The organism is Mesorhizobium waitakense (assembly GCF_056431085.1).
The window spans coordinates 1-57,671 of sequence record NZ_JBWKME010000177.1 but is presented as its reverse complement, the minus strand read 5'-3'; the positions used below and the strand labels follow the sequence as shown (position 1 = coordinate 57,671).

40 protein-coding genes and 1 pseudogene (1 of these 41 running past the window's edge) are annotated in these 57,671 nt (G+C 62.9%); 8 read left to right on the top strand and 33 right to left on the bottom strand.

Annotated elements, in window-relative coordinates; translation table 11 throughout:
- The 11 genes from AC07FD_RS32670 to rocF all read right to left on the bottom strand — a co-directional run.
- Positions 1 to 5,502, bottom strand: the 5' portion of a protein-coding gene (locus AC07FD_RS32670; RefSeq protein WP_478353197.1) for an RHS repeat-associated core domain-containing protein. It extends 954 nt beyond the left edge of the window; only the first 5,502 of its 6,456 coding nucleotides appear in the window; it begins with the start codon at positions 5,500 to 5,502; its stop codon lies beyond the left edge, outside the window.
- A gap of 23 nt (positions 5,503 to 5,525) precedes the next feature.
- Complete coding sequence (locus tag AC07FD_RS32665) at positions 5,526 to 8,366, bottom strand: leucine-rich repeat domain-containing protein (protein ID WP_478353196.1); 2,841 nt, start codon at positions 8,364 to 8,366, stop codon at positions 5,526 to 5,528.
- A 65-nt stretch (positions 8,367 to 8,431) separates the two neighbouring features.
- On the bottom strand, positions 8,432 to 9,328 hold the full coding sequence (locus AC07FD_RS32660) for an RICIN domain-containing protein (protein ID WP_478353195.1): 897 nt from the start codon (positions 9,326 to 9,328) through the stop codon (positions 8,432 to 8,434).
- Positions 9,306 to 10,553: a leucine-rich repeat domain-containing protein gene (locus AC07FD_RS32655; protein WP_478353194.1), complete on the bottom strand. Its 1,248-nt coding sequence runs from the start codon at positions 10,551 to 10,553 to the stop codon at positions 9,306 to 9,308. Before AC07FD_RS32655 ends, AC07FD_RS32660 begins: the two co-directional genes overlap by 23 nt.
- 20 nt (positions 10,554 to 10,573) lie before the next feature.
- The gene (locus AC07FD_RS32650) at positions 10,574 to 12,604 is read right to left on the bottom strand and encodes a hypothetical protein (RefSeq protein ID WP_478353193.1); all 2,031 of its coding nucleotides are present in this window, start codon (positions 12,602 to 12,604) and stop codon (positions 10,574 to 10,576) included.
- Positions 12,605 to 12,615: 11 nt separating this feature from the next.
- On the bottom strand, positions 12,616 to 13,956 hold the full coding sequence (locus tag AC07FD_RS32645) for a hypothetical protein (protein ID WP_478353192.1): 1,341 nt from the start codon (positions 13,954 to 13,956) through the stop codon (positions 12,616 to 12,618).
- A complete protein-coding gene (locus AC07FD_RS32640) occupies positions 13,953 to 17,801 on the bottom strand; it encodes a coiled-coil domain-containing protein (RefSeq protein WP_478353191.1) in 3,849 nt (1,282 codons plus the stop codon). Before AC07FD_RS32640 ends, AC07FD_RS32645 begins: the two co-directional genes overlap by 4 nt.
- Positions 17,798 to 19,126, bottom strand: coding sequence for a hypothetical protein (locus AC07FD_RS32635; RefSeq protein ID WP_478353190.1), 1,329 nt, complete (start codon positions 19,124 to 19,126; stop codon positions 17,798 to 17,800). The genes AC07FD_RS32640 and AC07FD_RS32635 overlap by 4 nt, the downstream gene beginning before the upstream one ends.
- Positions 19,123 to 20,253 carry a hypothetical protein gene (locus AC07FD_RS32630; RefSeq protein WP_478353189.1) on the bottom strand — a complete coding sequence of 377 codons (1,131 nt, stop codon included), beginning with the start codon at positions 20,251 to 20,253 and terminating at the stop codon, positions 19,123 to 19,125. Before AC07FD_RS32630 ends, AC07FD_RS32635 begins: the two co-directional genes overlap by 4 nt.
- 369 nt (positions 20,254 to 20,622) lie before the next feature.
- On the bottom strand, positions 20,623 to 21,678 hold the full coding sequence (locus AC07FD_RS32625) for an ornithine cyclodeaminase (protein ID WP_478353188.1): 1,056 nt from the start codon (positions 21,676 to 21,678) through the stop codon (positions 20,623 to 20,625).
- A gap of 2 nt (positions 21,679 to 21,680) precedes the next feature.
- Positions 21,681 to 22,613, bottom strand: a complete 933-nt coding sequence (gene rocF / locus AC07FD_RS32620; RefSeq protein ID WP_478353187.1) for an arginase — start codon at positions 22,611 to 22,613, stop codon at positions 21,681 to 21,683.
- Between the two features lie 132 nt (positions 22,614 to 22,745).
- On the opposite strand from rocF, the gene AC07FD_RS32615 reads away from it, so the two are divergent.
- The 3 genes from AC07FD_RS32615 to AC07FD_RS32605 all read left to right on the top strand — a co-directional run bounded on the left by AC07FD_RS32615 (position 22,746) and on the right by AC07FD_RS32605 (position 24,908).
- Positions 22,746 to 23,186: an Lrp/AsnC family transcriptional regulator gene (locus tag AC07FD_RS32615; protein ID WP_095080404.1), complete on the top strand. Its 441-nt coding sequence runs from the start codon at positions 22,746 to 22,748 to the stop codon at positions 23,184 to 23,186.
- 262 nt (positions 23,187 to 23,448) lie between these two features.
- Positions 23,449 to 24,171: a glutathione binding-like protein gene (locus tag AC07FD_RS32610; protein ID WP_478353186.1), complete on the top strand. Its 723-nt coding sequence runs from the start codon at positions 23,449 to 23,451 to the stop codon at positions 24,169 to 24,171.
- Between the two features lie 41 nt (positions 24,172 to 24,212).
- Positions 24,213 to 24,908, top strand: coding sequence for an SDR family NAD(P)-dependent oxidoreductase (locus tag AC07FD_RS32605; protein WP_478353185.1), 696 nt, complete (start codon positions 24,213 to 24,215; stop codon positions 24,906 to 24,908).
- A 41-nt stretch (positions 24,909 to 24,949) separates the two neighbouring features.
- Here the strand turns inward: AC07FD_RS32605 and AC07FD_RS32600 are convergent, their stop codons facing one another.
- The 20 genes from AC07FD_RS32600 to AC07FD_RS32505 all read right to left on the bottom strand — a co-directional run bounded on the left by AC07FD_RS32600 (position 24,950) and on the right by AC07FD_RS32505 (position 51,605).
- Positions 24,950 to 25,750, bottom strand: a complete 801-nt coding sequence (locus tag AC07FD_RS32600) for an SDR family oxidoreductase (RefSeq protein WP_478353184.1) — start codon at positions 25,748 to 25,750, stop codon at positions 24,950 to 24,952.
- A gap of 117 nt (positions 25,751 to 25,867) precedes the next feature.
- Positions 25,868 to 26,416, bottom strand: a complete 549-nt coding sequence (locus AC07FD_RS32595; RefSeq protein ID WP_478353183.1) for a glutathione peroxidase — start codon at positions 26,414 to 26,416, stop codon at positions 25,868 to 25,870.
- A gap of 123 nt (positions 26,417 to 26,539) precedes the next feature.
- Positions 26,540 to 27,235 carry a 4'-phosphopantetheinyl transferase family protein gene (locus AC07FD_RS32590; RefSeq protein ID WP_478353182.1) on the bottom strand — a complete coding sequence of 232 codons (696 nt, stop codon included), beginning with the start codon at positions 27,233 to 27,235 and terminating at the stop codon, positions 26,540 to 26,542.
- Positions 27,228 to 27,650, bottom strand: a complete 423-nt coding sequence (locus AC07FD_RS32585) for a hypothetical protein (RefSeq protein WP_457151207.1) — start codon at positions 27,648 to 27,650, stop codon at positions 27,228 to 27,230. Before AC07FD_RS32585 ends, AC07FD_RS32590 begins: the two co-directional genes overlap by 8 nt.
- A complete protein-coding gene (locus AC07FD_RS32580) occupies positions 27,647 to 27,994 on the bottom strand; it encodes a hypothetical protein (protein ID WP_477417544.1) in 348 nt (115 codons plus the stop codon). The genes AC07FD_RS32585 and AC07FD_RS32580 overlap by 4 nt, the downstream gene beginning before the upstream one ends.
- Complete coding sequence (locus AC07FD_RS32575) at positions 27,994 to 28,896, bottom strand: hypothetical protein (RefSeq protein WP_478353181.1); 903 nt, start codon at positions 28,894 to 28,896, stop codon at positions 27,994 to 27,996. Before AC07FD_RS32575 ends, AC07FD_RS32580 begins: the two co-directional genes overlap by 1 nt.
- Positions 28,887 to 32,237, bottom strand: a complete 3,351-nt coding sequence (locus AC07FD_RS32570) for an amino acid adenylation domain-containing protein (RefSeq protein ID WP_478353180.1) — start codon at positions 32,235 to 32,237, stop codon at positions 28,887 to 28,889. The genes AC07FD_RS32575 and AC07FD_RS32570 overlap by 10 nt, the downstream gene beginning before the upstream one ends.
- Entirely contained in the window at positions 32,234 to 35,470 is a 3,237-nt protein-coding gene (locus AC07FD_RS32565; RefSeq protein ID WP_478353179.1) for an amino acid adenylation domain-containing protein, read from the bottom strand. Before AC07FD_RS32565 ends, AC07FD_RS32570 begins: the two co-directional genes overlap by 4 nt.
- Positions 35,467 to 40,074, bottom strand: coding sequence for a non-ribosomal peptide synthetase (locus AC07FD_RS32560; RefSeq protein ID WP_478353178.1), 4,608 nt, complete (start codon positions 40,072 to 40,074; stop codon positions 35,467 to 35,469). Before AC07FD_RS32560 ends, AC07FD_RS32565 begins: the two co-directional genes overlap by 4 nt.
- A gap of 24 nt (positions 40,075 to 40,098) precedes the next feature.
- Positions 40,099 to 40,509 carry a hypothetical protein gene (locus tag AC07FD_RS32555; RefSeq protein ID WP_477417537.1) on the bottom strand — a complete coding sequence of 137 codons (411 nt, stop codon included), beginning with the start codon at positions 40,507 to 40,509 and terminating at the stop codon, positions 40,099 to 40,101.
- 429 nt (positions 40,510 to 40,938) lie between these two features.
- Positions 40,939 to 42,516, bottom strand: coding sequence for an alpha/beta hydrolase family protein (locus tag AC07FD_RS32550; RefSeq protein WP_478353177.1), 1,578 nt, complete (start codon positions 42,514 to 42,516; stop codon positions 40,939 to 40,941).
- Positions 42,517 to 42,525: 9 nt separating this feature from the next.
- Complete coding sequence (locus tag AC07FD_RS32545; protein WP_478353176.1) at positions 42,526 to 44,463, bottom strand: RiPP maturation radical SAM C-methyltransferase; 1,938 nt, start codon at positions 44,461 to 44,463, stop codon at positions 42,526 to 42,528.
- Positions 44,447 to 45,019: a hypothetical protein gene (locus AC07FD_RS32540; RefSeq protein WP_478353175.1), complete on the bottom strand. Its 573-nt coding sequence runs from the start codon at positions 45,017 to 45,019 to the stop codon at positions 44,447 to 44,449. The genes AC07FD_RS32545 and AC07FD_RS32540 overlap by 17 nt, the downstream gene beginning before the upstream one ends.
- Positions 45,020 to 45,090: 71 nt before the next feature.
- Positions 45,091 to 45,636: a hypothetical protein gene (locus AC07FD_RS32535; RefSeq protein ID WP_478353174.1), complete on the bottom strand. Its 546-nt coding sequence runs from the start codon at positions 45,634 to 45,636 to the stop codon at positions 45,091 to 45,093.
- Positions 45,629 to 46,600, bottom strand: a complete 972-nt coding sequence (locus AC07FD_RS32530; RefSeq protein ID WP_478353173.1) for a hypothetical protein — start codon at positions 46,598 to 46,600, stop codon at positions 45,629 to 45,631. The genes AC07FD_RS32535 and AC07FD_RS32530 overlap by 8 nt, the downstream gene beginning before the upstream one ends.
- 110 nt (positions 46,601 to 46,710) lie before the next feature.
- Positions 46,711 to 47,736, bottom strand: a complete 1,026-nt coding sequence (locus AC07FD_RS32525; protein ID WP_478353172.1) for a hypothetical protein — start codon at positions 47,734 to 47,736, stop codon at positions 46,711 to 46,713.
- 197 nt (positions 47,737 to 47,933) lie between these two features.
- On the bottom strand, positions 47,934 to 49,097 hold the full coding sequence (locus AC07FD_RS32520) for a radical SAM/SPASM domain-containing protein (protein WP_478353212.1): 1,164 nt from the start codon (positions 49,095 to 49,097) through the stop codon (positions 47,934 to 47,936).
- A gap of 44 nt (positions 49,098 to 49,141) precedes the next feature.
- Positions 49,142 to 50,488 (bottom strand): radical SAM protein, encoded by a 1,347-nt coding sequence (locus AC07FD_RS32515; RefSeq protein ID WP_478353171.1) that lies wholly within the window; start codon positions 50,486 to 50,488, stop codon positions 49,142 to 49,144.
- Between the two features lie 12 nt (positions 50,489 to 50,500).
- Positions 50,501 to 51,046, bottom strand: a complete 546-nt coding sequence (locus tag AC07FD_RS32510; protein WP_478353170.1) for a hypothetical protein — start codon at positions 51,044 to 51,046, stop codon at positions 50,501 to 50,503.
- Between the two features lie 43 nt (positions 51,047 to 51,089).
- On the bottom strand, positions 51,090 to 51,605 hold the full coding sequence (locus tag AC07FD_RS32505) for a hypothetical protein (protein WP_478353169.1): 516 nt from the start codon (positions 51,603 to 51,605) through the stop codon (positions 51,090 to 51,092).
- A 366-nt stretch (positions 51,606 to 51,971) separates the two neighbouring features.
- On the opposite strand from AC07FD_RS32505, the gene AC07FD_RS32500 reads away from it, so the two are divergent.
- From AC07FD_RS32500 to AC07FD_RS32490, 3 genes are all read left to right on the top strand, one after another.
- Positions 51,972 to 52,595 carry an SdpI family protein gene (locus AC07FD_RS32500; RefSeq protein ID WP_478353211.1) on the top strand — a complete coding sequence of 208 codons (624 nt, stop codon included), beginning with the start codon at positions 51,972 to 51,974 and terminating at the stop codon, positions 52,593 to 52,595.
- A gap of 286 nt (positions 52,596 to 52,881) precedes the next feature.
- Positions 52,882 to 53,469: a TetR/AcrR family transcriptional regulator gene (locus AC07FD_RS32495; protein ID WP_478353168.1), complete on the top strand. Its 588-nt coding sequence runs from the start codon at positions 52,882 to 52,884 to the stop codon at positions 53,467 to 53,469.
- 250 nt (positions 53,470 to 53,719) lie between these two features.
- Positions 53,720 to 54,307, top strand: a complete 588-nt coding sequence (locus tag AC07FD_RS32490; protein WP_478353167.1) for a DUF308 domain-containing protein — start codon at positions 53,720 to 53,722, stop codon at positions 54,305 to 54,307.
- A 119-nt stretch (positions 54,308 to 54,426) separates the two neighbouring features.
- Here AC07FD_RS32490 and AC07FD_RS32485 read toward each other — a convergent pair whose 3' ends face one another.
- Positions 54,427 to 55,074: a helix-turn-helix domain-containing protein gene (locus AC07FD_RS32485; RefSeq protein WP_477394504.1), complete on the bottom strand. Its 648-nt coding sequence runs from the start codon at positions 55,072 to 55,074 to the stop codon at positions 54,427 to 54,429.
- Between the two features lie 430 nt (positions 55,075 to 55,504).
- On the opposite strand from AC07FD_RS32485, the pseudogene AC07FD_RS32480 reads away from it, so the two are divergent.
- A pseudogene (locus AC07FD_RS32480) lies at positions 55,505 to 57,292 on the top strand (phosphoketolase family protein); the annotation flags it as partial.
- Here AC07FD_RS32480 and AC07FD_RS32475 read toward each other — a convergent pair.
- The gene (locus tag AC07FD_RS32475) at positions 57,270 to 57,446 is read right to left on the bottom strand and encodes a hypothetical protein (protein WP_478353210.1); all 177 of its coding nucleotides are present in this window, start codon (positions 57,444 to 57,446) and stop codon (positions 57,270 to 57,272) included. The pseudogene AC07FD_RS32480 and the gene AC07FD_RS32475 sit on opposite strands and share 23 nt — an antisense overlap.
- Between AC07FD_RS32475 and AC07FD_RS32470 the strand changes: the two genes are divergently transcribed.
- Complete coding sequence (locus AC07FD_RS32470; RefSeq protein WP_478353215.1) at positions 57,394 to 57,522, top strand: hypothetical protein; 129 nt, start codon at positions 57,394 to 57,396, stop codon at positions 57,520 to 57,522. The two genes, AC07FD_RS32475 and AC07FD_RS32470, sit on opposite strands and share 53 nt — an antisense overlap.
- Positions 57,523 to 57,671: the final 149 nt, after the last annotated feature.

Here is a 57,671-nt window from a genome sequence, read left to right as displayed (position 1 = left end):
TGAAGCAATGACGTAGTCGCTGCTCTCAATGTGATCCTTCAGGTAGTAGAACCACTTGCCTGTGCCATGTTCCAGGCGCACAAGCTTGGATTCGGCGATGTTGACGTAGCTCTCCTCGCCTTTGGGGCCGATTTCGAACGTCTCGACCGGGTAGAGATAGAGCTGTTCCGGCCCATTCGTCGGCGTCACCTTCTTGTAGAGGCGACGACCGGTCTGGTCGTAGCCGTAGAGCACTTCGTTCGTTGCCGTCTGCGCGCGGATCAGCCGTCCGTTGATGTCGAACACCGTCCCGGTCAATGTCGGCGATTTTGCCAACTGCGCGAAACCGTCGAAAGCATAGGGCTTTGCCGCGGTTCCAGTCGGTATGAGCCCTGTTGCCGAACCGGTCGCTGGCGCGATTGGCGCGCCAGGTTCCAACTCGTCATTGCGCGCGAACGTTCCGGCTGGTGAATAGGCGAATTCGGCCGGCTGGCCGTAGCGATCGATGCGGACGAGCTCGTTCTTGAAATTGTAGTGGAACGTTCCAGACCGGTCGACATGCCCCTGATCGCCCGCGCCTTGCGGCAGTCCATCGACGATCTGGGTGATCGATCCATTGCCGTTGAAGGTCATGGTCAGATCCTGCAACGGCTTGTCTCCGGCCTGCGTTACGATGTGGGTGAGGAACAGGGTCGCCGGATCGTACGACATCTGCGTGAATGCGCCGAGGCGGTAATCGACCCGCTCGATGCGCGACTCGGCATTGTAGGTGATATTCTCGATGATTTTTTGGGACTCCGAAAAATCGGGATGCGTGACCGTCACCGACCGCAGGTTCTTGTCCGGCCCCAGCGCGAATTTCGACGCCAGGCCGCGCGGACCCTCGGACGAATCGATGCGTCCGTCGAGCGTATGGTGGAAATGGTCGGCGTATTTCGCGCCGTTAATCTCCACTTCGTGCGTCACCATCCGGCCGTTCCGGTCATACGCGTAACGCTGGATCGCATCGAACGCGCCGTTGGGATCGTGAATGGTAATCTGCGTCGTGTCTCCGAGCGGAAGATCGATCGGCGTGTCGAAACCGGCCGCGGATGCGACCTGGACACCTCTGTCGTACTGATATTCGAGGTGAAGGACGCCGTCGTTCACTTCGGTGAGTTTTCGGTTGAGGAAGTCGTAGGTGTAAGTCTGGATCGAGCTTTCGCCATTGGTTCCCACGCGAGCGATCACCGACTGCCTGCCGCGCCCGTCATAGAAGGCGTATCGGTCGCCCATCCCGGGGATCGCCTGGAATTCGATATCGCCGACCGAGTTGTAGATAAGCTTCCGAGGCGTTGCTTCGCCTGGTAGCCAGATCTCGCTCAAATAGCCAAATGTATCGCGCACAAAACGGGAGATATGTGTCGTACCATTGCCGTCGGTGGCGACGAAGGCAGTCACACCATTCTCGTTGCGCAAGGAGTACTCACCGCTGTGAACGGTGCCGTCGAACTGATCATTGTAGGTTGTGACGGTGTGCGTGCCCCACGGACCGAAATCCATGTCGGATGTCTTTCCCGAAGGGTGGGTTTCACGGACCATCCGATCGGCTGCGTCGTAGGTGTATGCGTTGCCGACTTCGTGATCCGGGCGCGGAATTTCGCCAAGATCGAAAACTTTCTGCAGGTTCAAGTCGTCGACCCCGCCGAAGCTCTTCACCACGAAGGGCGTCCAGCGGAAGACCTGCTTCGCGTTGCGGTTGTAGAGTGAGAAATGGAACACCCGCACGCCGCCTTCCGCGACGTTCTCGAGGTCGGCGATCTTCTGGCTGCGCGCATCATAGGCGGCGAGATCGGCTATGAACTCGCTCTCGCCCTCCGGTGTCTCGGCAGCGCTCGCGTAGCGCCGGCGGGCAGTCAGGATCAGCGACGGTCGTCCATTCTCGCCGATCTTGTAGGTATAGAACTTCTCGGCGCCGTCTGCGGCCTCTTCCCGGGTCTTGCGTCCGAGCGCGTCGTAACTGGTCGTGACGACCATTCCCAGCGGGCTAGTAGTTGTCGCGACCGCACCCTGCCGCGGGCCGTCGTAGGTCATCTTCGTCGTCTGGTCGAGTTCTGCTGCAACACCGGACGGCTTGGTGTGGCTAAGCAGCAGCGTGCCGATGGCGTCGTAGACCGCAAGCTCGGTCGTTCCGAATTCGTCGGCAACCGAAATGCTGTTGCCGAAAACATCATAACCCATCGTCTTCGCCAGCTTGCGGCTGGCGCTGCGGAACTGCTCCAGTGCGGGCGGCAGCGCGCCCAGGCCTGAAAGGACCTCAAGCGAGCGCGATCCCATCCTGCCGCCGGAATTCGGCAGGTAGGTGAAGCTCTCGCGGCTGAGCAGCCGCGTCCCGGCGAGGATACGCCGCTCGGACGCGGCATTGACGATGCCGAGCGCCGCGAGATCGGTGCGCGACTGAGCGTAGTCTGTCTGGGTCGTGCGGCTGAAACCGGGAACTATAAGATCCTCCGGGCCAGGGACGTCTCGCACCCGGACCGTCTCCGAAGCTGCCATGTTGAACGCGTCGAAGTCGGCATAGGACTGGGTCTTGACCGGATCCTTGCATTCGGGATCGGCCGGATCCTGCAGCTCGGCCTGACCTGCGGATTCGGTCAGCGTGTCCTTGACCTTCCTCAGATAGGACGAACCGTCGCCACGCGAAAATGCCTCCCATACCGACGATTCGCATTTCAGCATCATGCCGGTCGTCGGCAGCTTCTGGCTGCGCGTAGCGGTCGACAGCGAGTGCAGCGCCGCCGCTGACGGATCGAGCGTCTCGGTTGTCTCAGCGCTCGCGACGAGCGTCGCCTCGGGCTTTACTTCGTATGTCTTGCGGATCTTCAGCTTGCCGGCGAGGTTCAGGTCGGCCGCCCTCTCCGCGAAGGTGTAATACTGTTCGCGATCGAGGCGGGAACGCTGCGTGACGCGCTGGCCGGCCGCGTTCTCATCGCCGTAAGCGACCTTCTCGACCTCCGAGAAGCCGATGAAGCGGCGATTGATCACGTCATAGAAGGGATTGTGGTAGAAATATTCGTCCGTCTGCACCTGGGCGCGAACCTGGCCGGGTATGCCCTGCGACGTGACGAGCTGCTTGGCGACGACAACGGGGAAATGCAGGTTGCGCGTCGGCTGGCCGTTGGCGCGGTCGCGCAGCATCTCGTCGATCGAGGTCGCATAGCGAATGTCGTGCCGACGTCCGGAATCGAAGTCGACGACCGTCAACAGGTTCGCCTTGACGAGTTGCATGGTTGCGGTTCGGTTGAAGTCGATGATGACGACGGGCTTCACCTCGTCACCGGACGGTTTCTGGAACACGATGATTTCGGTCTGGCCGTCGCCGTCGATGTCGGCGACGCGCGAGGCGAAGGTCTGTGTCGACGTGCCGAGTTGAACCCGCAGATTGAGCGCGATGCTGAGCGGATCCTTCAGGTAGGTCCCGTCGCCGAAGCCGAGCCAGATGCGCATCTGGTCGGTGCGCTCGCCCATCGACGCGAAATCGATGATGCCGTCGCCATTGGCGTCGATGTACCACATCGTGGCGAGGTTCTCGCCGGGCTGCATGCCGCCAATCTTCGAGAAGGTGCCGTGACCGCAGACCGGATCGTTGATCGCGGCGTCGCCAAACAGCAGGGCATTCGGGTCCGTCGAGAAGATGTTGCCCTGGTTCTCGTAGAGGCAGAAGCCCTGGTCGGCTGGACGGATGACGACGAGATCGGGCAGCCTGTCGCCATTGATGTCGACCATCCGCACGTTGTTGCGGCCGAGTATCTGGCCGTCCTGACTGTTGAATGGGAACGCCTTGGTCAGCGCGCCGAAATTGACGCTGTAACCGCCATCGGCCTGGCGCTGGGTGAGATTGAGAAATATCCGCCATTCGGTGCGGCCATCAGCGTTGAGGCGCGTCGTGACGATGTCGGACATGCTGTCCATATTGACGTCGGCGAAGCGGCCGTTGCCGCCCGCGAATGTCGTCGGCGAGACGCCGGGCAGCGGGATCGAGCGGCCGAGATAAGGGAAGGTCCCATCGGCCTTGCCGTCATAGACGTGCATCAGCCCGTCTTCGATTTCGACGATATCGACGAAGCTGTCGCCGAGGATGTCGGCAAAAGCGAAGCGATTGTCGGTGAGCCGGGGCGCGATCTGGCGCATCAGTCCAGCCTCGGTCGGACGCGACAGCACGAGTTGGGTGGTGTCGCCGAAGGCGCTGTTCAGGTCGCCGCTGCCGAGATGCACGGTCGCGCCGTCATCCTTGGTCTGCACGATGTCGACCAGTGCATCCATGTTGAGGTCGGCCAATTCGAAATTCTGAGGGGGGATGTCGCCGGCGAACGCCATCTTCGGCGCTTCGAACACGACGGGGCGCGACGCCAGTTCGGCGCTTGTCCACGACGAATAGCCGAAATTGATGTCCGGGAACTTCAGCGTCGATTGCGCCAGCGCCTCGCCGCCGGTGTCGCCATACCGGTAGAGCACGCGCAGCTGGTCCAGCACATTGACTGACTGCGTGTCGATGAGCGGCGTCAGGTCAGCCTGAGCCTTCGCCAGGCAGTCCGGATGCGCCCTGACGACGAACTTCGAGGTGTCATTGGTGTCACGGCCGACATACCCCACGCACCATTGGGCGTAGACGGTGTCCTTGAATTTCGCCGTCACCTTGCCATAAAGCCGGGCGTTCTCCTGTTTGCTGCCATTGGTGTGGCTGACGAGGGTCGATTGCGTCTCGATCAGGTCGAACTGATAGCTGCTCTGGCCGCCGGCGAAGCTGGCCTTTGTCAGGTAGCTGCGTCCACCGAAGCGCTGGTATTCGTAGCGGACGGCTTCGCGGCTGGTGTCGAGCTGCAGCACCAGCGGCCATTTCGTCACGTAGGGCTTGGCTATGTCGAAATTGCCCTCCGCCACGGAGGGATCGCCGCTGAAGATCAGCCGCGTTCCGTCGGCGTTGGTCACCTCGAAGCCGGAGGGGATGGTGTCGGTGTGCAGGCCGCCTGACAGGTCGAGCGAAACGACGTCGAACGCGCCGGTGTGATAGAGAATCTTGACAAAATCCTCGGCGTATTCGGGCTTGTATTCCCAGACGCCGTTCTGGTTTCCGAGAAACACGAGCCGCGTGCCCATGTAGGACAGGCGGGAGAAGAAATCGCCGCCCGGCTTGGTGCCTGGCACGGCCGTGCCGAGATCGTCGTTGACGGCGATCTCCTGGGTATTGAACCGCCAGCCGATGCCGAGCCCGTTGCCGGTATCGCCCGCGAACTGGCTGTAGGTGAGGCTCATCTGCGGCCCGAACTGGCCACGAGTCGGCAGGGTTGGTAGCGGCAGGGTGAAGTTCGCCGATCCTGTATTGTTGTTCAGCGAGAAGCTGCCTTCCTCCTGCGTGACGGTGCCGCCCGCGGCGGGCAACTGCACGATCGAGGTCGCTGATTTGTCTTCGGCGCGAGCCGGGGAGCCGAGTACTGCGGCGCCAGCGGTCAGGGCTGCGAGGGCGGTAAGGGTCTTGGCGAACATGGGACTACCTCCGGGTGCAGGCATTACGGGTGAATGAGCGGGCCCACGATGACGTGGGGCTGGAGCTGCAGGCAGGTCGGACGCGGACAGACGACTAAAGGCTGGACGGCAATCTCATCGAACACGTGAATATTGACGTCCAGGATGCGCGACGGCTCGCGCTTGCAGGCTTCGGCGACTTGGGGGAGGAGCGGCTGCGGGAACGAGCAGATCGGATTATTGCCGAGATAGGACTTTCCGATCACCGGATTAACTTGAACGAAGTTCGCGATCCGGTTGCCCCGCAGATCGACGATCGACAGCGCTGGAAGCGAGCCGAGCGGCAGCGCATTGAAGACCCGATTGTTGCGCAGATCGACATTCGACAATGCCGGCATGTTCGACAGATTGCCGACATCGGTGATCTGGTTGTCGTTCAGATAGATGTATTTCAGTCCGCTCGAGCCGAAGCGCGGGATCGCCGACAGCCGGTTGGTGGCTAGGTTCAGTTTCTGAAGTCCCGTCAGCGATGCGATCGGGGACGCGTCGGTGATCACATTGTCGAACAGGTTAAGTTCTCCCAGCGCCCGGAAATGGACCACGGGGTTGACGGCGATGATCGACTTCTTGTTCAGCGTCAGGCTGGTCAGTGACTGCGCCCAGTTCTGGGCAGCGCTGCAATCGGCGCTATCGACGTGGTCGGCCTGCATGCGGCTGTCGAGCGCCGCCATGAAACCGCGCGCGTCGCCGAGCGCGATGGAATCGAACCGGTAGACGATGCAGTATTCAGCGAAGCTGGCGTATTGCAGCGGCAGGTTGCGCATGCCGGCATCGTCGAGCAGCGGCAGATCCGCCAGCGGCGTCACGGATTGCACGTGTGTGTTCGAGAAATAGAGCTTGGTCAGCTTGTTGAGCACCCCGATGCCGATCAGGTTCGACACGGGATTGCCGTCGATGCTCAGTTGTTCGAGGCGGCGCAGTTGCAACACGCCCTGGATCGAGGGGATCTGGTTGTTTCGGATCCAGAGCTTCGTCAGCCCCGGCACCGCCGACAGCGCCGAGACATCGGACAACTGGTTGTCGGACAGGTCGATGGAGGTGAGATTGCCCATCACCTGGAAGAGCGAGACGCTGGTCAACCCGCGGTTCTTCGCGTCGGCGAACTGGCGTGAACTGAGATCGTCGTAGGCCTTGCCGCAGACAGCCTTGCCCGAGATCGACAGCAGCGCGTTCACTTCCGCGGCCTGCGCGGGCGCCAGAAAGTCGGTCTGGTTCCGCATCAGGCATGCCGACAGGAAGTCGGTGGCTTGCACCGGATTGTCGGAAAGATCGAGATTGATCAGGCCCGACAGCGCTGCCAGCGGCCTGACATTGGCGATCGAATTCTTTGACAGGTTGAGTATGCCGAGGTTGGTCAGGCCGGCAAGCGGCGCGACGTCGGTGACGGCATTGCTCGACAGGTTGAGCGAGGTGAGTTGCGGCAAGGTCGCGAGCGGACGCAGGTCACTGACGATCTTCGACGAAAGGTCGAGCGCCGTGGTCGCCAGCAGGTTGTTACCGACCGCGGCGCACGTCCCGCCACCCTCCAATTCGACCATGGCGCGGACGGTCTGCCCAAGCGGGGTCGGCGCGTCGCGATGCAGCACGCACAGGTCAACGAAGCTCTGCCCGCCGCCCGAGACGATTGGATTGCCGCTGAGGTTGATGGCTAGCGTCGAGGGGAAACTGCCGAGATTGGCGAAGGTCTCGATCTTGTTGTTGGCGAGATTGAGGCTGGTCAGGCCGCCGAGCGCACTGAGCGGATCGAGCATGTCGCCTGTCAGTCCATTGTTGACGATGGACAGTGTAGAGAGCGCCTGCAGGAATTGCAGCGGCTCAAGGCTGGCGATCTTGTTGTTGTCGAGCGTAAGGTTTGTGAGCAGCGCCAGCGCCGACAAGGCGCGGATGTCGGTGATGTCGTTGTCGGAAAGGTCGGCCCGCGTCAGCGCGATGAGTGGCGCCAGCGCGTTGATGTTGCCGACGTGATTGCCGGAAATGTCGAGGAAGGTCAGCGTTTTGAGCTTGGTCAGCGGCCCGAGGTCGGCGATCGAGTTGTCAGCGATCGACAGGCTCGTGAGGTTCTTCAGCACCGCAATCGGCTCGATCGACTGCACGCCCTTGCCGTTCAGGTTCAGGGTTGTGATCGATTCCAGAAAGGCCTGTGCGGCGGCGCAAGCGGCGGGGTCGCCGAGCGCCGAAACCCCGCCGGGCGTCGAATCGAGCACCGCCATCACGGTCGCCGTTTCAGCCGGCGTGCGGTCGCCCTTGACGCACCACTTCGCGAAGGTCGTCGGCTTGTCAATCAGCGGCGCGCCGGAGAGGCACGTGATGGTGTGGATCTTGCCGGCGAAGAACGGAGTTGGGTCGGCGTTCAGAGCCTGGTCGAGATTGAGTCTCAGCTCGGTGACCAGCGGCGCGCAGCTCGGAATGTAGAGCCGGTCGGAAAATGTCGTCGCGCCGAAGTCGGAGGGGAATTGCAGGTAGTAGACGAGGCCGCTGCCATTATCGTGCGCGAAAACTTTGATCGGATATGTGTCGCCCGACGGGCACAGCAATGGATTGGCGGCGGGATCCGCGGCGACGATCGCGCTGTCGACGGCGGTCAGCACCTCCGAAGGAACCGTCGCGAACCCAAGTCCGCGGATCACCGCTTCCTCGTCCGCCTGGTCCTTGCAGCGGATGCGGTAGCCGCGCCCGTCGGAGATAAGCAGCGGATAATGCAGCCGGTTCGCTTCCAGCCCTGGATCCTCGAACAGCACGACCTTCGGCTCGTCCGCGCGGGCAGGGCCGGTGCCGGCGGCCACAAGCATGACCACAACAAGGAGCAATTGGGCGATGCGGTTCATCGGATCTCTCCTTTCGAGGCTCAGGCTGATCGATGCGGCTCAACCGGCCCGAAGCTTTGGCGGCGCTACCTCTCGTCCGCCGCCTTGATGGTCCAATAGCCTGACGGATCACGGTCGCAGGTGAACTGAAGGGCCGGGATGTTGTTCAAGTTGCTGACCCCGCCGGCAATGGTCAGGCACTTGCCCGTCTGGACGTTTTCCGCCTGAACCCCGTCGCGCGTCTCGACCAGGTTCCAGCGGCGAGAAGGGTCGCTGTCACAGTTGAACTGCAAGGCCGGGATGTTGTCTTCGGTGCTGATCCCGCCGGCAATCGTCAGGCACTTGCCCGTCTGGACGTTCGCCACCTGGAAGCCGTCGCCTGTCTCAACCAGCCTCCAGCGCTGCCATTGACTGCCGTCGCAATCGAATTGCACGGTCGGCGCGTTGTTGTCGGTTCGTCCTTCCGCGACCGAAAGGCACCTTTCGGTTTGTCGGTTCACCAGCATGACTTCGGGGTCGGCCGCTCGGATGCTCCAGAATCGCGACGGATGGCGGTCGCAGTTGAATTGGAGGGCAGGGACGTCGTCGTCGGTGCTCTCCCCGCCGGCAATGGTCAGGCATTTCCCCGTCTGCACGTTTTCAGCCTGGAAGCCGTCGCCGGTTGCGGTCAGCTTCCAATGTCGCGATGCGTCCCGATCGCAGTCGAATTGGAGGGCAGGGACGTTGTTATCGGTGCTGACCCCGCCGGCAATCGTCAGGCATTTTCCGGTCCGTACGTTCTGCAGCTGAAAACCATCCTCCGTCTCGACCAGTTTCCAGCGACGCCACGGGTCGCCGTCGCAATTGAACTGGACGGCCGGGGCGTTGTTGTCGAGGCGCCCCTCGGCCACAGCCAGGCACTTGCCGGTCTGCATGTTTGCCAGCACCACGTCGCCTTCCTTCACTGCCGTGATGCAGGCTTCAAAAATCTTGCCGGAGGCCACGGTCGATTGCCTCGGGTCGACTGATGCAGACCGGATTGCCGTCCAGCGACGGATTGAATGGCAGGATGGCGCTGACGGATTGCGCCGTGGCCAGGCGGTTTGCGCGCAGGTTCGGAGCGGCGAGTTTGGTCAGGCTCATCAAGGGACGCGCATCCGTGATCCGGTTCTTCGACAGGTCAAGCGCGGTGAGCTCTTGCAGAAACCGTAGTGGCGACACGTCGACGATCTTGTTGCTGGCCAGAACCAGCCGGGTCAGCGCCCGTGCCGAGGCGAGCGGCCGCAGGTCGGCGATCTGGTTGGAACTGAGGTCGGCCTCGGCCAGATCCTTCATCACCGCCGTCACGCTGATGTTGCTGATCCGATTGCGCGACAGATCGAGGAACGTAAGCTTGGTCAGCTTTTCCAGGTCGCGCATGTCGGTAATTTCATTGCCGGACAAGGTCAGGCTCGTCAGATGGGTAAGTGTCGCCAGCGGCTCGAGGTTTGTCAGCCGTCGCCCGGCCAGGTCGAGTGTCGTGCTCGACCCGAGAAAGTCCTGCGCGCTTGCGCACGCCGCCGGATTGCCAAGAGCGGAGGCACCGCCTGGCGTCAGCTCGAGCAGTTCCTCGACCGTCGTCCGCTGAGCCGGATCAAGGTCATCCTTGATGCACCAGCTGGCAAAGGTCGTCGGCCTTCCGACAACCGGCGGCCCCGCGACGCATGCGATGGTATGGACCTTTCCGGCGAAGAATGGGGTGGGATCGGCGTCGATCGCCTGATTGAGGTCGAGCTTCAGTCCCTCGACCAAAGGCGCGCAGCCGGGAATGTAGAGTTGGTCGGAAAAGGATGCAGAACCGAAATCGGTCGGGAACTGCAGGTAATAGACGAGCCCGCTGCCGCCATCATGCGCAAAGACCTTGATCGGGTAGTTCTCGTCGGATGGACACAACAGCGGATTTGTTGCTGGGTTGGCCGCGATGACCGCGTTGTCGACGGCGGTCAGCACTTGCGAGGGGACGGTGGCAAAGCCCAGTCCGCGGATCACCGCTTCCTCGTCTGCCTGTTCGTTGCAGCGGATACGGTAGCCGCGGCCTTCCGAGATGAGCAGCGGATAGTGTAAGCGGGTGGCGTTCAGGGTCGGGTCTTCCAACAGGACGACCTTCGGTTCCTCGGCCAGGGCCGGACCGGCATGGATCACCGCGAGCAGCGCCAGCAGGTGGAGCAGCGATCGGGCGATACGGTTCATCTGCCAATCCTCCTTCCGCTCTATTCGACGAGGCTGAAGCGGCCCGGCCCGCAGGCCCGGCTGGTATTGTCGTGTGCGATGTCGTTGCCCGGCAGCAGGAAACTGGCGCTAGAGGCGATGTCGGCGAAACTGACCGCGCAGCGGAAGCCGGACACCGTCGAGGTAGTGAAATTCGCCGACGAACCGCGCTCGAGCTGGATAGCGGAGCCGACCGCAAGGCCGGCTGCCGTCGGCGCCAGCCCGTCCGAGCGACCCGCCACGACCGCCCCGCGCAACACCAGCGGATTGGCTGCGGCGATGTCGGTGAAGTCCATCCGCATCAGGCTGTCGGAAGTGAGCACCGCGCCGAAACGCGCGCGGACAAGGGTGGAGCGGACCGGCGCCTGGGCCGAGATCAGCAGCCGGGCCCGAACGCCCTGGATCGCCAGCATGTCTGCTTCAACTCTGAGCCCTCGCGCATAAAGGTCGGCTAGGCACAGCGACGCGCCGCGCGCCATCGGCGACAGTCCGTCCGCCACGGTGCCGATGGTCACATCGTCGAGCGCGACCGCGCCGTTTTGAGCGATCACGGCGACGACCTCATCGGTCGTTTGATCGGCCGCCCGCGCCAGGTCGATCCGCTCGAGTTCGAGCCGAGGCAACCCGTCCGCGACGATGATCACCCCGGTCGCGGACAGGATGCATGAGGACGTGCCGGCAGGCACCCGGTTGGCGGTGCCGACGAGCCGCGTGCGGGCGACGCCGGGGGCCGGCGCCATGTGCACCGTCTTGAACGGCAATCCCTTCAGGATCAGCGTCTGCGGCGTCTTGACCGATGCGGGCAGTTCGAGCCTGAGATTCGTCCGTCCGGCGCAATCGCCCTCGGATGAGAATTGCGCCAGCGTCAGCGTACCGCCATCATTGACGCGGCGAACGCAGGTATCGCTGGCCGACCCCCGACAGTCGAAGCCGGTACCCGGCGGCGGAGTGGCGGTCAGCGCGCGATCTGTCTCGCCCATCCAGTCGCCAATGCCGGGTGCGGACAGGCCGAGCGCCGATGTTAGAAGCGGGCAACCCGTGAAGGACAGCGTCCGCCCTTCCGCGAAGGTCCAGTCCAGCCGCGTATTGCCGAGGGGGTCGAGTGAGGTGATGGACAGGCCAGCGGACAGCGGCGACAGGCCGAGGTCGATGCCAGGCTGCGCGAAGGCCGCGTGCTCGCGCTGATAGCCATCGCAATTCGATAGACACAGGTCAACGAAGGGCGCCGAACGAAGCGCCGCCACAGCGTCGGCGCCGAGCAGGGTTACGGCTTCGGCCTCGGCGATGCCGAAGAATGCCCGCAGCTTCGTCTCCGCCGCTTCCGCGGCGGCCACATCTGCGATGATGTCGCGCGTCGCCTTGCCGTCGAGGCGCGCAATCGGCAGGTAGGAGGGCTGCGCACCTTCGCCCGGCGGTGTGTAGCGCACGACATAGACCGTGTCGCCGATGCTTTCGGCGCTGAGGAAGGTTTCGAACCGGTGCAGGCTCCAACGGGCCACGCTCGCCGCCGCTATGTCCGATGGACCGCCGAGATCGCCGCGCCCGCAATCGAGTACGAACGGTGTCCCGACGTCGGGCGGCGCGGCAAAACCCTGGAGCACGCCCGGCAGTTGCAGCCGCTCGCGGATGGCAAGTGCCGCCTTGATCTCGGCGCAGGCAGCGGGCACGGCGAAATAGCCGGTGCCCGAGGGGGAAGGCAGATAGTAGTTGCCGGATGCCTCGACATCGGCCCAGATAGCGGTCGTCGCCGGCCAGTCGATATTGAATGCCGTCCCAGGGCATGGCAGCCGCGGCTGCGTCCCAAAACTGTTTTCAGTTTGAAGATTGGCGAGCGTCGCCTCCGAGACTAGCGCGGTGTCAGGCAGGTGCAGCAACCTTTTCGCCTGGCCCGGGCTGGAGCAGCCGGCGAGTTCCACCGCCTTGCCGTCGAAAAGCGCGACATAGACGTCGTTGTTCTGGTCAGTGACGAAAGCGGCAAGCTGCGGCTCGGCGCGGGCTACTGACGTGCCCGCGAGAACCAGGGTGAGCAACATGACCGCCTGTCTCATCTCAATTCGCTCAAGCAGCTTGCGGCGCGGGCGGGGTCCATATTGACCTCGGTCATCAACGGATCGAGGCCGGCTGACTGGCACAGCGCCTTGACCGTGATCGAATGCGGCCCTTGGAAGTCGACCGTAAGAGTTCCATTGGTGATCTGCCCGTTCTGGCCGACGCACAGCGGGTTGTTGGCAAGCGCCGGCCGACGGCAGGTTCGGATGACGTCGGCCATAGCGCGGCGGTTGGTCAGTTCGCAGAAATAGATGCGGCAGAAGGCGGCGACCGCGGCGCGGTTCTCGGCGTCGGCATTGATGATGCGCTTGATGTCGCCGACCAGCGCGCTTGCCTTGGCCTCGAAGGCGAGGCCGTCGACGCGCGTCTTCTCGCCCGCGATCTCGCCCGATCGTTCGGTGATCTTCGGCATCAGGTTGATGTTTTCCGAGGTTATGTACAGCCCGCCCTTCCACCGGTCGAACTCGTCGAGGATCGAGGTCGCCCTCAGGATCGCCTCGCGGTAGGCGTTGTAGATCGGCCCCATCTTGGTGTCGCGCGCCGCCTCGTAGACCTGGTTCAATGCGGCGTATTCCTTGTTCACTGTGTCGGCGCCCGCCTTGATGTCATCGATGCCGGCGCGCGAACTCTGCACCAGGCCCTCGGCTCGTTTCAGCTTGCGCGAAAACATCGCGGTAATCGGGCTCTCGACGCTGGCGAAGTAGCTCTCGATGACTTTGCCGGCAGCCCCGTCGGCGAAGGCTCCGATCTCGGTGTCGGACAGATTGGAGATCAGGCCGCACTGGGCGTCGAAATCGGTGCTCAAGGGCCCAGCCTGGCAGGCGCTCATCTCGGCCAGCCTCTGGTCGAGGGTTCGGTTCGAAGCGAGCCCGTCGGCATATTCGAACAGCGCATGGTTCCATTCGATCGCGTTCAGGTCGGCCTGGCTGTGCCGCCGGTCGCGGCAGAAGAGCGTCTGCTCCATCCGGCTCTGGTTGCCGGAAGCGCGGTAGGCGTCGAGGTGACGCGTCGCCTCGGCGCAGGTCGCCAAGCCTGAAATCAGCCCGGCGAGTTGCTGGTGGACGGGCGGCAGTCCGCGTGTCTGCGCCTCCCGCATCAGGTTGGCCGCACGTTCGCTGTCGCTCGGACTGCGGGCCGGGCGGTGGAAGACGCAGAGGCCTTGCTCGAATGTCTTCAGCGTGCCGTCCGGAATGGCCGGCCCCTCGCAGTTGGGAGCGTCGAGAACGCGCGATTCGATCGTATAGCCGGCGAGATTGTCGACGAAGAGGTCGCGCGCGGCTGCTCCCGTCGCGCTGAGCGCCAGACCGAGCGCTGCTGTGGCGACGATGGCTCTCATGGCGCGCTCGCGAAGATGAAATAGAGCGTGAACACGGCGCCGTCGAAGGGGCAGTCGCTCGGCTGCAGCGACAGCCGGTACGAGCCGATCAGCGGCGCGCCGAGATAGGGCAGGATCAGGCTGGTGTCGTTCGAAGGTCCGGGCGCACGCGGGAACTTGCGCGCCTGGTAGCGATCCTGCACCCAGTAGCGGATGATCCGGCTGATTTCGTCGCCGCTGTCGGCCTGGTTGAAAAAGGTCTGCAACGCGACCCGCTCCGGCCCGACCGAAATGTCGGCGCGGACCTCGCTCGACCCCTTGGTCAGCGGCTTGAAGACAAACCCGCTGCCGCGGTGTTGCAAGGCGAAGCGGTTCCACTGCGCGCCTGTGCACTGGTAGTCGGTGCCAGCGAAGACATCGATCAGGGTCAAGTTCTTGCGCTCACGGAATTTGTTGGGCGCCCACAGCGCGAAATAGCCGTTTGCCTTCATCAGCGCGTCGGTCGACGCGAAGGGCGAAACCTCGAACTCGACATTCTCGTCGAGCGCCAGCTTGCGGGCGAAACCGGAATTGGCGGGCACCACGATCTGGGCGACATCGATATTGATCTGCCGCTCGTCGAAGAAGCGCTTGGCGACGATGTCGTCTATCATTGCCTGCAGCTGGGTTGCATTGCGCACATAGACGACGGGCACGGTCGCCGCCTCGCCGGTGAAGGCCTGCACCACCTCAAAGCGGCGGCGCATCAGGTGCATCAGCCGGTTGGCGGTCTCGAGTACGCGCCGCTTTGTCACCAGATATTCGGGAATGCCCTTCATCAGGTCGGCGACGGTGTCCTGGGTCGCGATGAACAGGTTCTTGCGCGTCGCCGGATCGTCGATCTGGGTGACGAGCTTGGTCATGTCCTCCTGCTGCTTTGTCACCTCGGCTTGAATGTTGCCCTGGAACTTCAGGATGCTGTCCTGCAGCGCGCGGCTCTTGAGACCGAGATCCTTGGCCTGGTTCAGGCCCGCGACGAGTTCCTCGGTATTGCCGCGCGACTGCGTGATGCGCTGCTCGACGAAGGCGAGTTCGGCGTCGTTGAGCGCCAGCATCTTCTCCTTCTGCCGGTCGCGCAGTTCGTTGATCAGGTTGGTCGAGGCATTTGATTCCTCGGCGAGGCCTGTCACGGTCGTCTGCGCAGCGCGGACGCGCTCGATGCGGCCGTTGGTTGCCGCGACCAGTTCTGCGACACGTGCATTGTCCTGGTTGAGCTGGGCTTCCGACAGGGACAGCTTGTCGAGTTCGAGATTGAGTATGGCGATCTCGTTGGTCAGCCGCTCGATCGTCCGCTGCTGGTCGGTGATCTGGAAGCTCAGCAGATCATTCTCGCGAGCCTGTAGATCGAGCCCGGCCAGGATTCGCTGATGGTCGGATTTCAGCCGCGAGACCTGCTCGTCGATGCCGAGGTCCTGGCTCTGGCAGTCCATCGCCGCCATCGAGCCCTGAAGCGCGAGTTGCTTGATCGACTCGGCTCCGTCGGCGCGTTGGCCTGCGAGTTGGAAGTGCGTGTCTATTAGGGCACGGGATTTCAATACCTTTTCAAGATCGAGCTCGCTAATGGCCTGGCTAAGGCGTTGCAGCGTCTGCGCCATGCCCATGACTTGATTGATGTTTGCCTGCGTGATCGTGCCAGTGGCGATAATCGTCGACAGGGTCGCCTGCACGGCGTCGAGCGCCGCCTTGACCGGCTTGGACACGTCGGTGCTGGTTTCCACGCCGGAGGCCATTCCGCAGGCGCATGCATTTATTTCCGGAACCGCGGCTGCAGTGGCATAGGCGGCTTGCGCGCTGTTCAGCGCGAACTGCAGAACCGTCGTCGTCCCGTTGAATGCAACGAACCAGGCGATGACTTCGCCGAGCTGGGCTTTGATCAGGGTTCGAGCATCTTCGAGACCTTCCTTCCTCGCGGCATAGAGCTGCTTCTCGGCGTCATAAACCTTCTTCGCGAAGTCGGTCTGGGTTTGCGAGAATGAGCCACAGCTGACATTCTCCAGTTCCTGCGGCAACGAGATGTTCGACGTGATCATCTGCTGACCGGCGATCAGTGGTTCGACATCCGAAAAATCCGCGTCGCCGATCACGCATTTCATTAGGAACGCCTTGGCCTGAACCTGATTGTTCAGCAGCTGCGCCCGCAGCCCCGACTGACCGTCTGGCCCGCACATCTGCGCCTGGTATTGATTGCGGGTGAACGCTGGCGTCACGGTCTGGCACGGCAATTCTCCCGCCAACAGCGGCGTGAACGGCTGGGCCGGCGCTTCGCCGATGAAAGCCAGTTGGTTCTCGATGCCGCAGAGTTGTTCCCGGTCGAGCGACCGCCGCCGAGCATAGATATCGGTCTGCCTCAGGTGCAGTTCGGTGATTGCGTCGTTGGCGCGGGCGATCGCACCCTGGTTGTTGGTGATCTGCGTTTGAAGGATCTGCCGCTGGCGAACCGCCTGTTCGAGCTGGTTGGCGTTGCGCTCGGTCTGGCGGGCATACTCGGTGATCTGGCTCTCGAGCGAGGAAATCTGCAGATCGAGGTTCATCTGCGTCATTTCCCAGTTCAGCAGCCAGCGCAGTTCGTTGCGCCGCTCGACTTCCGCCTCCTTGGAGAGGACGATGAGGTCGAGTTCCTGCCTGTCGTTGATCTGACGGCGCTGGTTCTCGAACTCGGCGATCTTGCTGCCGAGTTCGATCTCCAGCGACCTGATCTGCTGGCGATAGCCGAACGTGTCCTTCTCGGCGTCGACCGCGTTGATTTCTTCCTGGACAGTGGTGGCGAAGGTCTGCGCCTCGTGCTCCAGCTTGCCGATCTTGTGGGCGATCAGGTTGACTTCCTGACTGCGGATCGTCCGCTGCTCGTCGAGCGCGCGCGTCGCTTCGCCTTCCTTGTTGGCGTACCACCGCTCAACCAGCGCCTCGACATTGCGCTCGACCTCGGTCAGTCGCAGCTCGCTCTCGGCCAGGGCCTCCTGCAGGTCCTCGAACGGGATCGTCGTGAACTGCATGGGGTCGATGTTGAGGAACAGGAAACCCTTGCGCACGCTGTCCATGCGGGCATCGAGATCGCTCTGCTGCAGCAGCAGGTCGGCGCGCAGGTCGTCGTAGGTGGACTCGCCCGGAATATCCATTTGCGTCTCGACCAGCACCCACATTGCGCTCTCGTAATTGGTGTAGGCCTTGGAGAGGTTGGGTTGGTTGTCGAGGCCAGCGCCTCCGACGGCACCCAGCGTATCGCTGACCAGGAAGTCGAGCGCCTTGACGCGTGCCTCCGAGACGGTCTGGTACCAGACGTCGCCGGTGTTCATCAGCAGCTGGATCTTCAGCGAGGACAGCGCCGTCAGTTGCCGCACGAAGGTGCGGTAACTCGCATCTTCTCCCGCCGCGGTGCCCTGGTCACCGCCTTGTTGTCGAGCGAGAATGCGAAGGCCCCGGTCGACGATCTCGATGCCTTGCCGGCCGAATTCCTGCGCCGCTTGCGGCGAAACCGGCGTATCGTTTCGGCTGACGCCGCTCGCCGACGACAGGAAGGGCATGTCGGCGGCGAGGAACAGGCGATAGCGTCCGAGTTGCAGGTGGCAGTCGAAATCGCACACGATCGCCAGTCGTCCGGTCGCCTCGTCGCCGCAGGTCGTCAGGAACTGTTCGAGTTCGGTGGCGACTTCGCCCATGTATTTCACGTCGGCGCGGAAATTGGCGATCTTGAGCAGCGTCGTCAGCTCGCCGGCATGGCCGGCCGCCGCGTCGACGTCGAGCGCCATGCAGTCCTGCCCGCGCGCCATTCCCGCAGCGCCGAAAACGATGCTGACGACCAGACCGCAAAGCAGGAAGAACCGTCTCATAGTTGCCCCGTCGACAGAAAGACCTCGGAAATCTGGCGCACGTGCCGGGCAAGTTCGGCCATCTGCGCCTTGGAAAGCGATGGATTCTGGAAACGCCCGACCACCACCCGGGCATGGTTGATGCAGTCCTCGTAAGGGCCGTTGATCGTCGCGGTCAGCGCGCCAGTGTCGAGCGTGAGGTCGAGCCTCGAATACGCTCCGGCCAGTCCTGCGCAGGAAGAAAGCTCGGCGGTGATCGCCGGATCGTCGACGACATGCGCGAGGCCGGACAGAGCCGTCATGACGCCTTCTATCTGCCCGACGATCTGCGTCATCCTTGCCTTGCCGTCTTCGAACTCCTTCAGCGATTCCGGCTGGTTGAGGCTTGAGAGGTCGACAGCCTGCAGCGTGGCGATCGTCTCGGCTGCCTTCAGCTGATCCTCCTTGACGAGCACCATATTGGCCTGTGCGTTGCCGAGCACACGCTCCAGCTCCATCACCTCGGCCGACTTGATCGACACGTCCATCTCGTTGACCAGCGACTGGTATTCGGTCGAAGCGGCGTTCATCAGGTTGAGCGTGTCGTCGACCTTCGTCCTGACCGCCTTGACGATCTGCGCGCGCACCCGCGTCTCGATCAGGCCGGTCGTCTCGGCGCGCCCGCGTACCGGCTTGACCGAACAGACCAGTTTCGCCAGCGCGTCCGAACCAAGCCGTGCACGCACCGCCTCGACGATCGGGAACAGCGGGCGCCAGGCCGCAGGCAGCGAATCCAGGCTGGCGCCCGACAAAGGCCCGGCATTGATCTCGTTCATCCGCGTCAGGTGCCGGCATTTCTCCGGCAAGTCGGCCCCGGAGAAGTAAAGCCGCCCGGTAATCAGGTAGGCCTCGACGGCGGCGGCGTATTGTCGGCCGACGAGCGCGGCGAGCTCTTCGGCGCTATCGGTCGAGATTGGGGCGAAGAAGCGGTAGCGGCTGAGGTAGATCTCCGACCAGGCTAGGCGTCGCATCAGCACCGAGGCGTCATCGGCCGAAAGCGGGATGATCGGGAAACCGACGCTGCGGCTGCCGCCGGAGGAGCCCGACGCCTCGCCGACCACCTCGCCGGTGAAGGGCAAGCCGAAATCGGGCTGCGTCGCCTCGTGGCTCGGTTCGATGGCGGCGGGACCGGGCGCGAGCAGGCTGAACCGGGTGGTGTCGGGCGTTGCGTTCGAGAGCGTCGCGTTCCAGAAACCGTCGAGTTTCTCAGAAGTGTAGGCGCGCTCCAGGATCGACGCGGCGCTGGCCGCGCCGGCCAGGACGCAACTGGCAATCACGGACAACGCGATGGCTCGGAGGCTTGTCATCGGCAGTACCACACCCTGTCGGCAGCGCCAGCCTGGGCGCAGATGCCGGTCGCCGCGCCGTGCGCCTTCCAGTCCGCCTTTATCTTGGCGAGATCGTTGAATGCGCCCTGTGCCGCGTTGTCGGCATGAACCTCGGCGTCCAGCCGCCAGAAGGGCTTTGCCGGATCGGTCGGCAGCAGCACCCCTATCATGTTGATGTGGAAGGCGGAGACCTTGAGAAAATCCTCCGCGCTGGCGACCGTGTTGCGATTGAGATTGGCGTATTGCTCCGGCGTGACGTTGCCGAGCGCCCGCTTGAATTCTCCCTCCGATACTTCGACCGAGCGCAGCATCTGCGTCGTCTTCGCGGCCAGGCCGTCGAGGATCGAGGTGTTGGCGACCAGCGTCGCGCCCGCCCCGGTCACCGGTCCGAATATATCAGCGAAAATGACGCGGATCGCCTTCAGGTGCGTTTCGGCCGACTTGATCTCGATGCGGCGCAGTGCGATCCCCGTTTCGAGATCGGACGCCCGACTGACGAAGCTTCTCAGAGCCAATTGCAGCGTGTCGAACGACGAACGAGCTTCCGGCGGCGGCTGCAGGAACACCGAGCGTGCATAGCGTACGGCCTCGCTACGGGCGATGTCTTCGACGGTGGCGCGTGTCAGCGCCGATTCCGGGCAGCCGGTGATGTCGCCGAGATCGGTCAGCATCTGCGCAGCATGATAGATTTGATCCATCTGTCGCATCGTGCCGAACGAGCCGCTGGTGGTGAACTCGGCCTCGACGCCGGACAGGTAGTCGGTCAGGTATTCGCGCGCGAACTTCACCATCTCGCACTGCACGCCGGCGGCGCGCTCGCGAATGTGGCGGCCATAGAACGATGCGCCGACGAAGTATTTCTGGTCGGGCGTCGGTTCGAACCGCTCGACGAAGAGCGACTGGATAACGGTATCATATTCACCGCACGCATAGGTGCGCTCGAGGCATGCGGAGTCGGTCTGCAGGTCGCACTGTGACAGCGCCTGGCCGCACATTTGCTGAGCTGCGGCAAGGTTAATTCCTTCGCCGTAGACAAGGAAGGCTGCCAAGGCGATCGCTGGATTGACGACGTATCTCTTCAGCAAGACGAGCAAAAGAAAATGCACGAAAGCCCCCCGGCCACCGAAGCGGCAGCCTCATCGCTCTTTACAGGCAATATCTTTGCAAGATCAATTTTGTATTGGATCGTTACAGCGAGGATCGGCCACAAAAAGCGTGGCTAACTCAAAGTCAACTTCGCCGAATAACGCATTTATAGAATGTAAACTAAAACGGATTGGCGACCAATGCACCTGGTTTTTGGCTTCCGTAACGGAAATTTGCGCCAAAGTATCGACGCGGTTAACGGATCGTAAAGAATTGTCTTTCGCACCTTCGATCCAGTTCCCCGAACGTCTAAACTCATGTTCAAACGTAAAAGGAAATCTGGCTCGGCTGGTAAGGCAGGGACCTGCTGTTCGCGGGGCGAGCCTTGTTTATGCTGCCGGCTCCATGGCTGCTCTTAGCAGCATGCCGAACAAGTCGCGTGGTTCATCCGGATCAGCGAGCAGGTCGAGTTCCTCATAGAGGCCAGTCGCCTGCAGCTGGTCACGCACATAACGCAGCGCGGAAAAATCCTCGATCGCGAAGCCGACGGAATCGAACAAGGTGATCTGCTTGGCGTCTCGGCGGCCTTGGGTCTTGGCGGCGATCACCTGCCAGAGCTCGGTCACCGGATGGTCGGGACCCAACTGCTGGATCTCGCCCTCGATGCGTGTCTGGGGAGGGAACTCGACGAAAATGTCGGAGCGCAGCAGGATGTCCCTGTGCAGTTCGGTCTTGCCGGGACAATCGCCGCCGACGGCGTTGATGTGGACTCCGGAGCCGACCATGTTGTCGGTGAGAATGGTGGCGCACTGCTTGTCGGCCGTAACGGTCGTGATGATCCCGGCACCTTCGACCGCTTCCTGCCCGGTTTCGCAGATGGTGATGTCAAAACCCATGCCAGCCAGGTTCTTGGCGCATTTGCGCGAGGCGGACCGGTCGATGTCGTAGAGCCTCAGCTGGTCGACGCCGGTCAGCGCCTTGAAGGCTATCGCCTGGAACTCCGACTGCGCGCCATTGCCGATGATGGCCATGGTGCGCGCGCCGCTCGGAGCCAGATACTTGGCCGCGACAGCGGACGTGGCGGCGGTGCGCAGGGCAGTCAGGATGGTCATTTCGGTGAGCAGCATCGGATAGCCGCTGCCAACATCGGCGAGTACGCCGAAGGCCGTGACCGTCTGCAGGCCCTGGCGCATATTCTTCGGATGGCCGTTGACATATTTAAAGCCATAGAGCCGCCCATCGCTTGTCGGCATCAGTTCGATGACGCCGTCATGGCTGTGCGAGGCGATGCGCGGCGTCTTGTCGAACAGGTCCCAGCGACGGAAGTCTTCCTCGATGTAGCCAGCGAGTTCGGTCAGGAAGCGCTCGACACCGATGACATTCACCAGCTTCATCATGCGGTCGACGCTGACGAAGGGGACGATGTTCAGCTTTGCCGTGGTCATGATCAAAAGCTCCCGGAATGGCTGCGGGTCGGCCGGTCCATGATGCGGCGGCCCATCAGGCTCGCCGTCAAGTCGACCATCAGCGTCGCGGTGCGGCCACGCTCGTCCAGAAAGGGATTCAGCTCGACCAGGTCCAGGCTGGAGACGAGGCCGCTGTCGGACAGCATCTCCATCACCAGATGCGCCTCACGGAACGTCGCGCCTCCGGGAACCGTGGTGCCGACTGCGGGCGCGATCGACGGGTCGAGGAAATCAACGTCGAGACTGACATGCAGCAGCCCGTTTTCATCAGACACCCGCGCCAGGAAGGCGCGCAGCAGCGGCGCGATGCCACGCTCGTCGATGGCGCGCATGTCGTGCACGGTCACGCCCGCCTGGTTGAGCGCGCTGCGCTCGGCCGGGTCGACACTGCGCAGGCCCATTGTGCAGATACGCTTGGGATCGACCGCTGCCGGTAGAGCCGGAAAATAGCCGTGGAAACCCGGCTGGCCGCTGGCGTAAGCGAGCGGAACGCCGTGCAGATTACCGCTGGCGGTGGTGTCGAGCGTGTGGAAGTCCGGGTGCGCGTCGAGCCAGAGCACGAACAGCGGCCGCCCGGTCTCAGCGGCGCGGCGGGCGAGGCCCGACACGGTCCCGGCCGAGATCGAATGGTCGCCGCCGAGAAAGATCGGCATGGCGTCCTCGCTCGCCGCGTAGGCGGCCGCGGCAATGGCGGATGTCCAGGCCGATATTTCGGGCAGGGCCTTCAGCGCCAGATTGCCATGCGAAATGCGTCTCGCCGGCATCGCCTGTACGGCGCCCATATCCTCGACAGCGTGGCCGAGGCCGGACAGCACTTCAACAAGTCCGGCGGTCCTCAGGGCGCTCGGCCCCATTTCGCAGCCCATTCTGCCGGCGCCGTCCTGCACCGGTGCCCCGACGATTTTGCAACGCATTGTTTTTCCTACGGCCAAGTTCGAATGCCGTGAGAGAACCATGGCGAGCCGGCGATATGAACAGGCAGAATTGGCAATTCGAAATGCATTGTTTATCGTATTGGCAGCAGAACTGGTCAAAATGGTAAGCTGATGGATACGCTGGACGAACGGCTCGTAACCTTGCTGCGGCATGACGCGCGGCGCAGCGTGTCGGATCTTGCCGTCGATCTCGGCGTCTCGCGCGCCACGGTCAGGGCGCGTATGGAGCGGCTGGAACGGTCCGGCGACATCATCGGCTACACGGTGGTGCTGCGCGCCGACGCCGTCGATCAGCGCATCCGCGGTATCATGCTCATCGAGATCGAGGGCCATGCCGCCGACCGCGTGGTCCGGGCGCTGGGCGGCTTCCCGGAAGTCTCGACCATCCACACCACCAATGGCCGGTGGGATCTCGTGGTCGAACTCGGGACGGCATCACTGACAGATTTCGATGCTGTGCTACGGCGCATCCGATTGATTGCCGGGATAACGGGCAGCGAGACGAGCCTGCTCCTGGCCACGCCTCGCACCACGCGAGCACGACTAACGTAAGCAAATTGTCCATTATCCGGCATCAGGCTGACGGTGTTTATTCCGGCTTAGGCGGCGCTGGTGCCATAGCTGCTCGCGGGCCACGGTCAAGCGCGTCCTGACGCTTGCTCAGCCTCCGTCCTCGTACAGACATTTTTTGCTCAAAATCGTGCATCCGTAGATCGTCGCTTCGTGAACCGGCTCTCGATTTCGTCTAGCTTGCTTCATGAGCGAATGGCGCGAAGCTGATGCCGCTTCCCCAACAGCGCAGGCAGGACGGAGCATGATCGATCTCTATTACTGGCCGACGCCCAACGGCAAAAAAATCTCGATCTTCCTGGAGGAGACAGGCACGCCTTACACACTGAAGCCCGTGGACATCTCACATGGCGACCAGTTCACGCCTGAATACCTAAAGCTCAATCCCAACCACCGCATGCCGGCCATCGTCGATACCGAACCGAAGGACGGCGGCGCGCCCGTCGGCGTGTTCGAGTCCGGCGCGATCCTGTTCTATCTTGCGGAGAAGACCGGCAAGCTTTGGCCGCAGGACCTGCGCACCAAGTACGATGTCGCGCAGTGGGTGATATGGCAGATGGCCAACCAGGGGCCGAAGCTGGGCGAAGCGGGTCATTTCCGCAGGTTGGGCGACAGGGAAGGCGACCAGTCCTATGCGGTGCGCCGCTTCACCGACGAAGCAAACCGGCTCTACGGCGTCCTCAATATGCGACTTCGCGATCGCCGCTACCTTGCAGGTGAAGACTTCACCATCGCCGATATCATCAGCTATCCCTGGACCGTCAACTGGCAGGCACAGGGCCAGGACATCAATGAGTTCAGGCATTTCAAACGCTGGTTCGAGGAGGTCGGCGCGCGCCCGGGCGTGCAGCGCGGCCTGGCGGTGGGCGCCGACCTGTCAACCGACCAGAGCAAGCTTACGCCGGAGGAACAGGCCCACATCCGCAAGATCCTTTACAACCAGCGAGCTATTCATCTGCCTGACTGAGGGCCCATCCCCATCACAAAGGCGCAACGTCGGAGAAAACCATGACAAGCAAAGTTGCCGTTATCGCAGGCGTGGGATCCGGCCTTGGCGCCTCGTTGGCGAGGGTCTTCAGCCGCCAAGGATTCAAGCTGGTGCTGGCGGCGCGCAATGTTGCGAAGCTCGACGCGCTTGCCACCGAGACCGGGGCCGAGGTGATCTCAACCGACGTGTCGGACCCGGCATCGGTGGAAAACCTGTTCCATGCGGTGGATGGCATCGGCCCGCTCTCGCTGGCGATCTTCAATGCGGCCGGCCGCGTGCGCGGCGGCATTGCCGATCTCGATCCGGAGGAGGTGAAAAAAGCACTGCTCGTGGGTGCCTATGGCGGCTTTCTGTTCGGTCAGCAAGCAGCACGTCGGTTGCAGGCCTCAGGCGCCGGATCGATCCTGTTCACGGGAGCCACGGCCAGCGTCAAGGGCTTTGCCAATTCCGCCGGTTTCGCAATGCCGAAGTTTGGTCTGCGTGGGCTGGCGCAGTCGATGGCGCGCGAGCTTGCGCCAAAGAACATCCACGTGGCGCATTTCGTCATCGATGGCGGCATAGCATCCAGCGGCCCGGTGCGGTCGCCGGACTCGACCCCGCCCGACCGTTGGCTGTCGCCGGACGCGATCGCCGACGCCTATCTCGCAATCCATCAGCAGCATCGAAGCGCCTGGACGTGGGAGATCGAATTGCGGCCCTGGGTGGAGAATTTTTGATGCACAAGTAGCCGACCGCCATAGCCGCCGGCCGTTGCCGGCTAATAGTGTATCGGCCCCTTGATCCCGCCGCCACAGGCGATCGCGTCGCCGTTTATGGCAACACTTCGCGGCGAAGCGAGGAATGCAACGACATCGGCGATCTCGGCCATATCGACGAGGCGACCGATCGTGACATTGGCGGCAAGACGCTGTTCGATCTCCTCGGGCGAAACGCCTGCCGAAGCCGCGCGGGCGGCGACCAGGGGAGCGGTCTTTTCGGTGCGGGTCAGGCCGGGATGGACCACCGTTGCGTTGATCCCCTTGGGGCCCAATTCGTCGGCAAGGTTCTTGGTCAGGGCAGAGACGGCAACATTGCGGATCGAGCCGATGATGGAGCCGGTCTGGCGCGCTGCGAGGCCGCTTATGTTGATAATGCGGCCCCAGCCCGCGGCAGCCATGTGGGGAGCAGCCTCGCGCGCCATGCGAAGATAGCCCATCACTTTGACGTTCACGTCATCCCAAAACAGGTCGTCGGTGATCTCGGCCAGTTTCGGCGGCGGTGCCTGCCCGCCCGGCTTGGCCGCGGCGTTGACCAGAATGTCGAGGCCGCCGAGCGCCGCGACCGTTGCGGCCACCAGCGCTCTGACCGAGCTGTCGTCCTGCGTGTCGACGGTCAGTCCGACGATCTTGCGTCCGGTCTCCGCAGCCAGTTCGCGCGCGGCAATGTCCACATCGGCAACGTTGCGGGCGGCGATGACGAGATCGACGCCTTCCAGGGCCAACTGCCGGGCGATGGCACGACCAATTCCCTTGCTGCCGCCGGTGACCAGGGCGCGTTTTCCGTCCAGTTGCAGATCCATGGCCTACTCTCCTCGGGTTAGATGGGTGGCTTTACCACTGAAGCTGCAACGCAGCGGTGCCAAAAACCTTGCAGCACGCAGCCATGGAAGGGCCGCACCAGCAGGCTGTATCTTGCGTCACACCGCCAGGAGCTTGCGGAGAGGGCCGACGATCGCCTCGTCCTGCGGCTCGGTGTCGGAGCCAAAGCGGGCGACAACGATCCCTTTGCGGTCGACCAGAAACTTCTCGAAGTTCCAACTCACCTCGTCGGGTTCGGGCGCGGCACCTTTCCCCGCCATCCGGGCCGCCAATTTGCTACCCGGTTGGAAGACAGCCTTCGGCAGCGCCTCGATCAACGCCCGATAGAGCGGATGCTTCTGTGGTCCCTTCACCACGATCTTGGCGAACACAGGGAATTCGACACCATAAGTCAGCCGGCAGAATTCCTGGATTTCGGCGTCGGTGCCCGGTTCCTGGCCGGCGAAGTCATTGGCCGGAAAGCCGAGCACCACCAGGCCACGCTCGCGATACGATGCGTAGAGCGCCTCCAGCCCATCATACTGCTTGGTGTAGCCGCATCTGGAGGCGACGTTGACGATCAGCAGGACGCTGTCGGTATATGCACGAAGGCTTGTCGTTGAGCCGTCGGCGCGGCTGAACGGAATATCGTAGATCGAGGCTGTCATAAGCAAAAGTTCCTGCGCAGACAAAGATGGCCTCCGTACATTGGTCGCTCGGCCGCTCTCGTCAAGGAAAGCTGTTCTCCAGAACCAAATTGCTGGGCCTCTTTCGAGGCAGCCGGGTCGGTCCTACGAGGCCTGGACAATGAACGAGGCCGTACAAGGTGCCCCCCCTTCGACAGCGAGCGCTGCAGTCCAGGAACTGCCTACCGGCACATCGAGCACTCGGCAGTTGGGTCGGTGCAAGGCCGTACCGACGACAATATGCTCCCCGGCCGTCGCACTCATGGGTACGTCAAGCTCTTGAGGCGCCACGGAGAATCCGCAACCCCACGCCTTGAGTATGGCCTCCTTGCGCACCCAGCCGCGGTAGAGGGCGGCCAGGCGGTCGCCGGGGGAGGAGGCTCTCCAGGCGGCATATTCGCGTGGCGATGCCCATGTCGTCAGGATTTCGGCGGCATCGATGGTTTCGATGCGTTCCAGATCGACGCCGACCTCGCACTCAGATGCAAATGCGAGAAGCGCCGCCCCACCCGCATGCGAAACATTGAAGCGCAACCGTCCGCACGGCATCCGAGGCTTGCCGTGAGCGCCATACGCAATGGGTACCGACCGTGGCGGCACCGCCAGGTAACTCGCCAGGATGCGGCGCAATCCCGCTCGCGTGCGCACGAATTGTGCCCGCGCCCGGGGGCAACGCAGCCGCTCCGCGCGCCCGCGTTCTTCATCGTCGAGCAGCTCCAGCGCATCGGCTTCTGCCGTAATGCACGGCCGCACGTCGAGCAGCCACAAGTCGACCTTGCCGACGTCCGGCGGCTCAGGCATTTTCGATGTCGACCGCCACATTGGCGATCCAGCTCATGCTTTGCGCGATCGCCACAAGATCCGCAGCCGCCAAATTGTCAGGCGGGACCGCAGCCCAGGCCTTGATGAGGTCGGCCACGTATTCGTGCAGTGCCTCCCGCACCATCCTTCGCGCTTCCGGCGTCAGTGTCGCTGCACGCAGCGCCTCGTGATAGGTGGCAAATGACTGAGCTATGCGTTCCGCCGCCTCGGGGGCCTGGAGCGGCTCCTGCATCGCTTCGGCGCAGCGGGCGAAGGTCTCGGCAACGGCCGCGCCATCCTCTGGCGATGTCCAGGCGGATTCGAGGACGCCGCGAAAGCGTGCGAAAGCGCGGGCGAAGTCGAGTTGGGGACCGTCATGGGTCCATTGCCAAGGCGATTGTTGCTCCGGGTTCATGATACAGCTCCAGAGTTGGTCCGTTTGCGCGCTTCATCCAGCAACGCACCATAGCCATGACGTCGCGCAGACGTCTCAAGCAATACCTCGATACCGGTGCTGTCCTGCCAGGCGCCATTTTGCATCTCGACCACCTTCTCCTTGACGCGCAGTAAGATCGGCTCGGAACCGGGCAGGCCGTCGCCCAGAACGACGAACCCGCGCCAGCCCGCCTGAGGCCCGGCCGGCGCGGCGCTTGGAACCGACAACGCCCGCGCCCGGGCGGCCAGTTCCGCGGCCTCATTGGGTGCCAGCCCGAACGTAGGATTCGGCCTGCCTGAGAACACGTCCAACACCACGCGCACTACAAGACCTCCACGCCCGGTGGTACGAACAGATAACTGCAAAATTGTGTGTAGGGGCCGCGGTCGCACGTCGCCGGCGTCAGTGCGCCGGCGATGACGCGGCCCTGGTTGTCGACGTTGCGGGCACTGTAGATGCCCAGCTTGTGGCCCCAGAAGGCGCCATGCGAGCGGTACCAGTGGAAATCGTGTCCCGGCCAAACAGCCAGCGCCGCCAGCCGCGCCGGGCCGTCGCAGTTGGCCCTGAATCCATCGGCGATTGCAGCTCGCGCGACCGCCTCGCAGCTGAACTCGTCATACTGGCGGCCAACCCTGCGTCCGGGCTGCGCCACGAAATTGGAAACATAGTTGCTGGCATAATTGTAGCAATTGTTGCGCAGGCGCACGGAAGCTGTGTTCCAGAACCAGGGGCTATAAGCGGCGAGGATCGGCTCACAGGGCGGGCCGACCTCCGGTTGTTCGGCAGCTGTGGCCTCCTCCGCGTGCCTGGCGCGTAGCGCAGCGCTGCGGCCAGCACGTGGTGCCACCCCGTCGCCCCGCCATTCGACGCAGCGCGCTGCTTCATCGATCACTGTACGCGCAACGATCGGTCGGGCGCTTTCCAACAGCGCCAAAACGGCCTCGCGCTCGTCATCCGGCAGCCGCGCCCGTCGTGCGGAGACGAGCTCCTCCCTGGTCTCCACTGTCGCAACCGGTGGCACGCCGACATAAAAGGCTGCTGGCGCGTCGGCGTCTTCCGGGCCACTCCCGACGAGCAGGCCGCGATAGCCGAGCGCCGGCATCGGGGTGGCAGAGGCCGGCCCGCCCTGGCGCGACATCAGCTGCCTGAAATGTTGGGCCAAAGCCGGCGGCACCTGCCATGTCGGGTTGGGACGACCGGAGAATACATCCAGCATCACACGCATGCGCCATCTCCTTGCTCATGCAATTGTTGGCGTACATCGGCATCGCTCATTTCAAGCACCTGCAGCACGATGGCTGCGGCCGCTTCCAGCCGCTGCCGCGCCGAATCGTCAGGGGCAATCGCGCGTGAAAGCTCGCGTGCGCATCGGGCCTCGAACACTCGACGCAGCGGAATCTCGATCTGCAACAGCTCCCGCAGTTGCGAAACCAGTCGCGTAGCCAATAGCGAGTGGCCTCCGAGATCGGCAAAGAAATCGTCGGTCGCGCCGGCTTCCGGCACCTTCAACACATCGCAGAAGCACCTGACGAGCAATGTTTCAAGGGCGGTTTGCGGTGTCACGTGCCGCCGCTGCCTCGGGGCGGCGCCGGCAAGCATCCCGGCGATACGATTGCGGTCTGCCTTGCCATTGGCGGTGAGCGGGATCTCTTCGACGACCTTGAAGGCGCTCGGGATCATGAACGGCGGCAGTTTATCCTGGAGATGGCTGCGAAAAGTCCCGGTCAAGTCGGCCTGGTCGAGGTCGCACCCCGGCGAAAGCAGCACTGCCGCATGCAGTCGGTCATCACCCGGTCCGGCGCGGTGGAGCACCACGGCGGCTTCAGCCACCGCCGGGTGTGTGCGCAGTGCAGCCTCCACCTCATCTGGCTCGACACGGTGGCCACGCAACTTGATCTGATTGTCGGCACGGCCGAGGTATTCGAGCGTGCCATCACGACGGTGCCGTACTCGGTCCCCTGAACGGTAGACCAGCGCTCCATCCGGTCCGCGTACGAAACGCTCCGCGGTGAGACCGGCCTGGCCGACATAGCCCAGCGCAACGCCGGCGCCGCCAATTCGCAGTTCGCCAACCACCCCGACCGGGACCGGCGCACCGGACCCGTTACACACATTCAACCGCGTGAGGGCGATTGGACGGCCAATCGGCACCGGGCCCGGTCGAATGTCGCCGGCGCGCAGAAAATGCGCGCAGCAGCCAACCGTGGTTTCTGTTGGCCCGTACTCATTGACGATCAGCAATCCCGGCATGTGCGTGCGCCAGGGCTCCAGCGTCTCGCCGTGCAAGGCTTCGCCCCCAACGATGAAACAGCCGGTTGCGCAGGCGGGCGCCCGCCCTGCCGCAAGCTGGCGCAAACCTTCGAGGTGGCTTGGGGTCAATTTGACAAAGCTGTAGCGCCGGCCCGAGTGAAGCGCTTCCTCGAGCGCTTCGAGGCCGCCCCCGGCTGGCAGCAAGAACACGGTCTTGCCGCACAAGAGCGGCACGAAAAGCGTGGTGACCGACATGTCGGCGGTGATCGAAGTGCACAGCGGTGCCCCTTCGCCATCGTTCACCGGATAGACGCTCATGCACCAGCGGAGGTAGTTGAGCAACGCACGATGCGGCACCGAGACGCCCTTGGGCCGTCCGGTGGAACCGGAAGTGAACAGTATGTAGGCCGGGCTCTCGGCGTCGCGCCGCACCTTCGGGGGCGGTACGCCGGGTTGCGGTGGTTCGCGATCCACCGCGATCGAGGTGAGCCCCGTTTGCAAGTCGGATTCCGTGCCCTTGGAAACAAGAAGCACCGTCGCCCCTGCATCGACGAGCATGTCGCGGGCGCGCTGAACTGGCAATTCAGGCCCCAGCGGCACATAGGCAGCGCCGGCCTTGAGCACGGCGAGCAGTGCCATCGGCAGGTACGTGCACGGCTCGATCGCGACCCCCACGCAATCGCCGGGCTCCACGCCGTGCGCGATGAGCTGATGAGCGAGACTGTTGGCGCCGCCGTCGAGCTCCGCATAGCTGAGGCGTCCGTCGGGTGCCTGGCAGGCGACTGCGTCCGGGCTCAGACGCGCTTGTGCTTCGAACAGCCCGCACAGGTCGGTTTCGGCCGACGGCATCACAGGGCCCCGCGACCAGGCTTCCAACTGACGCAGTTCGGCGGCATCCATCAGCGGCAGATCTGCCACCGACGCTTCGGGATCGGCCAGTGCCGCGCAAAGCAGTCGCAGGAAGCGCTCCACCAGTCGTTCGGCGCTTGCCTGCTGAAAGAGATCGGTAGCGTATTCCAGTTCACCGACCAGGCACGATGCCGTTTCGGTAAGCTGCAGGGTAAGGTCGAAGGCAGAAGTGCCACGCGCGAAGTTGAACGCCGGCGCGGCATCCGTGATCGTCCTGCGCACCTGGCTGGAAGAGAGCACCTGGAACGAAACTTGAAACAGCGGGTTGCGCGACAGATCCTGTTCGGGCGCCAGGGCCGCCACCACCATGGAGAAGGGCAGGTCCTGGTGGTTCTGCGCCTCACGCAGCCGCGCATGCGTACGCTCCACCGCTTCCTTGAAGCTGCAGCCGCCGCTGAAATCCAGCCGCAAAACCACGGTGTTGGCAAAAAAGCCGACGACGTCTTCGAGCTCGGAATAGGGACGCGCTGCCATCGGAGTGCCGATGGTCACCTCGTCCTGTCCCGCGAGCCGGTGCAGCAGCGCGGCAAAGGCGGCAAACAGCACGGTGAAGCGTGTGGTGTGCAGGCGGCGCGCCAGTGCTTCGGCGGCCGCGGCTGCGGTTGCGTCGATGGTGATCGGTGCGCGCGCCCCGCGATAACTTGGCCGGGCGGGACGAGGATGGTCCGTGGGCAGCTCGAGTTGCTGCATGCCCTCCAGCCGCTGCACCCAGTATTTGCGGTGCTGAGCCATCCGTTCACCGGACATTGCCTCGCGTTGCCAGACGGCAAAGTCGGCATATTGCACCGGCAATGGTGGCAGGGACGGAAGCCTGCCGGTCAACAGCTCGGAATAGACCTGGCCGATTTCGGCCAGCAATTTCTCCAGCGACCATCCGTCGGCGACGATGTGATGGATCACGAGCAGCAGCAGTGATTCACCGGCAGAAAGCTCCAACAGCCGACAATGCAGAAGCGGGCCTTCGGCAAGGTCGAAGGGCTGCTGGCTGGCAGCCGAGGCAATCTGCGCGGCGCGCGCCTCCGGATCCGGCTCGCAGCTGAGGTCGTCGATCTCGCATCGCATGGTCGTTGCAGGCAGAATGCGCTGCACCGGCTGCCCTCGGACGAGCGGGAACACGGTGCGCAGCGCCTCATGGCGGGCGACCACCGCCGACAGTGCCTTTTCCAGGTAACGCTGGAGGGGGACAAACGGCAGCCTTTGCGCAATCGAGATATTGTAGAAGGGATTGCCCGGAACGAGTTGGTCGAGGAACCACAGGCGATCTTGCGAGTGTGAAAGCGGGAAGTCGCGTCCGTCGCGCGGCTGGACAGGGATTTCCTGCGCCGGCCGAACCCGAATGAGGTGCTCGCGCAGCGAGCGCTTCTGCTCCGGGGTCATTGCGGTGATACGGTTTTGCAGACTGTTCAAGGCGCCCCTCTCGATTCAGCTGGTTCTCGTGAGGCGAACAGCGCCTCGCGCTCGGCCGCCGGCAGCGACGTCAACAGCTCCAACAGCTCGTCGTCGCTGGTTTCCGGTGTCGCGGCCTGGCGCTCCGCGATCCAACCGGCAAGCTCGCGGACAGACGGGTGGTCAAACACGACTCCCGCCGGCACATCGGTTCCGAGTTGGCGTGACAGTCGTGAACTGACGCGCAAGGCCGCCAGCGAATGCCCGCCGAGATCGAGGAAGAAGTCTGCGTCAAGCGTCACCAGATGCAGCTGCAGCACCTGCGCGAAACACGCCTGGACCTCTTTTTCAAATGGCAGCACCGGATTGGCATCGCCAGCATCCGGCAGCTCTCCCGGCGGCGGCAGCGCCAGTCTGTCGCGCTTTCCGTTGGGCGTCAGCGGCAGCGCGTCGAAACGCACAATGACTGCCGGCAGGAACGCGTGCGGAAGCCGTTCCCGCAACCCGACCAACAATCGCCGGGCATCGAAGCTTGATGCGGGCGCGGCGACGTAGGCAACGAGGCGGTCCTCCCGCAGCACGACCATGGCATCGCTGACTTCGGGGGCTTGGCGAAGCAGCGCCTCGATTTCGGCCGGTTCGATCCGGAAACCACGCAACTTGATCTGCTGGTCGCGCCGGCCGAGGCAGACAATCAAGCCGTCGCGCTGCACCCGGGCCAGGTCCCCCGTGCGGTACATTCGTGCCGCTTTGCTGCCTGCAAAAGGGTCGGCCACAAAGCGCTCGCGCGTCAATTCGGTGGGCCCGAGATATCCAAGCGCGACACCTGCGCCGCTAATATACAGCTCGCCCGCCACCTCAAGCGGAACGGGGCGCAGCTTGCTGTCGAGCACATAGGCACGCACGCCGGTGATCGGTCGGCCGATCGGGACGACGCCCAGCACAGGAGGCTCTTGATCGGGATCGAACCAAGTGGCGTCCCAGATTTCCGAAGTCCCGTAAAGATTGTAGAGTGTGGCCTGCGCATGGTGTCGTCGGAAATGGTGGTAGAGGTCTGCCGGGAGCGGCTCGCCGGTGCAAACCCAGAACAACAGGTGCGGCAAGTGCCGCCCAAGGTCCGGTTGCGCTTCGAGCATCATCTTCAGCAGCGACGGCACCAGCCACAGCCGCGTGACGCCGCGCGATGCCAACAGGCGGGTCAACGCGGAAGCATCCGTTGCGATCTGCTCGGAAACGATCGTGGTCGGCACACCGCGCAGCGTGGCGCCCAACAGTTCCCACAGCGAATCGACAAAGTTGATCGCAGTACGCTGACAGGCCATTTCGTTGGCGCCGAAGGGATAGGCCTGCCACATCCATATGAGCCGGTTCGACACCTGGCCCCATTGAACCAGCACTCCTTTCGGCCGGCCCGTCGAGCCCGATGTGAAGACGATATAGGCGGGGTCGTCGCGCCGCCAACAGACCGGTTCGTCGTTTGCCGCATTGCCGCTGCACCGTTCGAGGACGTCGCCGATGTCGATCACGGTTGACAGTCCGTCCGGCGGCGTTGGGCCGGTTGCCAGCAGCACGGCCGGCTTGGCGTCCGCCAGCATCTGTTCCAGGCGGTGCCTAGGATAGGCCGGATCGAGCGGCAGATAGACGCCGTGCGCCTTCAGCACGGCGTAGAAGGCCACAACTTGCTCCAACGAGCGGGGCGCAGACACGGCGACCGGCACGCCGCGACCCACGCCCAGGTCGCGCAATCGTCGTGCGAGCCCCGACGAGGCGCGCTCTAGCGTGTCGAAGTCGAGCACACGATCGTCGGCGATGAAGGCCGGAGCCGCGCCATTGTCGCGCGCCAGACCCCGCAACAATTCGAGCGGGTCCAAATCCACGCATGCATCGGCATCGCCGACGTTTGGTTCTTCGATCAGCCGCCGGCGTTCAGCATCGGAGAGCGGCGAAAAGGTCGCCAAAGTTGCAAAGGGCGCAGCGCATATGCCCCGCAGCAGGTTGAGCAGATGCTCGATAAGAGCTCCCATGTCATCGCCATGGAAACGGCTACGGTCGAACCGCAGTTTGAGGTGCAGCCGATCACCCGGAACAGCGAGCAAGCTGAGCGGCACATTGGCACGCGCCAAGTCGACGCCGCCGGTCGTGGATTCGAGCTTGGCCGCCGCTTGCGGGAAATTCTCGAACACCACCAGCGTGTCGAACAGAGGTCGGTCGGGGGCGATCTCGCAGCAGCGTTGCAGTTCGGCGCTGTCGAGGTGGTGGAAAGCCGAGCCGCGTGCCTGTGCACTCTGTAAATCCTTGAGCCATGGCACCAGTGCCGCCTGCGGATCCACGCGCACCCGCACCGGGACCGCGTTGATGAAGAGACCGATCATCTGCTCGATGCCAGGAACCTCAGGCGGTCGCCCGGAAACGACGGCACCGAAAACCACATCGTCGCGGTCCGTATAGTGGCCGAGCAGCAAAGCCCACGCACCCTGCAGCACGGTGTTCAACGTCAGTCCGTGCTGGCGTGCGAACCCCCTGAGCCGTTCTGATTCCTCTGCATCGAGGTTGCCGCTGACCTCGGTGTCTGCATCTGCAAGAGCCGCTCGGCCAGGTGGCCGCGGCAGGCCAATCTCCACCGGCTCGTCGTAGCCACGAAGCACATCGGCCCAGTATTCGCGCGCTGTTTCGAGGTCGCGCGTGGCCAGCCAGTCGATGTAGTGGCGTAGCGAGCGTCGCACCGGAGGCTGGTAAGGCGCGTTGCGGACCAGCGCGCGATAATGTTCGATCATCTCCGTTGCCAGGAGTTGCGCACTCCATCCGTCGAGCAGGATGTGATGGAACTCCCAGACAAATCTCACTTGGCCGGCGCGGCCGCGGATCAGCGCCAGCCGCATCAAGGGTGGACGATCGAGCACGAAGCCCGCCCGGCGGCTGTCCCCCAGATACCGTACCAACTGAGCTTCGAAGGCGGCCGCGTCGAGATGTCGCCAGTCGAGCTCTTCGAAAGCCAGCGTGACGTGACGGTGAACAACTTGCACCGGCTGCTCGAGGTCTTGCCAATGGAAGGATGTGCGCAGTGCGGGCGTGCGCCGAAGCAGTTCATGCCATGCCGCCTGGAACGCGCGCGCATCGACGGGCTCCGGCAGCGACATCACCTCCTGCTGGATGAAGACGCCGCTTTCCGGCGCGCGCAGACTGGCGACCAGCATCGCCGCCTGGAGCGGCGCCAGTGGCCAGAAGTCTTCAACGTCAACACTGTTCGTGTTCAATCTTGGTCTCCCTGCCCACGGTTGAGGCGCGACATCAAAGTGACCAGGTCCTCCGCCTTGATATGTCGGGCGAACCCCCCAACGTCTTCCTCTTCATCAACGTGCTCTTCAACGGATTCGGTCGGCTTCGCGGCGCGAGCGAGCAGGGCCAGTGTCTTGTGGACGAAGATGTCGTTCGGCTCGATCGACAGCCCCGCTTCACGCGCGCGGCTGACGACCTGGATGCCGAGGATGGAGTCGCCGCCGAGCTCAAAGAAATTGTCGTTGATGCCTACTTGCTCGAGCCGCAATAAGTCGCCCCAGATCGCGGCGAGCCGCAGTTCAGCGGCTGTCGATGGGGCAACGTACTCAGCTCCGAGTTCAGGCCGCATGCCGTCTATCTTCGGCAGGCGGTGGCGGTCGATCTTGCCGCTCACCGTCATGGGCAGCGCGTCAAGCAGCAGGAAGCGCGCCGGGATCATGTAGGCCGGCAAACGCTGGGCAAGGAAGGCGCGGACTTGCGGCACCATCTTGCGCGCGAAGGCGGATTGCAGCGGGTTGTTGGTCCAGCGCCGCCGGTGCCCGGCGCCGCCTCCAAGAGTGCGCCTCGGGATTGGCCCGCGGCCCACCCGGTTCATTGCGAGTGGACTGAACACGGCGTCGATGTGACCGGTCGCATGGCGTCCCGCGACATGAAGCTCGACCTTGCAGCCGACTTCGGCTGCGCAAGCGAGCAACTGGTCCGCGTCAAGGCCGTGCACGGTCACCTGTCCTGCGTTCGAGCGCAGATCACCGACGCAGCGCGATCCATCGCTGCTCATGACTTCCGCGGCGGCGTGCATCTCCGCCGCGACGGTTTGGCCTGGAATGTCGGCTACCAGCAGGGTTTTCCCGTCAAGTGCCCGCAACGTCCGCAGCAGCGCTCCGGCGCTGCCCACGCGCGCCCAGTCACAGGTGTCCGCCGCCTCCACAACCTCGGGCGACCAGCCGACATGGAGCATGACGTCATATCGGAAAAGCGTCAGCTCATTGTCGGCTCGGCACGGTTTGGCCAGAATCTCAACGGCCCGGATGCCGGGGAAATCCGCTGCCAGCGCGAGGAAAAATTCTGAATCGACCGCCAACTCTTGTTCCAGCCCCAGGCGGCGCGCCACACGTTCCTGCAAGGTGGCCAGCGGCAGGTCGGACTCGGCCCGGTACAACTCCACAGAGGCTGCGAAACACTCCAGCAGCGCCAGGCTCCGCACATCACCGATGAATACGGTGCCGCGGGCACCCAGCGTCGACAACGCGGCGCCTATCACGTCGATCAGGTAGCGTTCGCTCGGGAAGTACTGCACGACCGAATTGAGGATCACCAGGTCCACAGCGCCCATAGATTGGGCCGCGACCTCGTGCGCAGCGCATCGACGGAACTCGATGCCTTTGATCCCGGTACTGGCCGCGTGCTTGGCCATATGGTCAAGCGCGCCTTGCGAGATATCGGTTGCCACATAGCGCCGGGCCTTGGGTGCCAGGCGAAAAGCCAGCAACCCCGTGCCGCATCCAATTTCGAGGGTTTGCTCGGCTGCGAGAGAATTCAATCGTTCAACCGTGCTTGCCAGCCACTCTCGCATCGTCCGCTCCTCCAGCGGCAGGCCCGTGTAGCTGCTGTTCCAGCCCTCGATCACAAATGCCGGGTCGGTAGCTTCCGCGATCGTACCGTAGGTTTCATCGTAGATGCGGTGCCAGTGTTCCACCTGCTCGCTGGAAGCTGCGCTCTCGAACTGTGAGTCAGGTGCGCGCGGGTCGTCGCGCTGCACCACGTATGCGACGAGACGCGCATCTCCAGCGCCGACTTCGCGCAAGGCGACCGCCGCCTCGGCGATCTCGGGATGCGATTGCAATGCCGCCTCGACTTCGCCGAGTTCGATGCGGTGACCGCGAAGCTTGACCTGGCGATCGATGCGGCCGATGAAGTCGATGCGCCCGTCGGCAAGCAATCGCACGCGGTCGCCAGTGCGATAGATTCGTTCGACAGGGCCATTGCCAAGCGACAGCTCGACAAACCGCTCGGCCGTCAGTTGCGGCCTGCCAAGATATTCCCGCGCCAGTCCGATCCCTGCCAGACAGAGCTCACCTGGGACGCCGATCGGCACCGGCTCTCCGTGCGCATCGAGGACGAAGGCGCGCATATTGTCGATCGGCACACCGATGGTCGGCGGGCGCGAGAAATCCTCGCATCGCTCCCACGTCGCCCAGATGGTCGTTTCCGTGGGGCCGTACAGGTTGAAGAAGCGCCTGCCGGGCGCCCATTGTGCCACTATCGAGGCCGGACAGGCTTCGCCTGCCACCATCAGCGTGGTGAGAGTTCGCAACCCCGAGGCATCGAACGCAAACAGCGCGGAAGGCGGCAACACCGCGTGGGTGACGCGCGCGTCGTAGATCAGCCGGGCGAGCCCGGGACCGGGCATGCGTTGCTCCGTTCCCGGGATCACCAGCGTGGCGCCGACGCCGAGCGCGAGGCCGAGTTCGAACACGGCGGCATCGAAGCTGAGCGAGGCGAACTGCAGCACGCGGCTTTCCGCCGTCGTATCGAGCAGTCGTCGTTGGGCCGCCAGAACATTGGCCAGTCCACGCTGCTCGCTGACCACGCCCTTCGGCTGGCCCGTCGAGCCTGAAGTGTAGATGATGTAGGCCACGTCACCTGACGCGCGCTCCGTTGCACGCGGGGCCGTGGTGCGGTCGCGCGCCATCGCGCTGACGAAAAGTGGCCGGCATTCGAGCAACGACAGCGCGCCCTCGACGCGGCCCCACGCCTCAGGCTCGGTGAGGACGTGGCGCGCCCCTGTATCCTTGGCAATATAGCGCAAGCGCTCGTTCGGGAGATCGATATCGAGAGGTACGAAGGCCGCGCCTGCCTTCAGCGTGGCGAGTATCGCGACGACGGCCGCAGGGGAGCGATCGAGCAGCAGCAATACCGGTTCGCCTGGTCGAACGCCGGCCGCCTCAAGTCCTGCGGCGAGTTTTTCAGCCTGCTGATCAAGCGCCCCGTATGTGAAGGTGCCCGCGGGGCCGGCAAGTGCGATACGCTCAGGTGCGTTCGCTGCGAAGCGCTCGAATTGCTGGCATAGCGGCGTCTCGTCGAAGGCGACCGCTTTGCCGTCGGACGCGTGCCGGAACCTGCTCCGTTCGTCCCGGTCGAGCATCGCGATCGTATCGATCGGCTGGTCGGGGTCTGCCGCCGCCGAGTTTAGCAAGAAGCAGAAATGTCCGACCATGCGCGCGGCCGTCTCGGGATCGAACAGCGCAGTGCTGTATTCCATGCCTCCGGAAATCCCGCCGGCATGCTCGTGCAGGTGGAATGCGATATCGAAAATGGAGGTTCCGCGTTCGATGGAGACCATTGAATCCTGAGCCGGCAGTGCACTGCCGCTATCGATGTTCCATGCGTTTTGCAGCACCAGCCCGATTTGAAACAACGGATTGCGGTTAGGCTGGCGCTCGGGCTGGAGCGCTTCGACCAACTTCTCGAAGGGCATGTCCTGATGCGTGTAGGCATCGAGCGCGGTCTGCCGCACACGGCACACCAGTTCGCGGAAGGTCGGCCTGCCGCTGACGTCGATGCGAAACACGAGTGTATTGACGAAAAAGCCGATCAGCGCCTCGACCTCGGGCCGCGTGCGATTGGCGATCGGGGCGCCGATAGCGATGTCTTCGTCGCCTGTGTAGCGCTGCAGCATCGCGGCAAGGCCTGCCAACAGCACCATGAACAGGGTAGCGCCTTCTTCACTTGCCACCCGTTTCAGCAAAACGAGCACGGCGGCCCCGATGCTCAACTCCTCGAAATCACCCTCGAAGCTCGGCTCGTCCGGACGCGGTCGGTCCGGCACCAGCGTCAATTGCGGCAGATCGGCGAGCTGCCGGCGCCAAAAGGACAGTTCCATCTCCAGCCGTTCGCCGCTGAAGTACTGGCGCTGCCATTCGGCGAAATCGGCATACTGGATCGCCAGGGGTTGCAGCGGGGAGGGCCGGTTGGCGACGAAGGCCCCATAGGCGGCAGCCAGTTCGCGCAGCAGGATCTGCATGGACCACCCGTCACAGGCGATGTGATGCAGGGTCAGCAGGAGCCAGTGTTCGTGCATCGACAGCCGCAGCAAACGTGCGTGCACCATGGGCCCTTGCCGCAGATCAAACGTCAGCCGCGCCTGTTCGCCGGCCTCGCGGCGCGCTGCCTTCTCGCGCTCCTTCGGCTCAAGATGCATTAGGTCGAGCAGCGGCATCGGCACCGGGCCGGGTGGCATCACCTGCTGCATAGGCTCGCCTGCAATGTCAGTGAACACAGTGCGCAGGGCGGCATGGCGTGAAACCACGTGATCAAGGGCGCACTTGAGCGCCGCCACGTTGAGAGGGCCGCGCAAGGGCAAGTTCAGAGGCACATTGTAGAAAGGGCTTGCCGGCGCGAGGCGCTGCATGAACCACAGACGCTGCTGGGCCCAGGAAAGCGCTGCCGGGCCAGGGTGACTGCGGGGCGACAGTAGCGGATCACCTGACGCGGGGGGCTGCAGTCCTGCCGAGCCAAGCAACTTGCCGAGCAGCGAACGACGTTCGGCACTTATGTTGCCGGATATGGGGATTGCCGTCATATGCCGACCCCAAACAGAGCAATGTCATTCGTCGGATTTGCCGCTCGCCAGTGTCTGCAGGTCGGCCAGGTAGTCCGAAAAATTCGCGCGCGCCTTTTGCTGAGCTTCGTCATATGCGGACGCCAACTGCTCGCCCAAGTCCTTGATGGTCTGCCCGACGCTGTTCTGATGCTTGCTCATCACTTGCCCGTACTGGCGCGCGTGATCGAGCCAAGCAGACGCGGCGCGCTGTTGCGCGTCGTCCCCGTTGCCAGCCTCGCTCAACGCCCGCTGCCACGAGGCCATGATTTGTTGGAGTTGATCACGGGCCGGGACTTCGGCCTCTTCTAGCTGCTGGCGGCTGCGACCGTAGAGTTCCTGCGCGCGCGCTGCATATTGCTGCGCCACCTCAAACCCTTTCAGGCAGTAGTTCGAATAGGCATTTTCAGCACTCATGGCGAGCTCCCGCGATCGTGGGCCCTCTGACGGCTCAGGCGCAGAACGTCGCTTGGAAGCGACTTCGTCGGACGCGCGACTTCTACGTCGGACCATGCAGGCCCTCCCGAAAAAATAGTCGGAGGTAGCGTTGCCGAACGGTCTCGTCTGTCGCTTCGAAGACAAACTGACTCCAGATCGGCCTCCAAATCGGACGGCTTCACTACGCTCTAGCGGCTCGCATCTGCGCCGCGAAAGCAACTTAAAGTTTGCAATGCCCGTCGTCAACAGATTTATTTTAATCTGTATTATTAAAATAAAATTGTTATAGAAAGAAATACTGCAAAAAATTTGCGACAAGCGCCCTGATTGACGTCAGGCGCCGATAATTGCTATCTACAATCGAACGCTTCGCCAGAATGTATTTGGCCAAGCGTGACGCGCTCGGCGTCAACGTCGCGGTTTGGGTGCACTGGCAGCTAGTCCGGCAATCCATCCAGCAACGGCTGCGAGGTACTCCGGGTTCGGTGGCAGATCCTGGCGGTAACGTTCCGGCGTCGACACTTCGGGCTCGAGCCGGAATAGATGGTCGGCGTTGTGGATTTCCTTGTATGTGGAGCGGACATTGTGGCTGCGGGCGGAGCGGTGCAGCGCTTTGGCATCACGGTCTGCCGATGTCTGAATGTCTTTGTCGCCGTGCAAGATCAGCATCGGACAGCGGACGGCTCCAACCGCTGCGCGTGGATCGGTTTCGAGGACGGCCGGATCGGTGAGCGGTCTCAGGCCCCCGAGCCGCAGTTCCGCGCCATCTGTCCTTGCTTCCCGGTCGAGCCACTGCCGTAGTGCCGCGTCTCGCTTGCCGGCCTCTTCCTCCGACACCTGCAGGCGTGCGCTCTCGCGTGCATTCTGTTCCATCAGGATGTCGCGCAACGGCCTGCCGGGGGGCGCAAGCAGGATCAGACCCGCCGGCGCCACGGCCGTGTCGGTCGACAACAGCTGCAGGATCACAAGGGCGCCCAGGCTATGACCGGCTGCGAAAAGATGCAGGGCATCGATGTCGGCGCGCGCGGCGAGCCAGCGCCAGGCGGCGGCGGCATCGGCCAGGCGCGTCGCGCCCAAAGGGCGGTCGGCTTTGCCGAATCCGGTTTTGCCTGCTCCGCGCGCATCTATCGCCAAGCTGGCTACGCCGACTTGCGCGAGCGCATCCATCGTCTCGAGTGTCTTCAGGCGCATGCCGGGCGCACCGCCCCAGCGGGTGATGGAGCCCGATCCATTCAGGAACAGGCAGGCCGGACTAGGCCCCGCCGGTTCGCGTCCGTGCACGAACAGGCCGTGCAGCGTGATATCCTCGCTTTCGATCGTAACTTCTTCGCGGTCGATGCCAGGGGGAGGCGGTGGTGGTTCGATGCTTTCCTCGGCGCCGCGAAGGGTCTCAATCGGCGCCGCGTGGAACACCGGCGTGCCCGCCCGCCCGATAAGCGTTCCCTTCTCGTCCATTCCCACAGCAGAGACCAGGGCGCCACTGGCGCTCATGTTGAGCCGTATGCCGATCGACGTCTCCCAGTCCAGCGCTCCAGCAGGCGCGACTTCGAACTCGCGCACTGCCAGCGCTTCGGGCGAAAAGTAGTGAAGTTTGCGCGGACCTTCATCGCGATCGAGCGCGGCAAGACAGCGCGAAAGCTGCAGAAGCAAATTCTGCTGAAGCACGAGGTCGGGTGCGACAGTCAGCGCCAACACATGCTCGTTGCCGTCGCGCAAGGTCAGGAGCGCGCGGTTCTGACCGAAAACGGCGTGGTGAAGCACGGCGCCCGATGAAAACAGCGAATAGTTCACAACCTTGCCGTCATCACCGATTTCAATGACTGCTGCTTCTTGAACAGGCTTGGGCCCGCCAACCTTCTCGGCGTGCGTGGTCCAGTGATATTCGTCGACGGTCGACGATACGCGCCGCCGCGCCTGTTCGACGAAGAGTTCGCCGCGAAGCAAAATTTGGAAACCCTCCATGCGAGGCAAATCGATTGGCTTCATTGCACCGGCTCAGGTCACCGCCGCTTCGTCTTGTCGGGCAAAGCGCATCGATGGCGCCGCCATATCCACGTGCTCGGCATCCTGGCTCGTGTCGGCGGCAACCTGGATCGCCAGCGCAAGGTAGAGATCGTCCTCCTGGAGAACGAGGTCGTTTTGGATGAAGCCTTGCACCGTTTTGGCCACGGTTCCCTCGTCCCATGCGCGATCGGGCGCAACGCCGCGCAAATTGGCGGTGAGAGAAGCAATGGATTGAATGCTGTCGAGGCCGAGATAGACGAGCCGATCGTCCCCGACCAATATGTAAGGGCGAACCGGGTGATCCGGCCGCAGGTCGATGATCGTAACCAGATCGGTGCCGACGATAGCGCTCAGCGCGGCGTGCCGGTGCTCCTGCTTCCAATCCTGCGCCTCGCGCCAGGCGCGATTGATCCCCTCCAGCGTCTGCGCGTCGGTGGTGCCGCGGTAGGTGAAGAAATAGGCGATGCGCGCCCGTGCATCTGGTGAAACGCCCGGGTAGCAAAGGTCATAGGATGGGTATGGCTTGATGTCGGAAAGCCCGAAATCGTCCGGCCGATCGAACATCGGCGAGAATCGGTCCAGCCGAAACGCAGCGAAGGACGACGGCGGGGTCAGGTGACGTATCGACCGCATGAAACGGATGGCTTCCTCATAGTCCTCCGGCCGTTCCCCAGGAAAGCCGCAGAGAACGTTCCAGGTGACCAGCATCTTGTGCTGGCGGACCCATTTCAAGGTCTGCACATTCTGGATGCCGCGAATGCCCTTGTCCATGAGCTTGAGCACATGCGTGTTCAGGTGCTCGATTCCGGGCTGCATCCAGGTCGTTCCCAGGCGTCTGAGAACCCCGATCTGGTCCTTCTTGAGGTTTGCCTTGGTCTCGTAGAACAGCTGCAGCTTGGTGCCGTCCTCCACCAGGGACGGAAACACCGTCGCGAAGTAGCGCATGTCGACAATGTTGTCGGTTGCGAAAAAGGTATGAATCCCCGTGCTGTCGCGCAGATGGCGGAACTCGGCCAGCGCGCGGTCCGCCGACTTTGCTCGGTAGCCGATACCGAGGCCGTTGAGGCCGCAAAAGGTGCAGTGGTGCTTTTCGCCCCACCAGCATCCGCGCGAGGTTTCGATGGTCAGCTCCGGTTCGATGAATTGCGGCGCCGTGGACCGCTCGAACGCGGCGAGGAAATCGCTGTGATCGGGGAAGGGGAGGCTGTCCATGTCGCGGATCGCGGCTTGTGGCACGAGGCTCTCGACGGTTTCGCCTCCCGCGCCGCGATAGACAAGGCCGCCAATGGCGGACATGTCCGCACCTTTGCGAACGGCCTCGATCAACTGCGGAAAACTCGTATCGGACTCGCCGCGGCAGACCGCATCGATGAAGCTGAAGCTGCGATGCAGTTCAAGCCCCATCTCACCCTCGCAATTGGCGCCGCCGAACACGACATGGAGGTTTGGCGCTCGCGCCTTGAGCGCCTTGGCCATGGCAAGGCTCGCGAGGTTCTGCTGAAAGGTGCTCGAGAAACCGACAATGTCGACGTCTTGAAGATCGATCGTTTCCGCCAGATCGTCGATATACTGAGGAGCCTGCTCCCGCGCGTAGCGGATCTGACCCAGGAAGGCGTTGGGGTAGTAATCGCCCGGCGTGTTCCTGGCGTATCTATCGAAGGCCTCGTCGGGTAGCGCGTCGTGTCTCCAAAGTGCGCGGCTGAACACCCATTCCCCCGGCAGGTCGTGCGTCGGCGCGCTTTGCGCAATCCGCTGATAGAGCGGAAAGCCGATGCGGTCGGCAAAGCGGTGATTGGCGTAGAATACGTCGCATGCAATGCCTTGCTGTCGAAGACGTGCGGCAAACAGGCTTACGCCCAGGGCCGGCCTTTCGATCGGCAGGAACGGCATCACGCACAGCAGCACTTTCGAATTAGCGGCCTTTCGCATCGGCGGCCTCCGAGGCTTGATGTGTTCGTCGATCCAGTTCGGCGAGGCGGACTTCCAGCCGCGACAGGCTCGCCAGCCGGCTCTCCAGAGCCGAAATGCGCGCGGCGAGAGGCTCGATCGCATTGCCAGCCGTACGTCCAGACTGGAAGGAACCGGTGACGGCGATCGCCGTCACCGCAACCGCCACTGCCACGGCTTCGGCAATGATCGCCACGTCGACGTCGACATAGGCAAACGCCCCGGCGAGATCGGTCGGGGTGGCGATACCGACTTCAGGATGATGCGCAAGGATGTATTCGCGCAGCCGGTCGAGTTCCCCGCGGCTATAAAGGTCGACCACATGAGGGTCGAAGAACAGCCGGATGATTGCCTTCTCGCGGTCGCCAAGCGCAATCGTCTGGTCGGCGTCCACGCCATAGGTCCGCAAGACTGTTGCGGGATGATCGCAGAAACTGTCGAGCACTCTGCGATCGGCAGCGATGTCGTCGCGCAGCCGGGCCAGCCCGACCGGTGGAGGTGCCGTCACAAATTCCCGCAACAGGTCCCTTTGCCGCATACCAGCCCTCCAGTGTCCACACGGACGAAGACACGGGTGAACGCTATGGGCGTTCACCCGGTGATGCCGCGTCAGCGAATGCGCTGCTCGAGACGGGTGACCTTCGCATCGAGCTTGTCAACAAGATTGACCCGAGCCTCGAGCGCCGCCACCTTGGCGCTGAGAATTCCCGCCTCGGCCTCAATCGTTGCCAGCTTGGAAAACCTGTCGGCTGCACCCGCCACAACGATCGCCGCGACGGCCACCGCAACGGCGACGACCTCGACCTCGATAGCCACGTCGAAGTCCGCGACCGCCACTGCGTGGGTGTCGCCGGGATTGGTGATCACGATTTCCCTGTACTTGTCCGTGATGTGGGCGCGCAGGTCGTCGATCTTGCCGCTGTTGTACAATTCGATGACGCGAGGATCGGAGAACATCCGGATCATCGCCTTTTCACGGTCGCCGAGCTTGATGTCGCCGCTCACCGCAAGGCCGTGATCCTTCAGCACCGCTGACGGTCTGTCGACGAATTTCTCGAGTAGGCTCGGGTCGGACGCAAGTCTTTCTGACAGGTTCCTGACTTTTTCCGGAGGGTTATCGGTGACGAGTTTTCTGATGAGATCGCTATCATGCATGGTCTATGGCCTCCTGCCGGGATGAGGCGATTGGCGTATGCCGGGTGGACTGGTCCGGCCATTCTGCCTCGGGTTTTTGATGAGCCAGCCGATAACGGTAAAGGACGTCGTCGCGCCGCTCGCGCCAATGGTGGGCAAGCACGTCGCGCACCAATGCATCGTCATAGAGCGCGCGGCATGCGTCACAGTGATGATTGAAACGGTTCTCCCAGTCGATGCGTGGATCGATCGTGGAAGCCCAGGCGAGTATGTGCTCCGGCCCCTCTACCGCGAGCCATATCTTCAGGAAATCATTGCCGGCGGCTTCCGCGAGTTCCACGAGCGTAGCCTCTTCAAGCGATCCGATCTGCATTTCGGGAATCTGTTCGCGCGTCAAACCGCAGCAGGCGCCGACCTCGCCGCGCGGATTGACCACCATCGTGTCGAGCACGCTTTCACACGGGGCGCGGCGGTGAATGTTCAGGTGGTTGGTCAGGCTGGCGGGGCCATGCCGCACGGAATCCCGGTCCTCCATCGCCATCCAGGGACTGTCGAACACAATGAGGTTGGGATGGTCGCGGATCGCCGCCATCTCCGGGTGGGAGAGCAGTCCCTGGGCATGAAAAGTCCGGTCCATCTCGCGTTCCACCACGACGACGGCATTCATGCCGAGCCTGATCGCTGCGGCTGCGCCATAGGCGATGCGCTCGACCGGTACGAACTGTTGATGGTGGTCGCCGGTGCTCAAATTGATTTCACGCAGGCCAGCCCTGTAGAGCGGCTCGAGGCGTGCGTGCGCGGCTTGCGCCGACTTCGCCCAATAGCCGTTGGTGACACACCGGCTGGCGAGCCCTCGCTCGGTGCAGCGCGCAACCGCCACGACGAGCTCATCTTCCAGCATGAAGCATTCGCCGCCGGAGAAGACCACAAGCTTCATCGACGGCATCTCGGCCGCCTGCTCAATGGCATCGAGCATGCGCCACAACGGCAGTTTCTCCGCGATCCCGGGATGCGACGCGAAGCAGCAGTTCTCGCAGGCCGCCGTGCATTGGTAGGACGTCAGCAAGGTCAGCGTGGTTGGTTTCCTGCCGGCGTTCATGCGTTGCCCTCCCGCATCTGTCTGATGACCGGGTCGAACATTGCGAAATAGGCCGGCTGTGCCTCGGACGCGCCAGCTATCACCAGGGCGATGCGCGCTATCAGCGGGCCTGCCTTGAGCACGGTCTGGTCGGACGGCTCGCCGGCCCAGCGCCCGCGCGCACTCGGCCGCGTCGGAATTGCCGGGTTTGCATCGGGTTGCAGCATGTGGGCAAGGCCGGCCGGAATCAGCACGTCGCGAATTCCGGCCTGGGTGCGGCAAACCTCGGACATCACCGCCTTCCATGGCGCGCTGTAGAGCGCCAGCATCATCAACGCGTCGGCGATATCCAGGCGGTCCAGTCCGTCGACTGCCGTCCGCGCTTCATCCGCCACCTGAGCCGGTTCACAATCCAGCATTTCGGCGACCGCCTCATTGGCGAACACCGCGGCGAGCAAGGCTTCGAGACGGCAGCGCCGGTCGACGATGCTCCAGAACAGCCGCTGGGCAAGCGGCCGGCGCGGGATGGGAAAGCCTACGCAAAGCAGCCGCCGGACATGGTGCCGCTCGCTATCCTCGATTGCATCCAACGCGTCAAGCGGCGCCTCGACCGCGCTGAGGACAGCGCGATCCCCGAGGAGACTGGACACGAGCCGCGAAACCGAATGGCGGGCGGGGATCGGCGTATCCTCGTCGGCGCCGCCGACATCGATGATCAGCGGTTCGCGCCCGGGTTTTCTTTTCAGTTGCAGATTGATCCGCTCGCGCCCGCCCGCGGCAAGGACGATCTCCATCTGCACCGTTTCGTGGCGTGGGCTCGCAACATGCAGCCTGAACTTGCCGGGCGGCAAAGCCCTGAACAGCAAACCGTCGAAGGCGCGGGCATAGCGAAGGATGCGCCAAGTGCGTCCGCTGTCGAGATGGGTCAGCACCGGGAACATGTTTCCTTGCGGAAGCCGTCCGTGCTCGTCACGTATTTCCAGCTCGAGACAACACGCGACCGTCGACGATGTCGCTTGGTCAACCGGAGAAAGCATACTCATGGGACGCCGCTCCTGCCGCATCGATACAGCCATCGATGCTCCGAAAATCCGCCCTGACTACAGAATTACACCCGCAACAAGAAATGCCAACCAATCTATGCGAGATATATCCGTTGTAAATGCAAATATAAATGCCGCGCCGACTAAATATCGGCGCAGATTTCAGCACAATTCAAGATTTTTCTATTATATGTTACTCATATTACATTTTCAAGCGATCCAGTTGAAATTTTCATATCTTCCGGCGAGCCAGCTAGTCGCCGACCGGTGTCGAAAAAGCCGGCCGCGATCACGCCTTCCTCGTCACGCTCCGCCAGCTCCGACCGCTTCGGTTCGCTCGCGGCCGAGATTTCATCCTTCTCGAGAAATCGCTTGAGCAGCCAGTGGTCGAGGCGCGCATCGACTTCCTTCGCGCACAAGCCTTTCGTGGCCGCGACGCAGACGTCGCAAATCGAGGCGTAGCCGTCAGGGTCGGAGGAGCGATCTGGGCTCATTTCCGCAATCGCCTCATGGAGTGCGCGCGGACCGAACTGATTTATGAACCGGAAATGCGTCCGCGTTTGCATCTCGTCAAACAGATCCGCGAGCGAACGCTCACGCACGTTGCCGACCGTGAAGCTCGCGATCTTGCCGCCGGCGCAGCAGCACGCCTGAAAACTGCCGTCGGGGTAGATGACCGGTCGGTTCACCACCTCTTGGCAAGGCGTGTACGTGTAGGTGGCGAGATCCGAGCGGTAGTGCTCTTCGGGGTATTCGGCGGCGCGTCCGAGGCCGACAAGCCTGCCAAACGAGAGGTTCACCATCTGGGTCAATTCGGGCGGCACTGTATCGGTAGCCACCTGCCTGATGAACTCGTCCTCGTCGAAGAGGCGGATCTTCTCGGTGGGTATGCCGTAAAGTTGCGAGAACAGGGCGACAGGATCGCCCGGCATATTGAGGACCGTGTTGACGATGACCGGAAAGCCTGCTTCCCAGGCGATCTCGATTGCGCGACGGAAAACCTCGGCCGGAAGGAATTCCAGGTGAAATTTGTCGGCACTGAAATTGAGGGAATCAAGCCCGGCGAGCTGCAGCCGGTAGAGAAGGCGCCGGCCGGTGGCTTGATTGCGGCCCCAAAAACCGTTGGTGATCACCCGTGTCGCAAATCCCAGCAGGTTGGCCACGCCAAGCAGGCGCTCCAGGTGGTGCGGGTACATCATCGGCTCGCCGCCGGTGAAGACGATCGTCGACGGCCTGGGATCGAGTGAGGCCGCCTCGGTGATGCAGCGCTCCGCCAATTCCATGGCCATGCTGTCGAAATTGTCCGGGCCGGAAAGGATGCCGCAATGGCGGCAGGCGATGGGGCAGCGGTGCGTGAACATGATTCCCAGTTCGAGCGGGCGTTGAAGGTCGGTGCCGGTCGCATTCATGGTGCGGCCTCCCGGTGACGGGGCTGCGCCGTCTTTGCCGTCGCCGCCCGCAGCCCGGCGTTCGACCAGACGCCGCCGCCGGCTGCGCCCAAGAGCGTCGCGAGCGCGGCAAGCTCCTCGAGCCCGGCTTGATTGCCTTCCTCGCCATCGAGCGGCTCTTCGATGATCTCGAAGCGGCCGTAGTCGAACGGCACGCCGGGGGCACGCTCGACCAGACGGATCCGCTCGCGCAGGCCCTGGCCCGCGAGCGTCAGTGCCCGGTGGTGGCAGAACGGGTTGTTTCCGGGGCGCCCGAACAGCGCATGTGCCGTCCATGTGCAGCCGGCCTTGCAGCGATCGGCGTGTTCGCAGGTGGCGCAGAAACCCCACAGATCGGAGCGCGTCCTGGCGCCGAGGCCGCGTATACGCTCACTCGACCGCCACATGTCCTCGATAGAGCTGGTGCGCACCGAGCCCGCACCATAGTCGGCGCTCGGTAAGGAGGGACAGCCCTTCAATGTGCCATCGGCTTCAAGGCCCAGCGCAGCCTGGCCCGCGAGGCAACCGCTCCATGTATGCCCGTCGGCGCCGCCGTAGCGCAGATAGGGCTCGTGCGGACCGAAATAGCCGATGTTGTTGCCAGGGAAGAGCTGGACGCCGCCCGGCTCCAGCACCGTCCGCTTGAGCCTTGCGAGCAGGGGCATCACGTTGAGCATATCGTAGGGCTGCAGCAGAAGGTCCGGACGGTCTGCCGCGCGGCCGAGAGCGACCGTCAGCTGCACTTGCCAGGCGCTCGCGCCGATCTCGACCAACAGGTCGGCAAGCGCCGGCAATTCCGGCAGGCTAAGCCGGTTGATCTGGGTGTTGACGCTGAGGCCGATCCGGCCGGTGGCCATGATCCGTCTCGCTGCGTCGAGTGCTGCTTCGTAGCTACCGATGCGGCCGCGAAGGTGGTCGTGCGTCGCGCCGATGCCGTCGATCGACACGCCGATCCGCCTGATGCCGGCCGCGAGCGCTTCCTGGATGCGGAAATCATCAAAGCGATAGCCGCCCGTCACCATGGTGCAGGCCATTCCGGCCTTGGTGACTGCGCTGGCGATGTCGACCCAGTCATCCCGCAAATAGGCCTCACCGCCGATGAGCGTGACCTCGCGAACGCCAAGCGCCGCAAGCTGCTTCACGGTGTCGAGCGCCTCCTCGAGCGTCAGCTCACCAGGGCGTTCAGCGCCAGCCCGCGAACCGCAATGCCGGCATCCGAGATCGCACTTCAGCGTGATTTCCCAGACGCAGACGCGTGGTGGCTCGGACGGGCCGGACCACCAGCGCACCGTCTTCGTCGGATCACCATCGTAGACGTCAAGCATTGGGGCACACCATCACTTCACACGTGCGAGAAAGGCGGCGAGCATGTCGGCGTTCACGCCCTCGATGGCAACGCCATCCGGCCCGACGATGGAGAAGCTGAGCTTCTCCTTGGGAAAGCGAGCCAGTTCGCGCAGTGACCTCAACTGCTCGACCGATGTCATGGCCAATGATCCGGCTGCCGCCACCTGCGTAGATGAGGACGTCACCACGGAGACGCCGTAGATGACCACCGCCGAGGCAACCGACACGTCGATCCCGGGTTTGCCGCCCCCGGCTGCCGAACCCCTCCAGCCGATCACGCCGAACCGCTCCCACAACTCCCCTGCCGTCAACGTCTCCGGCTTGGCCCGTGCGAACTCGTCTTGCCACTCTCGCCCCGAAAACACGTGTTCGAGTTTCTTCAGCAGATCCCGTTCGTCGATGCGGTCGGGAAGCGCCAGCACGTCGGGGTTCAGCCCCTCTTCCGACAACACGTCCTTGGGAGATTGGACAAAGCGGTGGCGAAAGTCCTTGTCCTTGCGCAACCGGTTGATGAAACTCGCCGCTTCGGTTCCCATGACAAGCTCCTTGTTCTTCGCATGCTTGCGGGCGTCGGGCCGCTCAGCGCAGGCGGCCGACCAGCGCCTTGATCGCTTCGATGCCGAGGCCGTGCAGTGATCTCCCGTCCGGTCCGCTCACCGTAAAACTGAGGGCCGTTGCTGGCAGCCGGGTCAATTTGCGCAACCGGCCGAGACGCGCCAACTCCACATCCATGCGGGCTGCGCTGCCCTGCGCCGTAACAAGGGATATGACGGAGGTGGTTGCCGTCGTACCGTAGATGATGCTCGTCGCTGGGATCGACGGCGACGCAAGATCATAGTTGACGCGGATGAAATTGAACCTGTCCCACAGTTCCTGTGCCGACGCATGCCTCAGTGTGGCCGCATCCGGCGGAGCGGAGGAAATTTGCGCGTCGATACGCCGTTCCAGCGCGTCGAAATCGATCTTGGAAGGCAGGTCAAGGAGGTCTGGATCGAGCCCGCTCGCGCGAAGAACGCCGCGCGGATCATCGGCGAATGCCTGCCGGAACGCTTTGTCCCTGTGGAGCTTCTTTATGAAATCTGCATAAGGCGACACCATAGGTTCCCCCTACGCTGAGCGCGTTGGCCATGCCTCTCGAATGTGACAATCGTCAGTTTGCCAGCGTAATATTGTTTCCAAATTCGCGGCGGAAACTTAAAGATTACTACCCTATCGCCAGTTTTCAGGCAAGAAAAGTACGTTATTTAACCGTTGCTAATGTGAGTTAAGAAAGGGTTTACATTGGGCTCACATCGAATGCGAGGCCGTGTTTGGCCATGCCGTTGATCCTGACGCCGATTCGGGGCAGCATTCCTTCGCGGTAGCGCGAGCCGACGCGGCGCTGCGAACCGGCCGCCTGAACTGGCAAATGGTCGAACAGGGAGACCTCTCATTCTCCGAAGGCTGATAGCGCTCATTGTGATGGTACTGAGCGGCATCGTCGCGGCACTCTTCACGTCGCCGGATGCACGCATTGCGGTTCACTGGTCGGCGTCGGGCGAAGCGGACGTCTTTGCGGGCCGCTGGGTCGCATTGCTTGGTGCGCCGGTGCTGCTCGCCGTGCTGTGGATGGTTCTGCACCTGTGGCCGGGGCGGCAGGTCGAGAACAGGCAGGCACCCGGCGGACCCGCAAGAAGTTTTGCGCCGGACCATGCGTGGCTCATCGGCCTTTTGCTGCTCATCCTGCTGCAGGCCTTCTTGATTGCTTCGGCGCTTGGATTCCAGACGAACCGCCTTCGGCTGATGCCGATCATCCTCGGTGTGATCATGACCGTCGTCGGTGCTCGAATGCCGCTCCTGCAGCCCAACCGATGGTTCGGTATCAGAACACCCTGGACCCTTGCGGATCGGGACGTCTGGACGAGAACTCACCGTTTCGGCGGCCTCGTCTTTCGGGCGGCCGGGCTGCTCACCGTGTCGCTGCCTCTTTTCGGCTTGTCGGACGATCGCATCGGCCCGGCGGTGCTGGCTATCCTGCTGGCCGCAGCACTCGCATGTGTGGCTTATTCGTGGTGGATATCCCGGCGCCAGAACGGCTCAGGGTGATACGCAATCCAGGCTGGCCCCGATTCAGCAGTCGAAGCCACGCCTTTGGCTGAGGGCGTCTCGCACGGGGTGTCATTCAGACGGATCGCGGCAGCGCGATCGTTTCGCGCTGCCGCCATCTTCAGAACGGAATTCGATTCCGTCCAGCGTTTCCTAAATCTGATTTACTCCCATATTGGCGAAGCGGACTGGATCGGTCTCCAGCCACAACGCCAACATGGCAACTTGGACGAACAAAGCGCAAAATCCGCTTGCCAACGATCCTACTAGAAGGTAGGTAACAGCCATGAGCAATCTTTTGATGACGTCCGATCAAATCCTCTCGTCCGCGCGGAACTTCATCGTTTCGGGCGGCTACAACGGCTTCAGCTATGCTGATATCGCTGACGTGGTGGGGATTCGCAAGGCGAGTATCCACCATCATTTCCCTAGCAAAGTCGACCTCGTTCGCACGCTTGTGGCGCGCCATCGCGAGCGTACCGAGGTCAGCATGGCAGATCTGGAAAGTAAACTCCCTGACCCGCTTGCACTGCTTCAAACCTATGCTGGCTACTGGGCAAAATGCATTGAAGACGCGAGCATCCCGTTTTGCGTCTGCGCCCTGCTTGCCAGCGAACTCCCGGCACTCCCGCCTGAGGTTGCCGTCGAGGTGCGGGCTTACTTTCGATTTCTGTCGTCCTGGTTGACCAAGGTCATGGAGCGGGGCGCTGAACAGGGCGTTCTCAAATTCGCCGGCTCTTCGGAGCTGGAGGCAGAGACTTTCATGGCGACTGTCCATGGCGCGATGTTGTCGGCGCGTGCCTATGGCAGCCCTGCCATCTTTGGCGCGATCCTGACGCCGACCTTGCAGCGCTTATCGGCGAAGGTTCACTAACAAGTTATTTGCGCGGCATGGCGGCGAGCCGCCGCAACCAAATTCGCATCTCACAGGGACCGTTGAGACCTCCAGTGCATCGGTGCTGAAAGTAGCAACTTAGGGTCGGCCATTTCGTATGGCCAATACGGTTCACGATCTCCGCCACCACTTGGTTGATCGGTCGTGCCGAGCCAAGAAAGTGGTTGACGTCACAATATCTACCTTCTAGTAGGTAGGCGACAATATCAAGCGCGAAGGAGATTCAAAAATGCTTGCTAAGATGACTGAAGCCAACCTGGTCCAATCCTCAACCACCTGGCTTAAGAGCTACTATTTCACACGCTTTGCCGTTTCGACCGCCTGGGTCCTCCTGGCCTTCACGGTAGCCAAGACAATGCCTCCCCTGGCAGCCATCATGCTGGTCGCCTATCCGGCTTGGGATGCGCTGGCCAACTTCATCGACGCCCAGCGCACCGGCGGCTTGAACCGCAACAAGACGCAGTTGCTCAACTTCGTGATCAGCATCATCACCACCGTGGCAGTCGCCATTGCTCTCGGCAAAGATATGAACACTGTGCTCGCCGTCTTCGGCGTCTGGGCGGTCCTGTCGGGCCTTTTTCAGCTTGCAACCGCGGTCAAGCGCTGGAAGTCCGGCGCGCAGTGGGCAATGGTGCTGAGCGGCGCTCAGTCGGCACTGGCAGGCATTTTCTTTGTGAAGATGGCGGACAGTGCGGCGACGATCGACATCACCAACGTCGCGCCCTATGCGGCCTTCGGCGCCTTCTACTTCCTCGTTTCCGCTGTCTGGTTGACGGTAAGTGATGCGCGGCGCAAGTCGGCTCAAGCGGCTGGCTGAAGAGCGTCGCTTGTCAAACGCTCCTATCCTCAAAGCCCCCCAATCGAAGCGCTGCCCTGCAAGGTCGGCGCTCGCATAACGCGGCGGCGTGTAATGCCTTGTTTTGATGGAAACCGCGATCACTCGCTCATATTCTGAAGCGCATCATGTTTGATTATTTCGACGCAGCGCAGGCTGATCAAGCGGATGATGCCCTTTTCCTTCAGCCTGGTGAATATTCTTGAGACCGTCTCGATGGTGAGGCCGAGATAGTCGCCAATGTCGACGCGCGACATCGGCAGCTCGACCTGCCGAAGCCCGCCTTGGCGCTCTGCCATATCGACCAGGAACGCCGCGACGCGCTCGATGGCGTTCTGGCGGCCGAGGACCAGTAGGTGCTCCTGCGCCCTGGTCAGCCCCTTGAGCGCCAACGGCAGCAACTGATGAGACATGTCAGCCCCGGCGGCAATGCGGAAGACGCGGACCCCGGTCGCGTTGATTGCTTCGGCGAAGAAATGATGCGTCGTGTCTGCTTCGAAGCCAAATGTCTCTCCCGCAAGGTGGAAGGCGCTTATCTGCCGGCGACCATCGGCGAGCAGGCGGTACACACGAACGGCCCCAAACTCGATTTGGTAGAAGGCTCCGGCCTTCTCGCCTTGGGCATAGATTTCCGCACCGGCGGGAAAGAAGCTAAGCGGCTGCAGCGGTGCCGGGTCGAATGCCGCTGGCAGGCTCGGCTGGGCAAAATGCGACGGCAGCGAAATTTTGGAGGTCGTGTAGGCGTGCATGGCTGTTTCCCCGGTTGATCCGTGTCACAGCAATCGCTCGAATCCGCGCCGCGCGAAATTCGGTTATGTCCCTACGGGATACTACCTAGACTCCCCTTGTCGTGACTATTTCGACAGCGTTGTCAGCCGGGAATTTTCGACGGGGTTGGCAATAGCCAGCGAACTCATTGTGATCCAGGCGTTCGGCCTTCGGCACCTGATGCAAACGCGTTTGCGGTGGATCAAAGCTCGCACTGTTCGTCGCCACTATGAATGGCGCAAACGACCGCCCGCCATACGCCCGGTTGACGGCGACCTTGCTGCACTGGTCCGGCAGTCATGAACCGAATGGCGCACGAATGCGTTGGTTGTCCATTCGCGGCGACTCGATGGACGGCGACGGATGTCGCGATCCGACGGCATTCGCAAATGGGGACTATGGGAGCCAGACATGACCGAGCACACGACAACAGCAACCCCCGGCAGGCGGCTGTCCGAACGCCAGTTGCACGACATCAATGCATACTGGCGCGCCGCCAACTATCTGACGATCGGGCAGATCTACTTGCTCGACAATCCGCTGCTCCGGGAGCCTTTGCGGCTGGAACACGTGAAGCCTCGTCTGCTTGGCCACTGGGGAACATCGCCGGGCCTGAGTTTCATCTATGCCCATCTCAACCGCGCCATCCGGCTGAGGGATGCAAACATGATCTACGTCTGCGGCCCGGGCCATGGCGGTCCGGCGATGGTCGCCAATGCCTATCTCGAAGGCACTTACAGCGAGCTTAGTCCGGACATATCCCTGGACGAACAAGGCATGCGCAAACTGTTCCGGCAGTTCTCCTTTCCGGGTGGAATTCCAAGCCATGCCGCGCCCGATGTGCCGGGCTCGATCCACGAGGGTGGCGAACTGGGCTACTCGCTTTCTCATGCCTTTGGCGCAGCCTTCGACAATCCAGACCTTGTCGTTGCCTGCGTTGTCGGCGACGGTGAGGCGGAGACCGGGCCATTGGCTGCCGCGTGGCATTCAAACAAGTTTCTCAACCCGGCGCGTGACGGGGCAGTGCTGGCGATCCTGCATCTGAACGGCTACAAGATCGCCAATCCCACTATCCTTGCCCGCATTCCCGAAGAGGAACTGCGCGCGCTGTTCACCGGCTATGGCTACGATCCACTTTTCGTCGAGGGCGATGACCCGACGTTGATGCACGAGCGGATGGCAACAGTGCTCGACGATGCGCTGGACCGCATCGAAGTGATCCAGAAATGTGCGCGCGGCGGATCTGCCGACGCGGGGTTGCGGCCGAAGTGGCCCATGATCGTGCTGCGAAGCCCGAAGGGCTGGACCGGTCCAAAGGAAGTCGACGGGCTGAAGACCGAAGGCTTCTGGCGTGCGCACCAGGTCCCGTTGTCTGGCCTTGCGGAAAATCCGGCGCATCTGACGATGCTCGAGGAGTGGCTGAAAAGCTACCGGCCGGATGAGTTGTTCGATGCCGCTGGTGCCCCTGTCGAGGCGATCCGTGCCACCACGCCGCAAGCCGCGCGGCGCATGAGCGCCAATCCGCATGCCAATGGCGGCCTGCTGCGCCGGACCCTCGATTTGCCCGGGCTGCGGGACCATGCCGTGGCCGTCGCTCGGCCCGGCGCCGTGAAGGCCGAGTCAACACGTGTAATGGGCGGTTTCCTTCGGGCTGTGATGGAACTGAACGAGGCCGCGAAGAACTTCCGCATCGTCGGCCCTGACGAGACGGCCTCGAACCGGCTTCAGGACGTGTTCGAAGCCACCGAGCGCGCCTGGATGGAAAAGATCCTGCCCGAAGACGTTCATCTAGGCCGCGACGGCAGGGTCATGGAAATCCTCTCCGAGCACACCTGCCAGGGTTGGCTCGAAGGCTATCTTTTGACCGGGCGGCATGGCCTGTTTTCCTGTTACGAGGCGTTTATCCACATCGTCGATTCCATGTTCAACCAGCATGCGAAATGGCTTGATGCCTGCCGTGACATCCCGTGGCGGCGGCCGGTCGCCTCGCTGAACTATCTGCTGTCGAGCCATGTCTGGCACCAGGAACACAATGGCTTCAGCCATCAGGATCCCGGCTTCATCGATGTCGCCCTCAACAAGAAGGCCGACATCGTGCGCGTCTATCTGCCGCCGGATGCCAACACCTTGCTTTGCGTGACCGATCACGTGCTGCAGACATGGAACCGCATCAACGTCATCGTCGCCGGCAAGCGCCCTCGCCTCTCCGGTTCAACTCATGGTCGATGCCGACGCCGAGCCAACCGGCCGCGGCACCGATCTTCTCCCGGACCAACGGTGCGTTCTCGCCGATGCCGGCCGTGAACACCAGCGTGATCAGCCTTGCCGATTCCAGCGTCAACGTGCTTGTCATTCCCACGGATGAAGAGAGGGCAGTCGCCAGTAATGTACAGGCTGCATCCCAAGCGGCATCGCTGCGCGTGACCTGACGGCTGGACCTCTCTTGTCGGACAAATGACTTGGCCCGCTCGCCCAGCTTGCGCATTTTGTTCGAGCCGCTCGCCTCGTACTTCCAGGCATCATATCTCTTAGTATCTGCTCCAAAAAGAAGTGAGTGATTTCAGCGGGTTGTGATTCA

Coding starts and splice junctions, on each gene's coding strand:
- AC07FD_RS32665 (WP_478353196.1), bottom strand. CDS start 8,366: ATGAACCGCATCGCCCAATTGCTCCTTGTTGTGGTCATGCTTGTGGCC.
- AC07FD_RS32655 (WP_478353194.1), bottom strand. CDS start 10,553: ATGAACCGTATCGCCCGATCGCTGCTCCACCTGCTGGCGCTGCTCGCG.
- AC07FD_RS32650 (WP_478353193.1), bottom strand. CDS start 12,604: ATGTTGCTCACCCTGGTTCTCGCGGGCACGTCAGTAGCCCGCGCCGAG.
- AC07FD_RS32645 (WP_478353192.1), bottom strand. CDS start 13,956: ATGAGAGCCATCGTCGCCACAGCAGCGCTCGGTCTGGCGCTCAGCGCG.
- AC07FD_RS32640 (WP_478353191.1), bottom strand. CDS start 17,801: ATGAGACGGTTCTTCCTGCTTTGCGGTCTGGTCGTCAGCATCGTTTTC.
- AC07FD_RS32635 (WP_478353190.1), bottom strand. CDS start 19,126: ATGACAAGCCTCCGAGCCATCGCGTTGTCCGTGATTGCCAGTTGCGTC.
- AC07FD_RS32625 (WP_478353188.1), bottom strand. CDS start 21,678: ATGACCACGGCAAAGCTGAACATCGTCCCCTTCGTCAGCGTCGACCGC.
- rocF (WP_478353187.1), bottom strand. CDS start 22,613: ATGCGTTGCAAAATCGTCGGGGCACCGGTGCAGGACGGCGCCGGCAGA.
- AC07FD_RS32615 (WP_095080404.1), top strand. CDS start 22,746: ATGGATACGCTGGACGAACGGCTCGTAACCTTGCTGCGGCATGACGCG.
- AC07FD_RS32610 (WP_478353186.1), top strand. CDS start 23,449: ATGATCGATCTCTATTACTGGCCGACGCCCAACGGCAAAAAAATCTCG.
- AC07FD_RS32605 (WP_478353185.1), top strand. CDS start 24,213: ATGACAAGCAAAGTTGCCGTTATCGCAGGCGTGGGATCCGGCCTTGGC.
- AC07FD_RS32600 (WP_478353184.1), bottom strand. CDS start 25,750: ATGGATCTGCAACTGGACGGAAAACGCGCCCTGGTCACCGGCGGCAGC.
- AC07FD_RS32595 (WP_478353183.1), bottom strand. CDS start 26,416: ATGACAGCCTCGATCTACGATATTCCGTTCAGCCGCGCCGACGGCTCA.
- AC07FD_RS32590 (WP_478353182.1), bottom strand. CDS start 27,235: ATGCCTGAGCCGCCGGACGTCGGCAAGGTCGACTTGTGGCTGCTCGAC.
- AC07FD_RS32585 (WP_457151207.1), bottom strand. CDS start 27,650: ATGAACCCGGAGCAACAATCGCCTTGGCAATGGACCCATGACGGTCCC.
- AC07FD_RS32575 (WP_478353181.1), bottom strand. CDS start 28,896: ATGCGTGTGATGCTGGATGTATTCTCCGGTCGTCCCAACCCGACATGG.
- AC07FD_RS32560 (WP_478353178.1), bottom strand. CDS start 40,074: ATGACGGCAATCCCCATATCCGGCAACATAAGTGCCGAACGTCGTTCG.
- AC07FD_RS32555 (WP_477417537.1), bottom strand. CDS start 40,509: ATGAGTGCTGAAAATGCCTATTCGAACTACTGCCTGAAAGGGTTTGAG.
- AC07FD_RS32550 (WP_478353177.1), bottom strand. CDS start 42,516: ATGAAGCCAATCGATTTGCCTCGCATGGAGGGTTTCCAAATTTTGCTT.
- AC07FD_RS32545 (WP_478353176.1), bottom strand. CDS start 44,463: ATGCGAAAGGCCGCTAATTCGAAAGTGCTGCTGTGCGTGATGCCGTTC.
- AC07FD_RS32540 (WP_478353175.1), bottom strand. CDS start 45,019: ATGCGGCAAAGGGACCTGTTGCGGGAATTTGTGACGGCACCTCCACCG.
- AC07FD_RS32535 (WP_478353174.1), bottom strand. CDS start 45,636: ATGCATGATAGCGATCTCATCAGAAAACTCGTCACCGATAACCCTCCG.
- AC07FD_RS32525 (WP_478353172.1), bottom strand. CDS start 47,736: ATGAGTATGCTTTCTCCGGTTGACCAAGCGACATCGTCGACGGTCGCG.
- AC07FD_RS32520 (WP_478353212.1), bottom strand. CDS start 49,097: ATGTTCACGCACCGCTGCCCCATCGCCTGCCGCCATTGCGGCATCCTT.
- AC07FD_RS32515 (WP_478353171.1), bottom strand. CDS start 50,488: ATGCTTGACGTCTACGATGGTGATCCGACGAAGACGGTGCGCTGGTGG.
- AC07FD_RS32510 (WP_478353170.1), bottom strand. CDS start 51,046: ATGGGAACCGAAGCGGCGAGTTTCATCAACCGGTTGCGCAAGGACAAG.
- AC07FD_RS32500 (WP_478353211.1), top strand. CDS start 51,972: ATGGTACTGAGCGGCATCGTCGCGGCACTCTTCACGTCGCCGGATGCA.
- AC07FD_RS32495 (WP_478353168.1), top strand. CDS start 52,882: ATGAGCAATCTTTTGATGACGTCCGATCAAATCCTCTCGTCCGCGCGG.
- AC07FD_RS32490 (WP_478353167.1), top strand. CDS start 53,720: ATGCTTGCTAAGATGACTGAAGCCAACCTGGTCCAATCCTCAACCACC.
- AC07FD_RS32485 (WP_477394504.1), bottom strand. CDS start 55,074: ATGCACGCCTACACGACCTCCAAAATTTCGCTGCCGTCGCATTTTGCC.
- AC07FD_RS32475 (WP_478353210.1), bottom strand. CDS start 57,446: ATGACAAGCACGTTGACGCTGGAATCGGCAAGGCTGATCACGCTGGTG.